The following is a 56,297-nucleotide window of genomic DNA, read 5'->3' as shown; positions in this document are numbered from 1 at the left end:
CGACATCGTGTGCGTCTCCTCCTCCTGCCCGGACGACATCGACGCGGCGAATGGCTGGGACCCCACCGACATCCACGTCCGCACATACTCAGCAACCGAACGATTCACCAGAGCAGTGGCCTATCGCATGACACCCGACGCCGACGTGCAGCTGACCCGCGAGACAGCCTTCCACCCGCGCTTTTCCGCGCTCACGCGGAATTACACCGAGTATCGTGGCTATTGGCTGCCGGCGCGCTTCAACAATGACGGGCCCATCGAGGAATACTGGGCAGCCAGAGAGAAATGCGTGGTGCTCGATCTCTCGCCCTTGCGCAAGTTCGAGGTGACGGGGCCCGATGCCGAGGCGCTGCTGCAATACTGTCTGACGCGCGACATCCGCAAGCTCTCGGTGGGCCAGGTCGTCTATTCCGCCATGTGCTACGAGAACGGCGGCATGATCGACGACGGCACGGTGTTCCGCCTTGGCCAGAATAATTTCCGGTGGATCGGCGGTGACGACTACTCCGGCATTTGGCTGCGCGAGCAGGCGGAGAAAATGGGTTACAAGGCCTGGGTGCGCTCATCGACCGACCAGCTGCACAACATCGCGGTGCAGGGCCCCAACAGCCGCGAGCTCCTGAAGGAGATCATCTGGACAGCGCCGTCCCAGCCGGCGATCGGCGAACTCGAATGGTTCCGCTTCGCCGTTGGGCGCATCGGGCATTTCGAGGGGGCGCCGGTCGTTGTCTCGCGCACCGGCTACACGGGGGAACTCGGCTACGAGATCTTCTGCCACCCCAAGGACGCGCTCAGCGTGTTCGATGCGGTGTGGGAAGCGGGCCAGAAGCATGGGCTCCGGCCGATGGGGCTCGAGGCGCTCGACATGGTACGGATCGAGGCCGGGCTGATCTTCGCCAATTACGAGTTCACCTCCGAGACCGACCCCTTCGAGGCCGGCATCGGCTTCGCCGTGCCGCTGAAATCCAAGGCCGACGATTTCATCGGCAAGCAGGCGCTGATCCAGCGCAAGGAGCACCCGCGCCGGAAGCTCGTGGGCCTCGAGATCGACTCGAATGAGTCGGTGGGCCACGGCGACTGCGTGCACATTGGCCGCGCCCAGATCGGTGTCGTCACCAGCGGCATGCGTTCGCCCATCCTCGGCAAGACGATCGCGCTCGCCAGGGTGGACGCGCTCGACGCGGAACTCGGAACCGAGGTGGAGATCGGCAAGCTCGACGGCCACCAGAAGCGGCTCCCCGCCCGCATCGTGAGGTTCGCGCATTACGATCCGGAGAAGACCAAGCCGCGGTCGTAGACGGCAGAGGGAAGGCGGGCCCTGCTCCGTCGCATGCCGCGCCGCTTCTCCCGCTCATGGTGAAATGAAGACTTCCCCTCTCCCGTGGCAAAGCCATGGGAGAGGGAGGGTCCCGAAGGGCGGGTGAGGGCCTGAGCCCCGCTCAGGCCACTTCCTTCACCGAGTCGCGGAGATAGGCCTCCATCGAGTCGTCGAGCGCGTCCTTCCACGGTGTGTGATGCTTGGGGCTCATGTTGCCGGTCATCAGCGAGCGGTAGGAGTTGTTGCGGAAGCCCATGATGTCTTCCATCTTGTGGTGCTCCCACTCCATGAAAGTCTTGTTCACGCCCTCGATGTCGAAGGAGGGATAATCCGTGGCGTCGATCAGCTCCTTGACGTAATCGCCCTGGAACCAGATCTGCTGCTCGGCATTCTCGAGCTTCTCCTCGCGCGCAAGCCATTTCTGCCAGTCCTTCCGCATCTCGTCCGCCGAGGGCAGCTTGATGCGGCCGAGGATGATGTCGCGCACGTACCACGCCTGGGCGTCGAACATGTTGAAGGTGTAGAACTGGTCCTGCATGCCGATGTAGAAGAACTTCGGATTGGCCTGCCACACGACACCCTTGTAGAGATTCTCCGGCCACAGGCGGTTCGCCGTCTTGAGGCGGAGTTCCTCCGGCAGGAAGGGGAAATAGTGCTGGTAGCCGGTGCAGAGGATGATGGCATCGACGTCCTTCGTGCTGCCGTCCTTGAAGTACGCCGTCTTGCCGACGACCTTCTGCAGCAGCGGACGCTCCTCGAAGTTCTCCGGCCACTTGAAGCCCATGGGCTTCGAGCGGTAGGTGGTGGTCACCGATTTGGCACCATACTTCCAGCACTGCGAACCGATGTCCTCCGCCGAATAGCTGCGGCCGACGATGAGGATGTCCTTGCCCTTGAATTCCAGCGCGTCGCGGAAGTCATGGGCGTGGAGCACGCGGCCATTGAAGCTGTCGAGGCCGGGGAAGAACGGCACGTGCGGCGTCGAGAAGTGGCCGTTGGCGCAGATCACGTAGTCGAATTCCTCCGTGTACATCCTGTCGTTCGGCCGGTCATGCGCAGTCACATGGAACTTGCCGGTGCCCTTGTCGTAATCGACCATGCGCACGGGGCTGTTGAAGCGGATCCAGTCGCGCACGCCTGCCTTCTTCACGCGCCCGACGATGTAGTCCCACAGCACCGCACGCGGCGGGTAGGATGCGATAGGCTTGCCGAAATGCTCCTCGAAGGTGTAGTCGGCGAATTCCAGGCATTCCTTCGGGCCGTTGGACCACAGATAGCGGTACATCGAGCAGTGCACGGGCTCGCCATATTCGTCGAGGCCGGTCCGCCAGGTGTATTTCCACAGGCCACCCCAGTCGTCCTGCTTCTCGAAGCAGACGATCTCGGGAATCTCCGCACCTTTCGCCTTTGCCGACTGAAAGGCACGGAGTGCGGCAAGACCAGACGGGCCAGCCCCGATTACGGCTACGCGTGTCATTCATCTCCTCCCGAATTGTTGTTCCCGCGGCGAAACCAATTGCAACCACATTAGGCGAATTCTATACCACTCTGTAAAGTGGCAATTGGAAGAAAACGATGCGGCAATTGCGCAATATCGCACTGCAGCAGGAATTCATCGGCTGGCAGTGCCGCATCCGGCAGATGTCGGTTCGCAACCACGAGGGGATGCCGATGCCGGCCATGCGGCCCCGCATCTCGAGCCGCAAGGGCGACGTGCTGAGCCCTGCCCTGACGGTGCTGCTCGTGCCGGAGGAGATGGGACCCTCGCTCGCGTTCCTCCGCTTCCAGGTTCAGAAGACGACAGAGCACAAGCAGGCGCGCAACGCCGTGGTGAGTTACTTCGCCGGCGAATTCTACCAGCTTCCGGAGCTGTTCCGGGACGAGATGACAGCCGTCTTCGCCCCGTCCTCTCCACTCGCAGCACAGATGGTGAAGCTCAAGGAAGTACTGATGGATTTCGAGCAGTACAGCCAGAGCTACCGCATGTTCGCCAAGGTAAGGCAGATCGGCGCCAAGGACGAGGCGCGCGACTTCAGCCTGTGGCATGCCCGCGCCTTCAATCCGAACATACCCAACGACTCGGTCGTGCTCGGCTTCAAGCCGGACTGGCGCAGCGCCATCGGAGCGGTCGTCTAGAGTCGGGAATTGGGAAGGGGCCCGGCGTCGTGAGCCGGGCCCCCCCTTGTTCTCAGAACTTGCGATAGGCCTTGTTGAGCTGCACCATCGGATGCTTGGGGCTCATCTGGAACTTGATGAGCAGTTCCCTCGCCATCATGTCGCGGTCCTGCTGGTTGTCCGGGAGCACGATCTTCTTCGGAATCCGCACCCAGCCGTTCACGTTGCGGTCGAAGATGGCGGGTTCGCCCTCCTCGTAGCCCATGTGCACGTCCTCGAGCCAGTTCAGGTCCTCCCAGCCCATGAACTCCATGTAGCCTTTCAGGAAAGGCGTGATGCGCGAGTAGTCGGGAATGAGGTTGACGTCGTAGCGATAACCAATGTGCTGGCCGATCTCCTTCTCCCGGCTGGAAGAGAGGCCCTTGGCATCCTTGATGAACTGGTTGACGTCCTTGATCTCGGAGCCCTTGTAGCTTGTGCCTGCCATGTCTCTCTCCGATCAGTATCTGTGATAATTGCCGCCGGCATCGGCCAGGGCCTCGTGGCCCACCACGTAGTTGGTGCCCGCGAGCGGCACCTTGCACATGGCGGAGGCCTCCATCGTCAGCGCCGCGAGGTCTTCGGGCTCCAGCGAATGGATGTTGGTCTTGCCGCAGGCGCGGGCAAGCAACTGCGCTTCCATGGTGAGCGTGTGAAGGAAGTTGTAGACACGCTCGGCCGCCTTGTCGGGGTCGAGGCGGCTGCGCAGGACCGGGTCCTGCGTGGCCACGCCCACCGGGCAGCGGCCCGTGTGGCAATGGTAGCAGTAACCGGCTTCCACACCGATCTCGTTCGGATAATCGGTGACGCCGTCGATGTGCTTGTTGCAGTTCAGCGCCATCATGACGGAGTGGCCGATGGCGATGGCGTCGGCGCCCAGCGCGAGCGCCTTCGCCACGTCGCCGCCGTTGCGGATGCCGCCGGCGTAGACGAGCGAGATCTGCCCTTTCTTGCCGAGCTCATCGATCGCACGCCTGGCCTCGCGGATGGCCGCGATGCCGGGAATGCCCGTGTCCTCGGTGGCGATGTGGGGTCCCGCTCCCGTGCCGCCTTCCATGGAGTCGATGTAGATCGAATCCGGATCGCACTTCACAGCCATGCGCACGTCGTCATAGACGCGGGCCGCGCCGAGTTTGAGCTGGATCGGGATCTCGTGGTTGGTGGCCTCGCGGATCTCCTGGATCTTGAGTGCCAGGTCGTCCGGCCCGAGCCAGTCCGGGTGCCGGGCGGGCGAACGCTGGTCGATGCCGGCCGGAAGCGAGCGCATCTCGGCCACCTGGTCCGTCACCTTCTGGCCCATGAGATGCCCGCCGAGGCCGACCTTGCAGCCCTGCCCGATGAAGAACTCGCAAGCATCCGCAAGCCGCAGATGGTGCGGGTTGAACCCGTAGCGGGACTGGATGCACTGGTAGAGCCAGCGCTCCGAATAGCGCCGTTCGTCGGGGATCATGCCGCCCTCGCCCGAACAGGTGGCGGAGCCCGCCATCGTTGCGCCGCGGGCGAGCGCGATCTTCGCCTCGTAGGACAGCGCGCCGAAGGACATGCCGGTCACGTAGATCGGGATGTCGAGCACGATCGGCCGCTTGGCGCGCGGTCCGATCACCGTCTTCGTCTCGCACTTCTCGCGATAACCTTCGATCACGAAGCGCGTGAGCGTTCCGGGCAGGAAGGTCAGGTCGTCCCAGTGGGGGATTTTCTTGAACAGCGAGAAACCGCGCATGCGGTATCTGCCGAGCTCCGACTTGATGTGGATGTCGTTGATCACGTCGGGCGTGAAGATCTTCGACGATCCGAGAATGTATTTCTTCGTTTCCGCCGGGGCGCGGCCGCCGAGCGCCGCCATGCCGGTGGCAGTGCGGGCAGCGGCGGACTTGCCGGCCGCGTTCTTGACATCCACCGAAGCCGAACGTCTCACGGCGATTGCCTTCTTCGCGGCCACGGCGCGGGTCTTCTTCTTCTTTGTCATTTCAGATCCTCATCACAGTACGAGCTTCTTTTCGCCCGGTTCGAGGTTGTCGTAGTTCCAGAGCTGCTTGCCGGCGACGATCTTCTTGATGTGGCCGATGCCCTGCTTCGGGTACATGTCGTACATCTTGAGCTTGCGGGTGAGCCACTGGCGGTCGAGATCGGTCATCTCGCCCGGCACCGCGTCGACGCCGAGAGAACGCGCCTCGCCGCCGAGATAGATGGTGCCGTCATACATCGAGTCCCCGAGGTTCTTCCCGGCGTCGCCGAGGATCACCATGCGGCCGCGCTGCATCATGAAGCCGGAGAACGAGCCCGTGTCACCGCCGATGATGATGTTGCCGCCTTTCTGGTCGATGCCGGTGCGGGCACCCACCGAACCCTTGCAGACGAGATCGCCGCCGCGGAGTGCGGCGCCGAACTGCGAGCCCGCGTTCTTCTCGATGACGATGGTGCCAGCGAGCATGTTCTCCCCGCAGGCCCAGCCGACGCGGCCCTTGATGCGGATGTTGGGCCCATCCGTCAGGCCGCAGGCGAAGTAGCCGCAGGAGCCTTCGATGTAGAGATTGAGACGGTTCAGGACGCCCACCGCGATCGAGTGCTTGGAGCCCGGATTCTTCAGCACGATGGTGCCGAAGCCGTGGCGGATCAGGTCGCGCAGTTGCGAATTGATCTGCCGCGTCTCCAGGTTCTCGCAGTCGATCTCGGCGCGCTTGTTGAAGTCGACGTCCGGCGCATCCGGATAGCCGTAGCCCACATTCTCTTCGCTGATGTCGAAGAAGCGCTGCTGCGTCCGGCCGACGAGGCCTTCCGTGTGCATGCCCATCTCATGGCTGAGATGCTCCTTCTTTGCCGTCGTCACGCCCGCCATACGCGAACCTCCTCATCGTAGGGATCCCAGGTGTCGATTTCATGATGCACGACCGAGCGGATCGCCACCTCTTCCGAGGCCAGCGCCACGAGGTCGTCGCTTTCGTAGAGGACCATCGGCTTCGCAGCCATCGTGTCCTTCGCCATGCCCAGCGCGTCCTTCGTCGACACCAGGTAGGTGAAGACGCCGTCGATGTCCTGGATCGACTGGCGCAGCGAGTCCTCGAGCGTCGCGCCATGTTCGAGATTGTAGGCGGTGTAGACCGCCAGCAGCTCCGAGTCGCAGTTCGACATGAAGCGATGCCCCTTCCGCTCGAACTCGCGGCGCATCATCCAGTAGTTGGTGATCTGTCCGTTGTGGACAACGGCGATGTCGTTGTACGGATAGGCCCAGTAGGGATGTGCCGAGCGGATGTCGACGTCCGATTCGGTGGCCATGCGCGTATGGCCGATGCCGTGGGTGCCCCGGAAGTTGCTCAGCGAATACTGGCTGGACACCCTTGCGGCGTCACCCAGATCCTTGATCAGCTCGAGAGCGTTGCCCATCGACAGGATCTCGGTTCCTTCCACGTCCTCGACGTAGTCGGCGAGCTTCTTCATGTCGCCGTCGAAGTGGATCCGGTAACGGTAGGCATATTCGGTCGCGTCGTCGCGGTCGATCACCTGGACGCCCAGGTTCGTGAGACGCTCTTCGACCTTGGCGCGGCGGCGCCGCACCTCGTCATGAATGTCGAAGCCCTTCGACATGTCTTCCTGTTCGGCCACCTTGAAGCGCATGACGTACTCGTTGCGTCCGGGCGTTCCGTAGATGGCATAGCCGGTCGAGTCCGGCCCACGGTGCTTCAGCGACTGCAGCATCGCGGTCATTTCCTGACCGATGTTGCCGGCGCCGTTGCGATGGATCAATCCTGCGATACCGCACATGGCTGTCGTTCGTCTCCTTATGGCAGGCAGTTCAGGTAGTTTTCGAGGTCCCACTCGGTGGAGGTGTGGAGGAAGCGCTCCCATTCGTCGCGCTTGTACTCGTCGTAGAGACGGTGCATCTCGCCCGGCATGGCGGAGCGGATCACCTCGTCGCCCTTCAGCGCCTCGAGCGCGTCGCCCAGAGTCATCGGCAGCTTCCTCACCTGTTTGCCGGCCTCCATGGCGGCGTAGATGTTGCGCTCCTCCGGCTGGCCGGGATCGATGTTGTTGCGGATTCCGTCGTCCGCCGCCTTCAGGATGGCGGCCGCCATGATGTAGGGATTCACCATGGAGTCGACGGCGCGGTATTCGAAACGGCCGGGCGCCGAGACGCGAAGGCCGGTCGTGCGGTTCTGGAAGCCCCAGTCGGCGAAGACCGGCGCCCAGAAGCCCGTGTCCCACAGGCGGCGGTAGGAGTTGACGGTCGAGCACCCGATCGCCGTGAGGGCGCTGAGATGCTTGACGATGCCGCCGATCGTGCAGAGTCCGATCTTGCCGGGCATGCGCGGGTCCTTGCCTTCCGGCATGAAGGTGTTGGTGCCGCCGCGGCGGTACATGTAGCTGTGCTCGAGGCCCGGCAGGTTCTTGGGGTCGTTGCCGAGCGCCTTGAACTCGTCGGCGCCGCCGGTCCACAGCGAGATGTTGTGGTGGCAGCCATTGGCCGAGACGCCCATGAACGGCTTGCACATGAAGCAGGCGATGATGTTGAACTCGCGGGCGACCTGCGCGCAGATCTGGCGGAAGGTCGTCAGCCGGTCTGCGGTGCGCAGCGCATCGTCGTAGTTGAAGTTCAGCTCGATCTGGCCCGGCGCATCCTCATGATCGCCCTGGATCATGTCGAGGCCCATCTTGCGGCCATACTCGATGACCTTCATGTAGACGGGGCGGAGGCTCTCGAACTGGTCGATGTGATAGCAGTAGGGACGCGAGAAGCCGCCGTTGGGATTGCCGTTCTCGTCCTTCTTCAGCCACATCATTTCCGGTTCGGTGCCGTGGCGCATGCGCATGCCATGGTCTTTCTCGAACTGGTCATGGATGCGGCGCAGGTTGCCGCGGCAATCGGCGGTGAGATAGGCGCCGGGGTCCTCGCGCTCCTCGCGGTTGCGGAACAGCGTGCAGAACATGCGGGCCACGCGCGTGTCCCACGGCAATTGCATGAAGGTTTCGGGCTCCGGCACGCCGACGAGTTCGGCTGCCTCGGGGCCATACCCCAGATACTCGCCGCGACGGTTCATGAACAGGTTGACGGTGGAGCCGTAGACGAGCTGAAACCCGCCGTTCGCGATGTTCTCCCAGTGGTCGGCTGGAATTCCCTTGCCCATGATGCGGCCGGTGACCGACACGAACTGGAGGTACAGGTACTGAATGCCGAGCGCGTCGATCTTCTTTCGAACTTGCTTGATCAAGTCATCGCGCCCGGGAGTCTTGATGAAATTCTCGTAGTCGGTCATCGACGTTTCCTCTCGCCTGGTTTGGGACTTCTCGCCCACTTCGGATCATTCAAACCAAAAACAGAAACGGCACGGATGATGATCATCAGCCGTGCCGTCGAACTCCGTTGGCGGAGCGCCCGTCGGGACGCCCTGCCCATGCAGCCTGTGACAGTTTCCTTTTGTCCCAGAATTCCAATTCACTTGCCTCCCGGTTGCCCGCCCGCCGTTTGCCGACCTTGACGCGAGCCTTCCATCGGGGCTTATTGATCCACAATCCGGGGCCGATTGCAAACCAAATATGTCCAATCCCAACCATTCCCCGCCAATTGGTATGAATACAACAGCGATGGGAGAGGCAAGTGCCTGAACTCACGAAGGAAATCGTTGAGCCCATATCCGCGCTCACCCGCACGACACGGGTCATCATGGGGCGCCTGGAGAAGGCCATCGAGAACGGGGTTTATGCCGATGGCGACCAGTTGCCTGCCGAACGCCAGCTCGCCATCACCTTTGGAACCGCCCGCTCGACCATTCGCAAGGTGCTCGACGAACTGGAGAAGAAGAACCTCGTCGTTCGGCGCGTCGGCAGCGGCACCTTCGTGAATTATGCCGGGCCCCGCCACCAGGGCCTCGAGGACATCGCCGATCTCGTCAGCCCGCTTCAGCTCATCGAGACCCGCTTCGCGGTGGAGCCCTACATGACCCGGCTCGCCAGCATCCACGCCACCAAGTCCGATCTCGACCGCATCGAGGATGTCCTCAGGCGCCTCGAGGGGCCGGGCATCGACCAGAACCTGTTCACCCAGCTCGATTCGGAGTTCCACCTCGAGCTTGCACGCTGCTCGCGCAATCCGCTGATCGTGCGCATTTACCAGGAAGTGAACATGGTTCGGCTGCATGCCCAGTGGGACCGGATGAAGAAGCTCATCCTGCTTCCGGAGAAGATCTCGAGCTACAACAGGCAGCACCGGGCCATCTTCGAGGCGCTGGAGCAGCGCGACCCGCAGGCGGCGGCCGAGCTCGTTTCCCGCCATCTCGAGCAGGCCCGACAGGATCTGATGGGCGCCGAGATCTGACCTTTCAGCCCTCGCGCTGCATGCGCTCGGCCTGCTGCAGGATCCAGCGCTTCACCGCGCCGGCGCTGCGGCCCTTGGCATGCCGGCTCTCGTGGAGATAATACGCCCACGGAGAGAGGGGCCGCACCTGTGCCGGCTCGATGAGCAGTTTGCGCTGGATGAAGGGTGCGGCCAGCGAGCGCGGCGCCACGGTGATGCCCGCACCCCGCGCGGCATATTCGAGCGCCATGTTCATCATGTTGACGGAAATGCGCATGTCATGTCCGGTGTCGCCCAGCCTGAGGGCTTCGGCCATGCACTGCCAGTATTCCTCCCGGCCCAGAACCTGGATCCAGACGGCGTTCGCAAGCGCCTGGGGGAGATTGTGCCGGGGATGACCCTTGAGGTAGCCCGGGGCGGCAACCAGCGTCAGCCTGTCTTCCCACAGCTGCGCAGCACCCGGCGGGGCCTCGCCGGCGCGCCAGTGAGAGATGGTGATGTCCGAGAGCCTCTCGCTCAGGTCCTCCCAGATCGTGCCGTGCACGGTGATGGTGATGTGGGGATGCTGCCGGGAGAATGCGGTGAGACAGTCGGCCAGCCATGACTGCGCCAGGCTCGCCGGGCAGGAGATGACCACCGCCTCGTTGAGCCGCGAGGTCATCACGGCCCGGGTGGCATTGTCGATCTGCTTCAGCGCCTGGCGGAGGGTGGGAAGGAAGGCCTCCCCCACTTCGGTGAGCCGCAGCCCGCGCGGCTCGCGCTGGAAGAGGTCCTGTCCGATCCATTGTTCCAGTGCCCGGATGTGCCCGCTGACCGCCGCCTGCGTGTAACCGAGTTCGCGCGCCGCCTCGGTGAAGCTCAGATGCCGCGCGGCACATTCGAAGGAGCGGATGAAGTTGAGCGGCGGGAGTGATTTCATGGGACGAGCCATAAGTTTTCCGGGGTGAGCCCCTCAAGAGAAACGATGCTGCCCCGGCGGCGACTTGACAAGAGCCTGCAATTCACGCGCCATAGCGATGGATGGAGGATACCATGATCAGGCTAAGCCAGCAGCACATCGACGCGTTCGACAGGGATGGCTTCGTCATCATCCACGACGTCCTGACGCCGCAACAGGTGGAGGCGGCGCGGGCACGCTTCGAGCCCATGTTCTCGGGCAAGTTCGAGACCGGCCTCTATCCCGACGAGTGGAACTGGCGCATGGGGCGTGACCGGGAGGACCTCACCCGGCAGATCTGCAATGGCTGGAAGTCCGACCGCACCATCGCCTCGATCGTGCTGGACCGCGACGTGGGCGAGGCCTGCGCCAGGCTCAGGCGCTGGCCGGGTGCGCGCATCGGCCAGGACAACGTGATCTGGAAGCCGCCGGGCACCAAGCCCCTCGGCTTCCACCAGGACGATTCCTACAACAAGTGGATCGTGCCTGGAGAGATGAACACCTGCTGGATCACCCTCGACGACACCAAGGCCTATCAGGGCACCATAGAATATGTGCGCGGTTCGCACCGCTGGCCGGTGGCCCCGCCGATCAGGCAGTTCCACGCGCCGGACGATCCGCTGGCGGATCTTTATCCGGCGGCCGAGGCGGCCGGCGTCAAGGACCCGGAGATCGTTCCGATCGAGATTCCGGCGGGAAGCTGCGTGATTCACCACGGCCAGACGTGGCACGGCTCGCGCGACAACCGGGGGACCAACCCGAGGCGCTCCGTGATCGCGCACTGCATCTCGTCCGCCGCCACCTTCCATCCGAGCCATATCAGCTACATCTATTCCCGCTACCGGAAGCGGAATTCGACCGAGATGGACGAGAGCTTCTTCCCGATCACCTGGCGGGAGGACGGCTACCGAACGCCCTGGCTCGACTCCTACCTCGCCGGATCGATATAAATTTTCCGGGGCCATTGACCTCAAGTTTTTTTGATGCACCCTGAAGGGCGGGCGGTAACAATCCGCCTGCCCGGCCTCCCTTTCGTGATGGAGCCGGACTTGCGCGAAGGGAGCGGAATTCATGCGGCAGCATGCTCAGGCGGTGGTGATCGGCGGCGGTCTGGTGGGGTGTTCGATCCTCTACCACCTGACCAAGATGGGCTGGACGGACGTGGTCCTGCTCGAGCGGGACGAGCTCACTTCGGGCTCGACATGGCACGCGGCGGCCAACATCCACGGCCTTCACGATTCCACCAACATCAGCCGCATCCAGCACTACACGATGAAGCTCTACAAGGAGCTCGAGAAGGAAACCGGCCAGGGCTGCGGCGTGTTCCAGCCCGGCAGCCTCTATCTGGCGCAGACCGAGGCGCGCGAGCATCAGCTCCGCATCCAGGCGGCGAAGGCGCGGCGCTACGGCATGAGCTTCCACGAGGTGACGCGCGCCGAAGCCGAGAAGCTCCATCCCCTCGCCAATTTCGAGGGCATCCGCTGCATCATGTACGAACCGGACGGCGGCAACGTCGACCCCTCGGGCGTGACCATGGCCTATGCGGCGGGCGCCCGGCAGCGTGGCGCCGAAATCCACCGGTTCACCCCCGTGACCGCCACCGAGCAGCGCCCCGACGGCACCTGGACCGTCCGGACCCCGAGCGGCGACATCCACGCCCAGTGGGTGGTGAACGCGGCTGGGCTCTGGGCGCGCGAAGTGGCGGCGATGGCAGGCCTCAAGCTGCCGCTGATCCCCACCGAGCACCAGTATTTCGTGACCGAGACCATTCCCGAGATCGCCGCCCTCGGGCGCCGGCTTCCTTCTCTCGCCGATCGCGACGGCGAATACTATCTCCGCCAGGAGGGCCAGGGCCTGCTGATCGGCGCCTACGAGAAGGACATGAAGTTCTGGGCGGAGGACGGAACTCCCCAGGACTTCGGTCACGAACTCTTCCCCGACGATCTCGAGCGCATCGAGGAGAACATGATGCGGGCCATCAACCGCGTGCCGGCGATCGGCACGGCGGGGGTGAAGCGCGTCATCAACGGCCCGATGATCTGGTCGCCAGACAGTGCCGCCCTCTTCGGCCCCGTTCCCGAGCTGAAGAACTACTTCTGCTGCTGCGGCATCATTCCGGGCTTTTCCCAGTCGGGCGGGCTCGGCAAGCTTTCGGCGGAGTGGATCGTCGAGGGCGAGCCCACGCTCGACCTCTTCGCCTGGGACCTCGCCCGCTTCGGCCTCTGGGCGAACAGTGCCGGCTTCATCAAGGGCCGCGTCAGGGACCAGTACTCGAACCGTTTCAAGATCCATTTCCCGAACGAGGAGCGCATGGCCGGCCGGCCCGTGCGCACCAGGCCGGCCTACGAGATGCAGAAGGGCATGGGGGCGCTGTTCGGCCTCAATTTCGGCTGGGAACATCCGCTGTGGTACGCGAAGGAGGGCGAGCCGAAGGAGGAGACCTACGGCTTCGTCAGGCAGAACTGGTGGAAGCCGGTCGGCCGCGAGGTGCGCATGCTGCGCGACACCGCGGGCATCATCGACATCTCGAACTTCGCCAAGTACGAGGTGAAGGGTCCGGGCGCCGAGGAGTGGCTGAACCGGCTGCTCGCCAACCGCATGCCCACCCAGACCGGCCGCTCATGCCTGACACCCCTCATCGGCAAGCGCGGCGGCATCGCCGGCGACTTCACCGTCACGCGACTCGGCGAAGAGGAGTTCCTGATCGTGGGCTCCGGCATGGCGGAGCGCTATCACATGCGCTTCTTCGACGCGGTTCCGCTCCCCGCCGGAACGGCCTTCCGCTCGCTCACGCAGACCATGTGCGGCTTCAACGTGGCGGGCCCGAAATCCCGCGAGCTGCTGCAGCGGCTCACCAACGCCGATCTCTCCGCCGCGTCCTTCCCCTTCATGCGCTCGCAGCGAATCACCGTCGCGGGCGTCGACGTCGTGGCGATCCGCGTTTCCTTCACCGGCGATCTCGGCTGGGAACTCCATTGCGACGAGAAGGACCAGGTGGCGCTCTACAGCGCACTTCTGAAGGCGGGCGAGGATTTCGCCGCCGGGCCCGTCGGCTCGCGCGCCCTGATGTCGCTGCGCATCGAGAAGGGTTACGGCAGCTGGGGCCGCGAGTATTCGCCGGAATACTGGCCGCAGGAGGTGGCGCTCGACCGGCTGATCAAGCTCGACAAGGGAGACTTCCTCAACCGCGATGCCTACCTGGAGATCGCCCAGAAGCCCGCGCGCGAAAAGCTGTCGATGTTCAGGATCGACGCGGTGGAGGCCGATGCCTCCGGCGGCGAGCCGATCTTCCTGCCAGACGGCACGCCGGTCGGCCAGGTGAGCTCGGGTGCCTACGGCTATTCCGTCGGCCACTCGCTGGCCCTCGGCTATGTGAGGGCGGATGTCGCCACCGGCGGCCAGAAGTTCACCATCGCCATCCTCGGCCGCCCGCACGAGGCGGAGCTGCTGGAGAAGCCCCTCTTCGATCCGGATGGCGTGCGGCTCCGCTCGTGAGGCGAGGCGGGAAACAGGGGTTCACCCGGCCGCGCGGGGCTGCACCGCAAGGGCCGGTTGATCCTTCCTGGGGCGCCAGCCCATCACCGCATAGACGCAGGGCACGACATAGAGCGTCAGCACCGTGCCGAGGCTCATGCCGCCGACGATCACCCAGCCGATCTGCTGCCGGCTCTCGGCCCCGGCACCGGTGGCGAGGGCAAGCGGGATGGCGCCGAGGATCATCGCGCCGGTGGTCATCAGGATGGGGCGGAGCCTGAGGCGCGCCGCCTCCAGAATGGCGCTGCGCCGTTCCTCGCCCTCCTGCTGCAGCTTGTTGGCGAAATCGACGATGAGGATGCCGTGCTTCGTGATGAGGCCGATCAGCGTCACCAGGCCGATCTGCGAATAGACGTTGAGCGTTCCCCCGGTGAGCCACAGTGCCGCGAGCGCGCCCGTCATCGACAGCGGCACGGAAACCATGATCATGACCGGGTCGCGGAAGCTCTCGAATTGCGCGGCGAGCACCAGGTAGATGAAGGCGAGCGCCATCAGGAACACCAGGGCCAGGTTCGAGCTCGCGTCGCGGAACTCGCGCGCCTGGCCGGTGAGATCCGTCACGGTGCCGGACGGCAGCACCTCCTCCGCGGCGCGGTTCACCGCCTGGATCGCCTCGCCCAGCGTGTAGCCCGGCGCCAGGTTCGCCTGGATGGTGATGGCGCGCAGCTGGTTGAAGCGGCGAAGGTCGCGCGGGGCCACCGTCATCCTGGCCTTCACGATGTTCGACAGCTGCACCATCTGGCCCTCCTTTCCGCGCACGAAGATGCGCGAGAGCGTTTCGGGCGAGGTGCGTTCCGCCGCCGGCAGCGCCACCGTCACGTCGTATTGCTCCGAGCCGATCTGGAAGGTCGAGACATTGCGCCCGCCGAGCAGCGTTTCGAGCGTGCGCCCGATCACCGAAACGTCGAGGCCGAGGTCGGCCACCCGGTTGCGGTCGATTTCGACCTCGACTTCCGGCTTGTTGAGCCGCATGTCGGTGTCGAGGTCGGCGAGCCCCGGATTGTCCTTCAGCCTTTCGACGAGCTGGTTGGCGAGCTCGTTGATTTCCTCGTAGGAGGCCGAGGACTGGATCACGAACTGGAACGGCTTGCCGAAGCCGCGCGTGCCGAGCGAACCCGGGTTGGAGGCGAAGGCCTGGACGCCCGCGATCTTGCGGAGCTTCGGAAGGAGCTGCTGCGTCACCTCCTGTTGCGAGACCTTGCGGTCCGCCCAGTCTTCGAGTCGGGCGAAGGAGAGGAACTGCGTGACGTCGAAGGCGCCGACGATCATGAGATAGGAGCGCAGTTCCGGCACCTGCGCGAGAAGCTCCTCGGCCTGCGAGGCATAGCGCTGCGTGTAGCCGAAGCTCGAGCCCTCCGGCGCATTGCCGTTGACGATGATCGTGCCGCGGTCCTCGGTGGGCGAGAGCTCGGACTTCATCTGCAGCAGAAGCCAGCCGCCCGCGGCGCCCACGCAGAGCGCCAGCAGCAGCACGAGGAAGCGCAGCCTCAGCGCCAGCGACAGGCTGGCCCGGTAGGCGCGCTCCAGCCCGTCGAGCGCCCCCTCGATGATGCGCGCGAAGATGTTGCGCCGTTCGGAATGCTTCAGCAGCTTCGAGCACATCATCGGCGTCAGCGTCAGCGCCACGAAGCCCGAGACGATCACCGCGCCCGCCAGCGTCACGGCGAATTCGAGGAACAGCCGGCCGGTGCGCCCCGGCGTGAAGGCGATCGGCGCATAGACGGCGGCGAGCGTCAGCGTCATCGCGACGACGGCGAAGCCGATCTCGCGTGCACCCCTGATCGCCGCCTCGAAGGGTTTCATGCCCTCCTCGATGTGGCGGTAGATGTTCTCCAGCACCACGATGGCGTCGTCCACCACGAGACCGATCGCCAGCACCATGGCGAGGAGCGTCAGCGTGTTCACCGTGAGGCCCGTCGCATACATGATGGCGAAGGTGGCGACGAGCGAGACGGGGATCGTCACGATGGGGATCAGCGCCGCGCGGAAGGAGTGCAGGAACAGGATGATGATCAGCAATACGAGGACGATGGCCTCGAGGATGGTCTTGAACACGTTCTCGATCGAGCGGTCGATGAACACCGTCGAATCGAAGCCGATCGAGATCGCGGTCCCTTCCGGCAGCTCGGCGTTGAGGCGCGGCAGCACCTCGTTCACCTGGCGCGCCACGTCGAGCGGATTGGCCACCGCGGTCTTGACGATGCCGATCGAGATCGCCGTGGTGCCGTTGTAGCGGCTCTCGCGGCGCACGTCGGCCGTGCCGAGCTCGACCTCCGCCACGTCCGAAAGCCGCACCTGCAGCCCGCCGCCTTCCTTCAGCACGATCGCGCCGAACTCCTCCGCCGTGCCGAGTGCCGTGCGCGAGAGAACCGTGAACTCGCGCTCGGTGCTCTCGATGCGGCCGGCCGGAATGTCGGCATTCTGGTTGCGGATGGCGTTCTCGACGTCCTGCACGGTGAGGCCCTGGCCGGCGAGGCGCGCGGTGTCGATCCACACCCGCATGGCATAGCGCCGCTCGCCGTTGACCGTCACGTCCGCCACGCCGTCGAGATTCTTGAAGCGGTTGACGACGAAGCGGTCGACGTAGTCCGTGAGCTCCGCCGCATCCATCGTCTGTGACTGGGTCACGAGATACATGATGGGCTGGGCATCCGCCTCGACCTTCGAGATGTTGGGCTCGGTGATCTCGTCCGGCAATTGCCGGCGCACGCGGCTCACCCGGTCGCGAACGTCGCTCGTGGCGGAATCGATGTTGACGGTCGATCGGAAGCGGATGGTGATGCGGCTCTGCTCGGCGCGCGAGGTCGATTCGATGGTGTCGATCCCCTCGATGCCGGCGAGCGAGCCTTCGAGCACCTGCGTCACCTGCGATTCCATGATCTCGGCTGAGGCGCCGGGATAGTTGGTCTGCACCGAGACCTGCGGCTCGTCGATGTTCGGGTACTCGCGGATCGTCAGGCGCGAGAAGGACATGAGCCCGGCCAGCACGAGGACGAGGCTCAGCACCGTCGCGAAGACCGGCCGTCTGATGCAGAGTTCGGTGAAGCCCATGACGGCTACTCGGCGGCCGCGGCGGCCGAGACGACCTCGACTTCAGCACCGTTGGAGAGCCGGGTATTGCCGGCCGTCACCACCACGTCCCCGGCTGCGATTCCCTCCACGACTTCGACCCTGCCTTCCACGCGCTTGCCGAGCCGGACGGAGATCTCCTTCGCCTTGCCCTCCGCGACGGTGTAGAGAACGGCCTTGCCGCCGCGCTGCACGATCGCCGATTCCGGCACCATCACGGCCTGGCGCTCGGGTCCCTTCACGCTGACGCGGACGAGGAGACCGGGCCTCAGCTTCATCGCCGCATTGTCGAGGTCGGCGCGAACCTGGAGTGCGCGCCCATTGACGTCGACGGCCGGGTTGAGGGCGGAGATCTCGGCGGTGAAGCGCGCGCCGGGCACCGCGTCCGCCACCACCTCCACCGTCCTCGCCTGCTGCAGGGCCTGCTGCTGCAGTTCGGGCACCGAGAAACTCACCTTCAGGCGATCGACCTTGTCGAGCTGCACGAGAGCCGTTCCCGCCGTCACATAGGCGCCTTCCGAGACGCTGCGAAAGCCGAGCGTGCCGGAAAACGGTGCCGCAATGGTGAGCTTGGCGAGCCGCACCTCCGCCGATTCGACCGCCGTGCGGGCAACGTCGCGGGCCGACAGGGCCTCCTCGTAGGCGCTTTCGGCCACGTTGCCGGATTTCCGGAGCTTCTGGTTGCGCGCGTAATTCGCTTCCGCCAGCTTCAGCCGGGCCCTCGCCTCCTCGAGGTCCGACCGGGCGAGATCGTCGTCGAACTGGAACAGCGGCGTTCCGGCCTCCACCCTGGACCCGTCCTCGAACAGGATCTTCGCCACCCGGCCGCTGGTCTCGGGTGCGATGGCGACGCTTTCTTGCGAGAGGAGCGTGCCGATCGCCGAGATGTCATCACTCAATCGTGATGGCTGGGCCCTCGCCGTTTCAACCGGCGAAGGCCCGCGATTGCCGCGCTCGGCCACCTGGCGTTGTGCCGGCGGGCCTGGGGTGATCGCCTCGCCCAGCCCGGTCAGTGCCGCGACGTCGATGCCGTAATGCCTGATGCCGAAGGCCGCTGCCGCCGCGATCGCCACGCTCGTCAGCAGGAATATCCATGTTCGCATGAATGCAGAAACCTCTTGCTGGCCGGAAGCTAGGACGAATTTCGCCCGCCTGCCATACGCTCCATTGCGCCTGGCAGATCGAAGACGGAGAATGCAGCGGAATTCCGTCCGTAGGCCACCGATGCCGCCTCTGGCCTCCGGCCGCCAGCCGCGATATGTGCAGCCTTCGCCAGCGTTTCAAGAAAGGATCAGCTCCATGAAAACCCGCGCCGCCGTCGCCTTCGAAGCCGCAAAGCCCCTCGAGATCGTCGAGGTCGATCTCGAAGGCCCGAAGCAGGGCGAGGTGCTGGTCGAGGTGAAGGCGACGGGGGTCTGCCACACCGACGAGTTCACGCTCTCGGGCGCTGACCCGGAAGGCCTCTTCCCGGCGATCCTCGGGCATGAGGGCGCAGGGATTGTCGTTGACGTGGGCCCCGGCGTCACCTCGGTGAAGAAGGGCGACCATGTGATTCCCCTCTACACGCCCGAATGCCGCGAGTGCCCCTCCTGCCTGTCCCGCAAGACCAACCTCTGCACGGCGATCCGCGCCACGCAGGGCCAGGGCGTCATGCCGGACGGCACCTCGCGTTTCTCCTTGAAGGGCCGGAAGATTCATCACTACATGGGCTGCTCCACCTTCTCGAACTACACGGTGCTGCCCGAAATCGCGGTGGCGAAGGTTGATGCCGCGGCCCCCTTCGACAAGATCTGCTATGTCGGCTGCGGCGTCACCACGGGCGTGGGCGCCGTCATCAACACGGCCAAGGTCGAGGTCGGGTCCACGGCCATCGTGTTCGGCCTGGGCGGCATCGGCCTCAACGTCATACAGGGGCTGAAGCTCGCAGGCGCCGACATGATCATCGGCGTCGATATCAACACGTCCAAGAAGGAATGGGGCGAGCGCTTCGGCATGACCCATTTCGTGAACCCCGGCGAGATCCAGGGCGATCTCGTTCCTCATCTCGTCAACATGACGAAGCGCGGGGCGGACCAGATCGGCGGCGCCGACTACACCTTCGACTGCACCGGCAACGTGAAGGTGATGCGCATGGCGCTCGAGGCCTGCCACCGCGGCTGGGGCCAGTCGATCATCATCGGTGTCGCGGGAGCGGGCCAGGAAATCTCGACGAGGCCCTTCCAGCTCGTCACCGGCCGCGTCTGGAAGGGCACGGCCTTCGGCGGCGCCAGGGGCCGCACCGACGTACCGAAGATCGTCGACTGGTACATGTCCGGCAAGATCGAGATCGACCCCATGATCACCCACACCATGCCGCTCGAGGACATCAACAAGGCCTTCGACCTGATGCATGAGGGCAAGTCGATCCGCAGCGTGATCCTGTTCTGATGACGCTCGAGACAAAGTCGCTGTGGAAGAGCCACGGCGGAAACCAGGGCGTCTACACGCACCTCTCGGAAGCCTGCGCCTGCCCCATGACCTTCGCCGTCTACGTGCCGCCGCACCGCGAGGGCGAGAAGCTGCCGGTTCTGTGGTATCTCTCAGGCCTCACCTGCACCCATGCCAATGTCATGGAGAAGGGAGAATACCGCGCGGCGGCCGCCGAACACGGCGTGATCGTCGTCTGCCCCGACACCAGCCCGCGGGGCGAGGGCGTGCCGGACGAGGCCGGCAACTGGCAGCTCGGATGCGGAGCGGGCTTCTACGTCGATGCGACGGAGAAGCCCTGGTCCGCGAACTACCGGATGTACTCCTACGTGACGTCGGAACTGCCGGGCGTCGTCGCCGCCCATTTCCCCATGGCGGACATGGAGCGCCAGTCGGTCTTTGGCCACTCCATGGGCGGCCACGGCGCCTTGGTCGCCGCGCTGCGAAATCCCCAGCACTACCGGAGCTGTTCCGCCTTCGCCCCCATCGTCCGCCCGGCAAAGGCGGAGTGGGCGCGCGGCGCCTTCACGGCCTATCTTGGCGCGAATGAAGCGTCCTGGACCGCGTGGGACGCGGTCGCCCTGATCGGGAACGGCGCGCGATTGCCTGAATTGCTGGTGGACCAGGGCAGCGCCGACACTTTCCTCGAGCAGGGGCTCCGGCCCTGGCTCCTCGAAGAAGCCTGCGCCGAAGCGGGCATTCCCCTCACGCTCCGCATGCAGGAGGGCTACGACCACTCCTACTTCTTCATCTCCACCTTCATGGCGGAGCACATCGCCTGGCACGCCGCCAGGTTGCGGCGCTGAACCCGGCAACCCGCAGAGCCTGAAAGGTTTTCTGCGCTAGGCGCGGTTCTGGCGATGAACTCGTTTGTAGGGGTAACTACTGAGGCGGTTTGACGCACCTGCCTGTGATCGACTGCAGTGTTCACGTCAGATTTGACGTAAGATAAAGTTTATCGGCTTCGTTGTGAATTTCACATTGTTTAGTAAGCTTTACGCAAGTTGCGCCCCCCAGCGCCCGGCTTGAACTCCGCTACCGATCCATTGGTCCAGAATTATGGATTCGTTGGTGCCAGACGGGCGATGTTCGATTTTGGCAATTTGAAACGCTTGGGTTGTGTATTACTTTTCTCCTCCTGAAACTTTTGCGGGTGGAACAACATGCGTCCTACTCTTTCGGATGTCGCCAAGCTGGCCAACGTGTCCGTGGCGACCGCCTCACGCGCCCTCAGCAACCCCGACATGGTGGCGGACAGCACCCGGCGGGCGGTGCGCGAAGCAGCGGCCTCCTGCGGCTACAAGGTCAACCTCGTGGCGCGTTCCCTCAGAATCCAGCGCACCAACACCCTCCTGGTTCTGGTGCCCTGCATCGACAATCCCTTCTATCCCGCCTTCCTGCGCAGCATCGAAGACACGGCGCTGGCGCTCGGTTACTCGATCATGGTGGGCTTCACCTCGAAGAGCGAGAAATACCGCGAGGCCTATGCCGACCTGCTGAGCAACGGGCGCGTCGATGGCGTGATCGTCATCGACGGCGGAACCGGTGTCGACCGTTTCACCGGCCCCCGGCCGGAACTCCCCGCGGTGCAGGTGCTGGATCTCGTCTATGGCGGCTCGGTTCCCGCCGTCCGGGTGGATGACGGGCTCATCGCCGAGACCGCCGTCCGCCATCTCGTCGGGCTCGGGCACCGGCGCATCGCCCATATCGCCGGCCCGGCGGAATCGCTTCCCGCCACCGCGCGTCGCCAGGGCTTCCTCGAGGCCATGGCCAGGCTCGGCCTTTCGGTCGATCCGGAGATGGTGCGGAACGGCCATAACCGCAGGGACGCCGCCGCCTCCGCCATGCGCGAACTGCTCGCTCTCCCCAATCCGCCGAGTGCCGTCTTCTGCGCCACGGATGCCATGGCCTCGGCGGCCATGGATGTCTGCCGCGACCGTGGGCTGCACGTCCCGGGGGACGTGTCATTCGTGGGCGCCGACGACACCTGGGACGGCCAGTTCGCCTATCCGGCCCTGACCACCGTGCACGTGCCGCGGGCGGAAATCGGCGCCCTGGCGGCGGAAAAGCTGATCGGCCTGGTGCGCGGCCAGTCCGGCGTGGTGCAGGACACCGTGCTCCCCGTCGAGCTCATGCAGCGCAGCAGCTGCGCGCCCCTGAAGCGCGCCGTCGCCGCCTGAACCCCGTCAGCCTTCGTAGTACTGCGCCACCAGCCGGTTGAGCAGGCGCACGCCCCAGCCCGCGCCCCAGCTCTGGTTGATTGCGCTGCGGGGCGTGTCCATGGCCGTGCCCGCCACGTCGAGATGTGCCCAGGGCACCGAGTTGACGAAGCGCTGCAGGAACTGCGCCGCGGTGATGGAGCCTGCGTGGCGCCCGCCCGTGTTCTTCACGTCGGCCACGTCGTGGTCGATGATCTTGTCGTATTCGGGGGCGAGCGGCAGGCGCCATACCTTCTCACCCGTCGCATAGCCCGCCTCCGCCAGGCGCTGGGCCAGCTCGTCGTTGTTGGAAAAGAGCCCCGCGTGCTCCTTTCCGAGCGCCACCAGGATCGCCCCGGTGAGCGTGGCGAGATCGATCATGAAGCGCGGCTTGAAGCGATCCTGCACATACCAGAGCACGTCCGCCAGCACGAGGCGGCCTTCCGCATCGGTGTTGAGCACGGCGATCGTCTGCCCCGACATGGAGGTGACGATGTCGCCCGGCCGCTGCGCCTTGCCGTCCGGCATGTTCTCGACCAGGCCGATGGCGCCGATGGCGTTGACCTTGGCCTTGCGCCGGGCGAGTGCCAGCATGAGGCCGGCGACGCAGGCCGCACCTCCCATGTCGCCCTTCATGTCCTCCATGCCCTGCGCGGGCTTGATCGAGATGCCGCCGGAGTCGAAGGTCACGCCCTTGCCGATGAAGGCCAGCGGCTGGTCTCCGGCCTTGCCCCCCCGCCACTCCATGACCACGATCCGCGCCTCGTGGCTCGAGCCCTGCGCCACGCCGAGCAGCGCATTCATCCCGAGCTTGCGCATCTGCGCCGGGGTCATGACCGACACCTTGAGACCATGCTTCGCAAGGGGTCGCATGCGCTCGGCGAAAGCCACGGGATGCAGCACGTTGGGAGGCTCGTTGACGAGATCGCGCGCCAGGTGGACGCCCTCCGCCACCGCCTCGAAGGCCTCGAAGCGCTGTCTTGCACCACGGAGGTCGGGGGTGAGCAGCACCACCTCCCTGAGCGGCCTGGTTTCCGGCTTTTTCGACTTGTAGCGGGTAAAGCTGTAAACGCGGAGTTGCACCCCCGATGCGATGAGCGAGGCGGCCTCCCTGGGGGCCAGCCCGGTCACGTCGACGTCGACGGCGATGCTTGCGGATTCCGTCTTGAGCGCCTGGATCACACCCGCCGTTGCACCGCCCAGCATCTCGAGGTCCAGCGGCCGGAGGCTTGCCGGGGCACCGATCCCGAACAGCACCACCCGGCCGAGACCGCCTCCCGGCGCCACGATGTCGAGTGTCGTGTCGCGCCGGCCGGTGAAGCCGGCAGCCGCCATGGCACGGCTGATCTGGCCCTGGCAGCGCTGGTCCGCCTTGGCCGCGAGACCGGTGAGGCCGCCGCTTTCGGGCACCAGCAGGATGAGCACGCCCGATTTCGGCAGGCTGGGGGAGGAAAAGCTGATCTTCATGAGAACCTTCGGGGAAGAATGGGGCCCCCTCTTAGCGGTTTTTCTCCGGCAGGGGAATCATTGCCGACGCAACGGCAGAATGAGAACGTTAACCATGCCGGAAACAGGCGCCCGGTACGACCCGTCCTCCTCCTGGTGTAAGGCCATGACAGGCCTTCCCGGGCGGGGTGAAAGCCGGTATGACTGCTGCAAACATCGGGTGTCGGGTTCGGGTGGGAAAACGCCGCATCAGCGTCTTGGGACTGGCCTTGCCGGGAGTGCATGTGTGCCTTCTGGCCATGATGGCGGCTGCCGGCCTCGGACTGCCGGTCACCGCCGCCGCCGCCCGCATGGCGGATGCGCCCGAATTCGTCGCCCCCGAGACCAAGCCCATCCCCAAGGGCACCCGCGTCGACGTGGTTGCCGACCGGTTGACCTATGACGGGAGGGCGGATGTGGCGACCGCCACCGGAACCGTCCAGCTCACCTATGGCCCCTATGTCCTGACTGCGACCAAGGTCGTCTACGACATGAAGAAGGGCGTCTTCACCGCCAACGGCTCGATCATGCTGCGCGAGCCCAACGGCAATGTGGTGGAGGCGGATTTCGCCGAGTTGAAGGAGAACTTCAGGGAAGGCTTCGCCCGCCATGTGCGCGCCCTTCTCACCAACGACGTGACGATCACCGCGCAATATGCCCGCCGCTTCGAGAACGGCATCGTCGTCTACGAGAAGGCCAGCTACACCGCCTGCGTCACGTGCGTCAGCGACGGTGGAACCCCCGCCTGGCAGATCGTGGCGCGCGAGGCCAAGCACGACCTCAACGAACGCACCATCTATTACCGGGATGCGAGGCTCGAACTGGGCGGCGTCCCCGTCTTCTGGACGCCCTATCTCGCCTATCCCGATCCGACGGTGAGGCGCCGCACGGGCTTCCTGCTGCCCTCCTTCCATGGCGGCTCCTACGGCCTCGGCGTGACCACCCCCTATTTCTGGGCGGTGGCCCCCAACATGGACATGACCTTCTCGCCCATGTGGACGACCGAGCAGGGCGTGCTGGCCGATGTTGAATGGCGCCACCGCCTCGCCGACGGCATGTACCGTCTGCGCGGCTTCGGCATCTATGAACTCGACCCGGACGACAGTGCGGCGGCAGACGGGCCCTGGCGCGGAGCGGTGAAGACCGACGGCGATTTCCGCATCAACCGCACCTGGAGCTGGGGCTGGGACGCCACGGTGACGAGCGACCGCTCGTTCCTTTCCGATTATGACCTGGACGACCGCAACATGGCGGCAAGCTCGGTCCATGCCACCGGGCTCGAGGACCGCAATTACACCAAGGCCCAGATCATCGGCTGGCGCACCCTCACCCGCGACGAGGACCAGGAAGAACTGCCGGTGGCCCTGCCCTTCATCACCGGCGACTATGTGCTCGACCAGCCGGTCTTCGGCGGCGAACTGGCCTTCCGGTTCAACGCCTATTCCCTCACCCGCGAGAAATCGGTGGATGATCCATGGCGGGGGCTGGAACTCGGCACCGAGCAGACCCACGCCATGGCCTATGCCGAGTGGAAGCGGCAGATGATCTCCGACAGCGGCCTTCTGGTGACGCCCTTCGCCCAGATCCGCTCGGACGCCTTCTTCTCCGAGAACGTTCCCGACAGCGAGGACCAGGACGACCCGGACATTTATCTGATGCCAACCGCCGGGTTCGACGTGCGCATGCCGATGATCGCCAGCCACGGCTCGATGCAGAGCGTGCTGACGCCGGTGTTCCAGATGTTCGCGGCACCCTCCGAGCAGCGCGACCGCGACAATGCCAACGAGGATGCGATCACCCTCAACTTCGACACTTCGAGCCTCTTCCTGAACGACCGCTTCTCGGGCTTCGACCGGCAGGAAGGCGGCGTTCGCGCCAATGCCGGCGTCAACTACACCTTGATGGGCGCCAATGGCGGCTTCCTGCGCGCCAGCTTCGGTGAGAGCTTCCACATCGCCGGCGAGAACAGCTTCGCCGCCGGGTCCGGCCTCGAGGGAACCTCATCCGATCTCGTCGGTGCCCTGGCGCTGCAGGTCAACGAGTACCTGACCCTGGGCTACCAGGCGCGGGTGGAGGAAGACCTTTCCCGCATCAACGTTCAGGAGGCAACACTCGGCCTCACTTTCGACCAGTTTTCCGGCTCTCTCAGCTATGCCGACGTCGCGGCCGCCGCCAATTACGGGCGCCCGGACGACGAGCGGCAGATCTGGGCGGACGGCACCTACCACATCGACGAGGTGTGGAGCGTTTTCGGTGGCGCCCGCTACGATTTGAAGGAAGAGAGATTCATGGACCAATCGGTCGGCGTGGCCTTCGAGTGCGATTGCATGAGGGCCGAGTTGAAGTATTCGATGTCGCGGGATGACGAGTTCGGCCCCGACGAAGAGGGCACCGAGCACCGCATCGACCTCGGCATCGAGCTGCGCACGATCGGCGGGCTGTCCGGAGGATTCAAGCTCTGATGTCCCCGTTTCGGATCATGATGGCGGCGGCCGTTGCCGTGCCGCTCGTCGCCGGTGTGGCCGGCACGTCCGCTCCCGCGAGGGCGGAAACCCAGGGCGTCGTCGCCGTCGCCAATGACCAGCCCATCACCGAGCGCGACATCACCCAGCGCATCACCCTTCTCAAGATCGTCGGCGATCTGCCGCCGGGGGGACTCACCCGCAAGCAGGCGCTGAAGCAGCTGATCGACGACCAGGTGAAGCTCCTGGAGGCAAGGCGCCTGATGATGGTGCCGAGCGATGCCGAGATCTCGGAACGGATCGACCGCGTCGCCAAGGGCATGAAATACACGCGCCAGCAATTGCTGAAGCTGCTGAAGGACCAGGGCATCAGCGAGGCGAGCCTGAGGAGCTATCTCACGGCCTCGACCGCCTTCAGCCGCCTCATCGCCGCCAAGTACCGCGAGGAGATCACGGTAAATCCCTCCGACGTCGACGCAAGGATGGCGAAGATCAAGTCCGACGTCGATACGCAGATGTCGAAGATCATGAACGATCCGCGCATGAAGCCGATCACCGTCTACTCGCTGATGGAGATCACGCTGCCGCTGGAGGGCGACGATCCCATGCTGCTGCAGTCCCGCGCCATCGAGGCCCAGCAGTTCCGCCAGAAGTTCAAGGGCTGCGGTTCGGCCAAGGCGGCGGCCGAGGGCATCTTCAACGTGAAGGTCGGCAAGAAGTTCGATGCCGACGCCGCCAAGCTGCCGAAGCAGATGAAGGAGGCGCTCGACAAGGCCGGGGAAGGTCGCGCCGTCGGCCCCATGCGCGGCAAGGCGGGCATACAGCTGGTGGCGCTCTGCGGCACCCGCCGGATCACGCCGCCCAAGCCGGATTTCAAGATGCCCACGCGCGAGCAGGTGGAGCGCCTCGTCATCAACGAGAAATACGACAAGCTCGAGGAGAATTACCTGAAGACGGCGCGCGAGAAGGTCTACGTCGAGTATCGCGACAGCGAATACGCCCAGCAGTGACGGCGGGATGACGGCGGCTCCCCTCCTCCTGACCTGCGGTGAACCGGCAGGCGTTGCCCCCGAAATTACCGCCGCCGCCTGGGAGGCACTCCGCGACGAGCCGTCCTCGGCCTTCCTCCTGCTGGGTGATGCGCAGTATTGGCGCTCCCGCAACCCCGCCCTCTCCGTGACGGAAGTATCGGACCCCCGGGAGGCAACGAGTGTCTTTCGATCGGCCCTTCCGGTGCTCCACCGCCCTTTCGCGGCGAAGCCCGCCCCCGGCAAGATCGATCCCGCCACCGCGCCCCAGGTGATCGCCGCCATCGACGAGGCAGTGGCCATGGCCTTTGCCGGCCGGATCGCGGGCATCATCACCAACCCGATCCAGAAGGAGGCGCTGTACGGCGCCGGATTCCGGCACCAGGGCCACACCGATTACCTCGCCCATCTTTCCGCGCGCCATGGCCGGCCCGTGCAGGAGGTGATGATGCTGGTGGCCGAAGGCCTGCGCGCCATCCCCGTCACCGTGCACATTCCGCTGAAGGACGTGCCGGGAGCCCTCACGCGGCAGGCGATCCTCGCCCAGGCGCGGGTGACGGCGAAGGACCTCCGGCGCTTCTTCGGAATCGAACGGCCGCGCCTCGCCTTCACCGGGCTCAACCCGCATGCCGGCGAGAACGGCACGATGGGACGCGAGGAAATCGACATCATCATCCCCGCCCTGCGCACCCTGAAGGAAGAAGGCCATGACGTCATCGGGCCGCTTCCCGCCGACACAGCCTTCCACCCCGAGGCGCGCGCCAGCTATGACGCCATCCTCTGCATGTATCACGACCAGGCGCTGATCCCGGTGAAGACGCTCGATTTCCATGGCGGCGTCAATGTGAGCCTGGGGCTGCCCTTCATCCGCACCTCGCCCGACCATGGCACGGCGCTCGCCATCGCCGGGCGCGGCATCGCCAACCCCAAGAGCCTCATCGCCGCGATCCGGCTCGCCGCCCGCATGGCGGAGAAGGCCCGGTGACCCCCGCGAGCGAGGACCCGCTGCCGCCGCTCAGGGAGGTGATCGCGCGCCACGGCCTCGCCGCGAGGAAGGCGCTCGGACAGAACTTCCTCTTCGACCTCAACCTCACCCGCCGCATCGCCCGCGCTGCGGGGCCGCTCGCCGGCATCACGGTCATCGAGGTGGGGCCGGGCCCGGGAGGGCTCACCCGCGCCCTGCTGCTGGAAGGCGCGGGGCGGGTGATCGCCATCGAGCGCGATTCCCGCGCCATCGCCGCCCTCGAGGAGGTCGCCGCCGCCTGGCCGGGCCGGCTGCAGATCATCGAGGGCGATGCGCTCGAGGCCGATTACCCGGCGCTTGCGGAGGGCCGCCCCTGCCGCATCGTCGCCAATCTCCCCTACAACATTGCAACACCCCTGCTCGTCGGCTGGCTGACGGAAGCGTCCTGGCCGCCCTGGTACGGCTCGCTGACACTGATGTTCCAGAAAGAGGTGGCGGAGCGCATCGTCGCCGCGCCCGGCTCGAAGGATTACGGGCGGCTGTCGGTATTGAGTCAATACAGGTGCGTGACGAGAAAGCTGTTCGACGTTAACCGCTCGGCCTTCACGCCGCCGCCGAAGGTCACCTCGAGCATCGTGCAACTGGTCCCGCGCGCTGTTCCCGCACCCGCCTGTGCTCTCGAAGCGCTGGAGCGTGTGACGGCGGCCGCATTCGGCCAGCGGCGAAAGATGCTTCGTGCCAGCCTGCGCAGCCTGTTTCCTGACCCTCAGACAGTTCTTGCCGAGATGGGTATCGAGTCGGAACTAAGAGCCGAGCAGTTGCCGGTCGAGGCCTTTGCACGCATCGCGGCGCGTCTCACAGCGCCTTCGTGAGTTCCCGCACGAACTGGGTGAGACCCACCTGGCGGCGGCGGCGCAACCGTTCCGCGGTGAGGATCGCGTCGATTTCGGCACTCGCGACGTTCACGTCATTGTTGACGATGACATAGTCGTATTCCGGCCAGTGGCTGATCTCGTCCGCCGCCTTGGCCATGCGCTTGGCCACCGTCGAGGAAGAATCCTGCGCCCGGCGGATCAGGCGTTCGCGCAGCTCCTCCGCCGTCGGCGGCAGGATGAAGATGCGGACGAGGTCTTCCTCCATGGCCTGGGCGAGCTGCTGCGTGCCTTGCCAGTCGATGTCGAAGAGCACGTCGCGCCCCGCCTGCAGCGCCTCGGTGACCGGCCGCTTCGGCGTGCCGTAGAAATTGCCGAAGACCTCGGCATATTCGAGAAGCTCGCCCCGGTCGCGGAGCCGGACGAACTCCTCCTGCGGGATGAAGTGGTAATCTTTGCCGTTGACCTCGCCCGGCCGTGGCGCCCGCGTCGTCACCGAGACAGACATGGTGATGTTGGGATCGCTCGCCAGCAGCCGCCGCGACAGCGTGGTCTTGCCCGCGCCCGAGGGCGAGGACATGACGAGCAGGAGGCCGCGGCGCTGGATGTCTGTCATGGTCCTGGTGGTCTTCATTCGATGTTCTGAACCTGCTCGCGCAGCTGGTCGATGACGGTCTTGAGGTCGAGGCCGATCGCGGTGAGCGAGCGGTCGGACGCCTTCGAGCACAGCGTGTTGGCCTCGCGGTTGAACTCCTGGGCGAGGAAGTCGAACTTGCGCCCGATCGCATCCTCGGAGGAGAGAAGTGCGCGGGCCGCCTCCACATGCGAGGAGAGCCGGTCGAGTTCCTCCTGGATGTCGGCGCGGGTTGCGGCGATCACCGCCTCCTGGTGCAGCCGGTCGGGATCGAGCGAAGCCCCTGTTTCGAGAAGCCGCGACACCTGTTCAGCGAGCCTCGCCCTTATCGCCTCGGGCGAGCGGGCGGGATTGACGCGCGCCGCCTCGGCGAGCTCGGCGATGCGCGCGACCTGGGCGGAGACCACCGCCTGAAGCCTGGCCCCTTCCTCGCGCCGGGCCACCGCGAGGGCCGCCAGCGCATCGCCGAAACTTCCGAGCATGGCGGCATTGCGCCGCTCCGCCTCGGCCTCATCCTCCGGGACCGGCACCACCTCGACCACGCCCCTGATCGAAAGCAGCGCCCCGGCGCTCAGCGGTTCGCCGCCGATTCTCTCGCGCAGCGCCTCGCCCGCGGCGACGAGCTGCTCCAGGACCTCCTCGTTGAGGCGCACCGTCTCGCGCGCCAGGGCGCCGCTGACGCTGAGCGACACCTGCAGATTGCCGCGCCGGAACGCCTGGGCGAGCGCTGCGCGAAGCGGCGTTTCCAGGGCCTCGAAGCCCTGCGGCAGCCTCAGCCGCACATCGAGCGCCTTGCCGTTGACGCTCTTGATCTCCCATTGCCAGTAAAGGCCCGCGCGCTCGCCCGAAGCGCGGGCAAATCCGGTCATGCTGGAAAGGGGCATCAGGCGCCTCGACGGGTGAATCAGGGCTCCCTTCTAGATCACTTCCGGCGCAGGGGAAACGGTTCAGCGCGGCGGCCGGAGGCGGGGGATGACGGCCTGTCTCCCCTCGACCGTCACGATGGTGCCGGGAGCTGGCCCGGCGGCGGGAGGTGCCGTTGGTTCAGGGCTTGCCGTTGCGGCGGCTGGAGCTTCGGGCACGGGCGTCGGAGTGGCCTCCGGGACAGCCGCGGCGAGCGGCGCATCGGCCGGGGCCTGCGGCGGCGCCTCGGTGGCGGTTGCGGGTGCGGGTGCGGGTGCGGGCTCTCCGGCGGTTCCTTCCGCCGCCTGTGCGGCATCCTCCGCGGCGGCGGCGGCGGCGGCATTGCCGGCGATCTGCCGCCACTTGCGAACGTTGCGGTTATGCTCCTCGAGCGTGGTTGCGAAGGCATGCCCGCCGGTGCCGTCCGCCACGAAATAGAGATAGTCCGTCGCCTGCGGGTCCAGCACCGCCTCGAGCGCCGCCCGGCCGGGATTGGCGATGGGCCCCGGCGGCAGCCCGTCGATGCGGTAGGTGTTGTAGGGCGTCTCCGTCTCGATGTCGGTGCGGGTCAGTCCACGCTCCAGCCGGCCCTTGCCGCCCGCGATGCCGTAGATGATCGTCGGGTCGGATTGGAGCCGCATGCCCCTCTCGAGCCTGTTGATGAACACCGAGGCGATGACCGGCCGCTCTTCCGCCACTGCCGTCTCCTTTTCGACGATCGAGGCAAGCGTCACCGCCTGCTCCTTGCTGGTGATCGTGGGGATGGGGACGCGCGTCGCCCACAGCTCCTCGAGGAGCTTTGCCTGGGCCGCCTGCATGTCCTCGACCAGTTTCCGGCGCGTCATGCCGCGCCGGAACACATAGGTGTCGGGCAGGATCGAGCCCTCGGGCGGCACGGCGGCGGGCGGACCTGCCAGCACCTCGTGCGCGTTGACGCGCGCCACCGCCATCTCGCTGGTGAAGCCTTCGGGGATCGAGATCTTGTAGGCGATGGACCTGCCGCTGGCGATGAGCGCCATCACCTCCTGCATCGAGGCGGATTTCGGGAAGGCGTATTCGCCCGCCTTGAGCCGCGTGCGCTGGCCGGTCGCATAGGCCATGGCGGCGAAGAGCCGGGCGTTCGAGATGATCCCGTTCTCCTCGAGCGCCGCGCCGATCGCCGGGGTGGAGAGCCCCTGCTCGACGATGAAGACCTTGTCCTCGGCAAGCGGGCCCGGAGCGGTGAACTGCGCCTGGGCGTAGAAGGCGGCGGCGGCGCCGGCGATGCCGAGGAGGAGCACGATAAGGAAGGTCCAGCGCAGCACCCGCGACACCGCCGAGGCGCGCTTCCTGGGAAGCCGCGGTTCCGGCACCTTCACGGATGGGCCAGGCCTCTCCAACTCGTCTCCCTGTGTGGTGTCAGGCCGCGTAGCGGCGCATGATCAGCGATGCGTTTGTGCCACCAAAACCAAAGGAATTCGACAGAACTGTGTTGATCTCCTTCTTCTTCGCGGCATGCGGCACGAGGTCGATCCGCGTCTCGACCGAAGGATTGTCGAGATTGATGGTCGGCGGCGCGACGTTGTCGCGGATCGCCAGGATGGAGAAGATGGCCTCGACCGCGCCCGCGGCACCCAGGAGGTGCCCGACCGAGGACTTGGTGGAGGACATGGTCAGCTCATGCGTGCGGTTGCCCATCAGCCGCTCGACGGCGCGCAGCTCGATCTCGTCGCCCAGGGGCGTCGAGGTGCCATGGGCGTTCACGTAGTCGATTTCATGGGCCTGGAGCCCAGCCCGCTTCAGGGCGGCACTCATGCAGCGGAAGGCGCCGTCGCCGTCGGAGGAGGGGGCCGTCACGTGATAGGCGTCGCCCGACATGCCGTAGCCCACGATCTCGGCATAGATCTTCGCGCCGCGCGCCCTGGCATGCTCGAGCTCTTCGAGGACCAGGATCCCCGCGCCCTCGCCCATGACGAAACCGTCGCGGTCCTTGTCATAGGGGCGCGAACCCTTTTCCGGCGCATCGTTGAACTTGGTGGCCAGCGCCTTGCAGGCGATGAAGCCCGCGATTCCGAGCCGGCACACCGCCGATTCCGCACCGCCCGCCACCATGACGTCGGCATCGTCGAGGGCGATGAGCCGCGCCGCGTCGCCGATCGCGTGCGAGCCCGTCGAACAGGCGGTGACCACCGCGTGATTCGGCCCCTTGAGCCCGAACTCGATCGACACGAGGCCCGAGGCGAGATTGATGAGGGAACCCGGGATGAAGAACGGGCTGATGCGGCGCGGGCCCTTCTCGTTCATCAGCATCGTGGTGTCGGCGATGTTGCTCAATCCCCCGATGCCGGAGCCGACGAGCACGCCGGCGCGGCACTTCTCCTCCTCGGTGGCGAGTTCGAGTCCGGAATCCTTCATCGCCTGCTTGGCGGCCGCCATCGCGTAGATGATGAAATCGTCGTAGCGGCGGATCTCCTTGGGATCCATCCACTGCTCGGGATTGAACGTGCCGCCCGAGCCGTCGCCGCGCTTCACCTCGCAGGCGATCTGGCAGGAGAGATCGGAGGCATCGAAGCGCGTGATCCGCCCCGCGCCCGACTCGCCGGCGAGCAGGCGGCTCCATGTATCCTCGACGCCCGAGGCGAGCGGAGACACCATCCCAAGTCCGGTGACGACGACGCGGCGCATGCTCATGCCCTTTCTACACGAAAACGCGGCGGCAGGTTCTTCCTCTCCCTGCCTCCGCGCGAAGTGTCTGATGGATCAGCCCCGGGGGCCGGCCCGCGCTGCTCAGGCAGCGCTCTTCTCGATGAACTTGACGGCATCGCCGACGGTCTGGATGGACTCGGCTGCGTCGTCCGGGATCTCGATGCCGAACTCTTCCTCGAAGGCCATGACCAGCTCGACCGTGTCGAGGCTGTCCGCGCCGAGGTCGTCGATGAAGCTCGCTTCCGCCTTGACCTTGTCGGCGTCGACGCCGAGATGCTCGACGACGATCTTCTTCACCCGCTCAGCCACATCACTCATTGTTGTATCGTCCTTGGTTGTTTTCAGAATTCATTCGGCAGGACAGCAGGAACCCCCTGCGGCCCCCCCAACACGCCGGAGGCTTCCCTAGCACAAATCCAAGGCGCGTCAAAAGGGGCATTGAAACGGCGCTTTCCGGCCAGGCTTGCGGCACGGCCGCGGCCTTGGCAAGTTGACCATATGGCAAAGATCGTTCTCAGTCTTTTCGCTTTCCTGGTCCTGGCAACCGCCGCATGGGCGGATGGCGAACTGGAGCGCCGCATCACCCCGCATGACCGCCAGCGTCTCGACGGTTTCGAAGCGACGCTGAAGGATGCCCTGGCCGAGGCGCGCGCTGGCGGCAGACCGGAAGACCTGGCCGTTCTCGATGCTGCGCTGGCGGGCAGCCCGCTTCCTCTCGCCAGCGGCTTCGATCCGGTGGGAAACTGGCGCTGCCGGACGCTGAAGCTGGGCGGCGGGCTGCCGCTCGTCGTCTACGGCTGGTTCAGGTGCCGCATCTCGGATGACGGTGCCGGGTGGCTGCTCGAAAAGCTCACGGGCTCGCAGCGCACCCGGGGCTCCTTCTTCACCCTGTCGGATACGCGGCTTGCCTATCTCGGTGCGGGCTACGTCGCGGGCGAGGCGCCCCGGCGCTACGGCGATGATACGCAGGAGAATCAGGTGGCGATCGCCGAGCGCCGCGCGGAGAACCGCATCATCCTCCTCTTCCCCGCCCCGCACTACGAATCGAAGCTCGACGTTCTGGTGCTCGAGCGCTGAGCGACGGGCCGGCTCAGATCATCGCCATGCCGCCGTTGACGTGCAGCGTCTGGCCGGTGACGTAGCCTGCCTCCTCCGAGGCGAGGTAGAGCACGGCGGCCGCCACGTCATCCGGCGTTCCGAGCTTGCCCGCCGGGACGCGCGCCAGGATCGTCTCCTTCTGCTTCTCGTTCAGCACCTCCGTCATCGGCGTGGCGATGAAGCCGGGAGCCACGGCATTGACCGTCACGTTGCGCGCCGCGAGCTCCTGCGCCAGCGACTTGGTGAGCCCGATGACGCCGGCCTTGGAGGCCACGTAATTGGCCTGGCCGGGATTGCCGGTGACGCCGACGACGGACGTGATGTTGACGATCCGCCCCCAGCGCTTCTTCATCATGCCGCGCATCGCCGCGCGCGCGAGCCGGAAGGAGGCGGTGAGGTTCACATCCAGCACCGCGTTCCAGTCCTCGTCCTTCATGCGCATGGAAAGCCCGTCGCGGGTGATGCCCGCATTGTTGACCAGAATGTCGAGCGAGCCCATGGCGGCTTCCGCCTCGGGCACCAGCCTCTCCACCGCCGCGGCGTCCGAGAGATTGCAGGCGAGAACATGCACGCGCCCGCCGCCGAGCTCCGCCTTGAGGTCTTCGAGAACGGCGGCGCGCGTGCCGGAAACCGCAACGGTGGCACCCGCCCTGTGCAGCGTCCTCGCGATGGCAGCGCCGATGCCGCCTGTGGCGCCGGTGACGAGTGCGGTCTTTCCGGTGAGATCGAACATGGTCGCTATCCCTTGAGCTGGGCCGCCGCGGCGGCGATGTCTTCGGCCGAATTGACGGCAAAGGCGGCGGCCTCCGGCGCGTTCTTCTTTGAAAGACCAGTCAGCACCTTGCCCGCCCCTATCTCGTAGAACCGGCTGACGCCGTGGCCCGCCATGTAGGCCATGCACTCGCGCCAGCGCACGGTGCCGGTGACCTGCCTGACGAGGCTTTCGCGGATCGCCGCCGGATCGCTCAGCGGCGCGGCACCGACATTGGCGACGACCGGCACCACCGGAGCCTTCATCTCGACCTTGGCAAGCGCCTCCGCCATGACGTCCGCGGCGGGCTGCATCAGCGCGCAGTGGAAGGGTGCCGAGACGGGCAGCATTACCGCGCGCTTCGCGCCCTTGGCCTTGGCGATCTCCGCACAGCGCTCGACAGCGGCCTTGCTGCCGGAGACGACCACCTGCCCGTCGCTGTTGTCGTTCGCCGCCTGGCACACCTCGCCCTGTGCCGCCTCGGCGGCGGCCTGGGCGGCCGTCGCGAAGTCGAGGCCGAGAAGGGCCGCCATGGCGCCGGTGCCGACGGGCGTTGCGCTCTGCATCGCAAGGCCGCGCGTCTTGAGGAGCCGCGCCGCATCGGCGAGCGTGAAGGTGCCCGCCGCCGCCAGCGCCGAATATTCGCCGAGCGAGTGGCCGGCGACGAAGCTTGCGGCACCCCCGACCGTGATCCCGTGCTCGGTCTCGAGCACGCGAATCACCGCCATGGAGACGGCCATCAGCGCGGGCTGGGCGTTTTCGGTGAGGGTGAGATCCGCCTCCGGTCCCTCCCACATGAGGACAGAGAGCCTCTGGCCCAACGCTTCGTCGACCTCCGCGAACACGGCGCGCGCCGCGGCGAAACTCTCGGCGAGGCTCTTGCCCATGCCCACGGCCTGGCTGCCCTGGCCCGGAAAGACGAAGGCCGTTTTCATTGCATTTCCCCGACTGATTCCCGTTGCGCGCACGAAACATGGGCCGATGCAGGAGTCAAGGTTGACCATGGCCTGCCCCTGGGCCTTACTCGCCGCCATGTACACCGCCGACGAGCTCGAAGCCGCAAGCCGCATCGTCTATGCCGCGATGCCGCCCACGCCCCAATATGCCTGGCCGCTCCTGAAGGAGGTGACGGGCTGCGAAGCCTGGGTGAAGCACGAGAACCACACGCCCACCGGGGCCTTCAAGGTGCGGGGCGGGCTCGTGCACATGAGGATGCGAAAGGACCGCGGCGAGGTGAACGGCGTCGTCACCGCAACGCGCGGCAACCACGGCCAGTCGATACCCTTTGCCGCGGCGCGCGTCGGGATTCGTGCCACCATCGTCTGCCCGCTCGGCAATTCGCCGGAGAAGAACGAGGCGATGCGCGCCTGGGGTGCCGAACTGATCGAGACGGGGCACGATTTCGACGCCGCGCGCGAGGCGGCGATGGAGATCGCGCGTGAGCGTGGCCTCGACTTCATCCCCTCCTTCGGCAAGGAGCTCGTCATGGGGGTGGCGACCTACGCCCATGAACTGTTCCGCGCGGCGGGCGAGCTCGACACCGTCTATGTGCCCGTCGGCATGGGCTCCGGCATCGTCGGCACCATCGCCGCGCGCGACCTGCTGGGGTTGAGGACGAAGGTGGTGGGCGTGGTGGCCGAAGGTGCGAATGCCGTGGCGCTCTCCTTCGCGGCGGGAAAGCCCGTCTCGACCAACGCAGCCACGACCTTCGCCGACGGAATGGCGGTGCGCGTGGTGAACCCGGAAGCCTTCGCGCTGATCAGGCAGGGCGCGGACCGCATCGTGACGGTCAGCGAGGATGAGATCGCCGAAGCCGTGCGGCTTTTTTTCCGCTGCTGCCACACCATAGCCGAAGGCGCAGGGGCCGCCCCGCTCGCCGCCCTCCTGCGGGAACGCGATCAGATGAAGGGCAAGCGCGTGGGCCTCGTCCTCTCCGGCGGCAACATCGACATGCCGAAATTCGCGCGCGCGCTGGAGGGGAAGACGCCGGAAGCCTGAGCTGCTCGCCTGCTGAGGTCACTGCCTAGAGGGAGACCGATAGCCCCCCGTCCACCGCCAGCACATGGCCGTTGACATAGGCAGCCGCGTCGGAGGCGAGGAAGACCGCGGCGCCGCCGAGTTCCTCGGGCTTTGCCCAGCGGCCTGCGGGCGTGCGCGACTCGACCCAGGCGGTGAAGGCCTTGTCCTCGAGAAGAGCGGTGTTGAGCTCGGTGGCGAAATAGCCGGGCGCCAGCGCGTTGACGGTGATGCCCTTGCGCCCGAGCTCCGCCGCCATGGAGCGCGTGAGCCCGTGCAGCCCCGCCTTCGCCGCCACGTAGGCGTGGATGGTGGGGCGCCCGAGGATCGCCGCGACCGAGCCCGTGTTGATGATTCGCCCGTATCCGCGCGGCAACATCAGCCGAACGGCATCGCGCGCCAGCCGGAAGCAGGAGGACAGGTTGACCGCGATGACCCGGTCGAAATCCTCATCCTCCCAGTCGGTGATCGGGCGGCGGTGCTGGATGCCGGCATTGTTGACGAGGATGTCGAGCCTGCCGTGGCGCGCCTCCACCTGCTCGAGCGCCTGGCGCGCCGCCTTGGCATCGGTGACGTCGAAGGCCATCGGCTCCGCCCCGATCCGTCCTGCGGCCTCGGCGAGTTCGGCCGGGTTGCGGGCATTGACGACGACTTGCGCCCCGCTTTCGGCCAGCGCCCTCGCCATGGCGAAGCCAAGCCCGCGGGAGGCACCGGTCACCAGCGCGACCCGCCCCTTCAGCGAAAACATGTCCAGCATCGAGTCCTCCTGTTCCCCATCACTTTGACTTAACGTCATGTTGCACCCACTGCCACCTTTGGTTAGTTAAATCATGGTTAACAGCCGGTGCGCGCAGATTCGGCCGTGCGCCGTTGGATTGAAAGATGACGGCAGAGATTTCCATGATCGAGCGGGTGGCACGGGCCCTCGCCATGTCCCTCGGCGAGGAGGATTGGCGCAACTGCGTCGAGGCCGCCCGCGCCGCCGTGGGGGCGCTTCGCGAACCGACCGTCGACATGCTCGAAGCCGCCCTGCCCGACATGCCGGACTGGGGCTACCTCCCTGATGACTGGCGCGCCATGATCGACCATGTGGCGGCGGAGCGGGTCTTCCCCGCCCCGGTCCGTTCCTGAGCGGCAGCTATTTCTTCAGACCGTTCACCGTCATCATCACGTCGATGAGGCGCGGGATGAAGCGTTCGCCATAGCCCATGTTGTCCGCCATCACGGTGATCTGGTGCGCCGTCTCGGCGAGGAAGGAGGCAACCGGCAGCTGCTCCGTCATGTTGGTGTAGTAGCGGAGGTCCTTCCTGGCGTTGCGGATGGCGAACTGCGCCGCACTGTCGTCGTCCGAGAGCGGCACGTTGATGAGCCGCCCGAACATCACCGAGGCGGCACCGCCGGCCATCACGATGTCGCGCAGCGCCTTCATGTCGACGCCCGCCTTGGCGGCCACCGTGATCGCCTCCGCCGCCACCGCCGCATGGCAGATCGACAGAAAATTGTTGATGAGCTTCAGCTGATGCGCCGAACCCACCGGCCCCGCATGGACGATGGTGTCGGCGAAGCATTCGAGCACCGGGCGGATCCTCGCCATCACCGCGTCAGGCCCGCCGGTCATCAGCCCGAGCTTTCCCGCCGCCGCCTCCTTCGGCGTGCGCGTCATCGGCGTGTCGACGAAATGCCCGCCCTTGGCCTCGACATCGGCGGCAATCCTCACCGTCGAGGCGGGCTCCGCCGTCGAGCAGTCGGCAATCACCAGGCCTTCGCGCACCGCGCCCATCAGGCCGTACTCGCCATAGACGATCTGTTCGATCTGCGGCGTGCCGGTGACGCAGAGGATGACAATGTCGGACTCCTTCGCCACGGCGAGCGGATTGTTCCGCTCATGCGCCCCCTTGGAGACGAGATCCTCCACCGGTGCGCGGTTCCGGTGCGCCATGACCGTGAGCTTGTAGCCCTTCTCCAGGATGTTCTTGCCGATGCCGTGGCCCATGAGGCCGACGCCGATGAGGCCGACATGCTTGATGCTCATTCCTGCCCTCCCGCTGATATGAATTGTCGAAGCCCATCCTGCTCCAGAATGTGGAGCCTGTCTTCGGTCTTCTTCACGAAGCCGAGCCGCGCGTAGAAGCGCTCTGCCCCGGTATTGGTCTCGTCCACCTCGAGCTTGATGAAGCGCGCGCCGCGCTTTGCGAAGCGCCGCGCCGAACAGCGCAGCAGGTCGAGGCCGACGTTCCGCCCGCGTGCCTCCGGCAGCACGAAGAGATCGACGACGTAGAGCCCGCGGGCACCCCGCCAGGTCGAGAAGGTCATGAGCCCGAGGCAGGCGCCGAGGAGCCGGCCTTCCTCCTCCGCGACCACGACGTCGATCAGGTCCTCGGCGTCGCGGAGCCCTTCACCGTCGAGCTTCGGCACGAAGTCCGTGCCGATGTGGACGGCAAGGCCATGCACCATCTTGGCCACCGCCACCGCCTCCTCGCGCCGCATCGGCCGCACCGAGAGGCTCACGCGAGCAGCCCTTCGAGCAGCGAGGCGAGGTTGCCGCCGAGATGTGGCGAGGGGTAGCCGCCCTCCTGCACGATCAGCATCGGCAGCGTCAGGGCCGCGATGTCGCGGCCGATCACGCCGAATTCGGGGGTCTGGATGGCGAAGCCCTTGAAGGGATCGTCCACCGCGATGTCGAGCCCCGCCGCCAGCACCAGGACGTCGGGCGCGAAATCGGCGATGCGCGAAAGCGCCGTGCCGAGCGCCTCCCGGTAGGGCTTGATCGTGGTGCCGCGCTCGAGCGGCAAGTTGAGGTTGAAGCCTTCCCCGTCTCCCCGCCCGCGCTCTTCCGGATAGCCCCAGAAGAAGGGATAGAAGCGCCTGGGATGGGCATGGATGGAAACGGTGAGCACGTCCGCCCGATCATAGAAGATCGCCTCCGTGCCGTTGCCGTGGTGGACGTCGATGTCGAGGATCGCGGCGCGCCTTCCGGCCTCGCGGAAGACCGCGGCGGCAACGGCGGCATTGTTGAAGTAGCAGAAGCCCGCCGCCATGTCGGCGGCCGCGTGATGGCCGGGCGGCCGGCACAGCGCGTAGACGGCGCGCTCCCCGCCGAGCACGAGCTTGGCGCCGTGCGCGGCGGTCGCGGCGCTGGCGCGCGCCGCTTCCCACGTCTTCGGCGTGACCGGGCAGGAGCCGTCGCCCAGGTGCCAGCCGCACTGGCCCACGACGCTGTCCGGATAGCTGGCGGGCGGCAGGCTGGCGCGGCCCAGCGCGAAGACGTTGGGCGAGGGCGTTTCCGCAGCGTCCGGTATGCGCCGCCAGCGCTCCCACAGGGTGGAGAGGAACTGGATGTAGCGGCGGTCATGCACCAGCGCCAGCGTGTCGCCGAAGATCTCCTTCGGTGCCACGACGGGACCCCCGATGCGGCGCACGCCTTCAAGCAGCATGTCGATCCGCTCGGGGATCTCGGGGATCGGCTGCGGCTTGCCCGACACGATGAATTCGCGCGGCGCATGGGAGCGTTGCATGTCGTCGAAGACGGTGATCACCGGTTTGCCGAGCCTCTCGAAGGGGTGTTAAGAGTTTGATCGACCGTCAATTCCAACGCAAGGCGCAATGCACATGTCCTCTGCCGCAGCTCTTCCCCAGCATATTCACTCGACAGGCGATCTCCCGAAAGTGGCCTGGGCGAAGGGCAGCTATGTCTATGATGTGGACGGCAAGCAGTACATCGACGGCTCGGGCGGGCCCGCCGTCTACTGCATCGGGCATTCGAACCCCGAGGTGAACGGCGCGATCAAGGAGCAGCTGGACCGCATCGCCCACGGCTACCGCTACAATTTCTCCTCCGACGCGCTGGAGGAGCTGACCGAGATCATCCGCCGCCGCTGCGGCGGAACCCTCAACAACATGGTCTATGTCACGGGCGGCTCCGAGGCCGTCGAATCCTGTCTCAAGCTGGCGCTGCAGTATCACGCGGCCAACGGCGAGATGAGCCGCCGGCGCTTCATCGCGCGCGAGCGCTCCTGGCACGGCAACACGCTGGGCGCACTCTCCGTCTCCGGCTTCCTCGAGAGGAAGCGCGCCTTCGAGGGCTCGCTGCTCGACGTCTCCAGGCTTTCGCCGGCCAATTCATACCGCCCGGTGGCGGGTGCGACGGCCAAGACGGTGGGCGAAGCCTGCGCCAAGGAACTCGAGGACGAGATCCTGCGGGTGGGCCCCGAGAAGATCTGCGCCTTCGTCTTCGAGCCGGTCGTGGGTGCTGCGGGCGGCTGCGTGCCGGCACCCGAGGGCTATGCGAAGCGCGTGCGCGACATCTGCGACAAATACGGCGTGCTGCTGATCTCCGACGAGGTGATGTGCGGCGCCGGCCGCACCGGCACCTGGCGCGCCCTCGAGCAGGACGGCGTCGAGCCCGACATCATGTCGGTGGCGAAGGGCCTGGCCGCCGGCTACCTGCCGCTCGGCGCCGCGATCTACACCGACCGGGTGGCGGACGTGATCCACGGAAAGCACGGGGCGCCCATGACCGGGCACACCTTCACCGGCCACACCGCCTGCTGTGCCGCGGGCGTCGCCGTGCAGAAGATCGTCGAGCGCGAGAGGCTCGTCGAGCGGGTTCATGCCATGGAAGGAAAGCTCCGCTCCATGCTCGTCGAGGCGACGAAGGGCATAGAGGCGGTGGGCGACATCCGCGGCCGCGGCTTCTTCCAGGCGATCGAGCTCGTGGCCGACCGCACGACGAAGAAGCCCTTCGGCGCCGAGCGCAAGCTGTTCATGAAGATCCGCCAGCGGGCGTTCGACAACGGCCTCATCTGCTATCCCGTGGGCGGCAACGTCGACGGCGTCAACGGCGACGTGGTGATCCTGGCGCCGCCCTACAACGTGACCGATGACGAGCTCGTCGAGATCGTCGACAAGACCGCTGCCTCGATCCGCCAGGTGCTGAAGGCCGAAGGGCTGGCGTGACGGCCGCCCCGGGCCGCCTATTGACTTTATTCCTACAGCGTGCTAGGCATTTCTTCCTTGAAGTGCCTGCTGCTGATTGACATCGTGAATCAACTTTCCTGCCTGAGGCGCGAGCCCCGGAGCAGCCCCGCCGCATCGACGATGGGGTAGCCCGCCGAGACCACCAGCGCGTTGATGCGGTTCAGGTCGCGGATGATGTCCACGTAGAGCGCGCTGCGGCGGAGAGCTGCGCCCTTGCCGCGCGAGCCGGTGCGGAAATGCTTGTCCAGCACCTCGTTCTGGAGTTCGCGGAAGGCATCCTTCTGGGAGATGAGGCGCTTCGCCCCCTCGACGTCGCCGGAGGAGAGAACCGCCGTTGCGAGCTTCAGATTGTCGTGGATGATGCGGCAGAGATTGTCGAGCGAGGCGATCTCGTCTTCCGTGAAGGAGATCGCTTCCCGCACCTTGGCCTCGACGCGCCCCGCCAGGTTGAGCTGCACGACGTCGCCTGCGTGCTCGAGATTGCTGACGTAGAGGGTGAGTTCCAGCGCCCGCCGGGACTCGGTTGGCGAAAGCTCGTCGGCGAGTTCCGCCAGATAGGCCTGGAGCTGCGCCTGGTAGACGTTGAGCCGCTCGTCCATCGGCTTCAGCTTCTTCAGCCCCTCGAGCGTGTCGGAGCGGAGCGAGTCGAGGGCGGTGTCGAACATGCGCTCGAGAAGCTCGGTCATGCGCACGGTTTCGAGCAGCACGTTGGCGAGCGCCACGGCGGGGGTGCGCACCGCCTTGGGATCGAGATAGCGCGGATGGGCGAGCCGGTCCTTGTCCTGCGCGTCCTCCGGCAGGAGATAGGCCATGAACCTCGCCACGAGGCCCGTGAAGGGCAGGAACACGAGCCCGACCAGGATGTTGAAGGCGGCGTGGAAGCCCACCGCCTTCTCGACAGGCCCCACCGGCAGCATCTCCACGTGCGGCGTGATCCATTCGACGAAGACCAGGCCCAGCAGGGCGAGGATGGCGCGGCAGAGGAGGTTGGCGAGTGGCAGGCGCCGCGCCGAGGGTGGCTCTGCCAGCGTCGCGGTGACGGCGGGAAGCCCGCCGCCGAAATTGATGCCGAGGATGAAGGCGAGCGCACCCCCGATCTCGAGGCTGCCGTTGGCGAGGAAGGTGGCGATGAGCAGGATCACCGCGAGCGAGGAGTGGAACAGCCAGGTGAGTGCCGCGCCGATGAGGAAGGCAAGGAAGGGTTCGCGGCCGACGGCGGCGAGCACGTCATGGAACAGCGTCGCCGTGCTCAGGGGAGCCGATGCTTCCTTGATGAGGGTGAGGGAGAGCAGCATCAGCCCGAGGCCGATCAGGATGCGCCCCAGATTGTGCGGGCGGAGCTCGGCCGACCAGGAATGGACGACATAGCCGGCGAACAGCAGGATCGGTGAGGCCCAGAGCGCGAAGCCCGAGCCCGAGGCGAAGATGGAGGAGACGATGGCCGAGCCGACGTCGGCGCCGAGCAGCACGGCGAGCCCCAGCGCCGTGCCGATCGCGCCCGAGGCGGCGAGACCCGCCACGATCAGCGTCATGGCGGTGCTGGAACCGAGGATCGCCGTGGCGACGCCGCCGCCCATGAAGGCGGAGAGGCGGTTTCCCACCCGGTGCTCGATGAAGTTCCGCAGCCGCTCGCCCCAGGCCCGCATCACGCCGGTGCGCACCATGCGCACGCCCCAGAGCAGGAGGGCGATCCCGCCCAGGAGGTTGACGATGACGGCGGTGCCCGGGTTCAACTAGGTTCTCATTGCGGCCAGGGAAGCGACCATGTCTTGACGTTGGTGAAGAATTTCATGGCTTCCATGACGCCTTCCTTAACGCCGTTGCCCGAATCCTTGATCCCGCCGAAGGGCGACATTTCGATACGGTAGCCCGGAACCTCCCAGATGTTGACCGTGCCGACGTTGAGTCCTTCGATGAATCGGGTGATCCGCGACAGATTGTTGGTGCAGACGCCGGAGGAGAGGCCGAAGGGCGTCGAATTGGAAATCCGGATCACCTCGTCGTCGTCATTGGGCACGCGGACGACGGGAACGACGGGGCCGAAGGTTTCCTCGAAGACGAGCTCCGAATGGTGCGGCACGAAATCGACCGTGATGGGCGGCAGCAGCGCGCCCTTGCGGCCGGGATCGTAGAGCACCTTGGCACCCTGCTCGGCGGCCTTGTAGACGCGGGCTTCGAACGTCCTCGCGGCCTCCTCGTGGACGACGGTTCCGAGATCGGTCGCGGGGTCCATCGGGTCGCCGAACCTGATGGCCTTGGCCTTCGCCAGCACCTTTTCCACGAAGCGGTCGGCGACGCGCTCCTGCACCAGGATGCGCTTCACCGCCGTGCAGCGCTGGCCGGAATTCCGCGTGGCGCCCGCCGCGGCGAGTTCCGCCGCCTTGTCGAGGTCGCTGTCGGAGAGATCGTCGAGGATGATCAGCGGGTCGTTGCCGCCGAGTTCGAGGGCGGCGCGCTTGTAGCCCGCCTTGCCGGCGATGATCTTGCCGACGCGCACGCCGCCGGTGAAGGTGATGACGTCGATCTCGGGGTTCGTCACCATTTCATCGCCGATGTCCTGCGGCCAGCCGGTGACCACCTGGAACATCTCGGGCGGAAGCCCCGCCTCGTAGAGGATGTCGGCAAGCGCGATGCAGGTGAGCGGCGTCAGCTCGGTGGGCTTGGCCACCACGCAATTGTTGGTGGCGATGGCCGGGGCCACCTTGTGCGACACCATGTTGAGCGGGTGGTTGAAGGGCGTGATGGCGGAGATGACGCCGACGGGCTCGCGCTTGGTGAAGATCTTGCGCGGCTTGCCCTGGGGGGTGAGGTCGCAGGAGAAGATCTGCCCGTCGTCCAGGATCGAGAGCTGGCCCGCCAGCGAATAGACGTCATAGGCGCGGCCCACCTCGTAGAGCGAGTCCTTCTTGGAAAGGCCGAGCTCCAGCGTGATGAGGTCCGAGAGCTGGTCCTTCCGTGCACGGATGAGCTCCGCCGTGCGGAAGAGGATCTGCTGGCGCTCGTAGCGGGTGAGCTTCGGCTTGTAGCTCCGCGCGATGGCGAAGGCCTGGGCGGCATGCTCGGCGCGGCCCGCCGGCACGGTGCCGATCACCTCGTTGGTGTAGGGGTAGTGCACCGGCACCACGCCATCCGCCTTCACCTTCCTGCCGCCGATGCGCATCGACTCCTCGATCAGCGGGCGGCCCGTGACAGCGACGTTCATTTCAGTTCTCCACGATATGGTTGCATCCGAGCGCGAAGGCATCGAAGTTGCGGAGCTTCGCGGGTGCGTTGACGAACTTGCGGTTGGCGATCACCGGAACCTCCTGCTCGGTGAGGCCGCCATGCGAGCGGAGCGGCTCGTCGAGCCCCGAGAGATCGTGCTTGTCGCGCGAGGTGCCGATGACCTTCGAGCGCCTCGGCCCGCCGGAGACGACCACGACGTCGCCCATCCTGTCCTCCGGCAGCTCGTAGCGCGCGCAGGCCTCGTTGCGGTCGAGCACGGCATCGATGCCGTCCTGCCTGGCGATCAGCGCCATCACCTCCTTCACGTCCGGCCCATAGGCATAGACCGTGGCGAAGCTGCCGAGCGCGCCGTGATGGACGACGTAAGGGTCCGTGATCGGCAGGATGACCTTCGTCTTGCCCTTGCCGAAGGCCTGGTCCAGCACGTCCTGAAGGTAGAGCACGTCCGGCTCGCCGTTGGAGAGGTGCTTGTCCTTCATGCCGTGGTCGGCGACGATGACGAGGATGGCGCCGGCCCGGTCGAGCTGGCCCAGATATTTGTCCATCATCGCGTAGAAGCGGTTGGCGCCCTCCGAGCCCGGCGCGTATTTATGCTGCACGTAGTCGGTGGTGGAGAGATACATGAGATCGGGCTTCATGCGCTCGAGCAGCTTGACGCCGGCGGCGAAGACGAATTCCGAAAGCTCCGCCGAATAGACGTCCGGCACGCCCATGCCGACCATGCCGCAGGCGTCGGCGATGCCGTTCTCCGCCATGCTCACCTTGTCCGCCTTCTCGGAGGAGAAGGCCACTGCCGTGCCGTCGAAGGCGAGGCCCTTGCCGAGAAGAAGGCGGAGCTTGTCCTTGGCCGTCACCATCGCGATCTTCGCGCCCTGCTTCTGGAACGCCTCGAAGATGGTGGGTGCGCGCAGCCACTTCGGATCGTTCATCATGGTTTCCTGGCCGGTGGCCGGGTCGATCAGGTAGTTGCCGCAGATGCCGTGGACGGCGGGAGGCCGCCCCGTGACGATCGAGAGATTGTTGGGGTTGGTGAAGCTCGGGATGACCGAGAGCCCGCGCCGGTTCTCGCCCTTCTCGATGATGCGCCGGAGATTCGGCATGAGGCCCTTCGCCATGGCGATTTCCATGTAGTCGGGCTCGCTGCCGTCGCAGCAGATGACGACGAGCGGGGCCGTGGGCCAATCGTAGCTGCGGCCATTGACGGTGACGGTTCTCATCGTCACGCCTCGAGCGGCGAGAGGTCGGTGACGTTCATCTCCGCCAGCACCTCGCGGATCGCGGCGAGAACGCCCGCCATCACCTTCTCGTCCACCTTGCCGATGGTGCCGATCCGGAAGCTCGGGCGCCTGGTGAGCTTGCCGGGATAGATGGCGAAGCCGCGCAGCCGGAGGTCCTCGTAGAAGCGTTCGAAATGGAAATGGGGATCGCGCGGCGTGAGGAAGGTCTGGATGATGGGGCCCGCCTCGTTGTCCGAAAGCAGCGTCGAGAAGCCCATCTCGCGCATGCCCTTGATGAGCACCTGGGCGTTGCGGGCATAGCGGCGGCCGCGCGCCGCGACGCCCCCTTCCTCGGCGTGCTCGCGCATCGCCTGGTGGAAGGCGACGAGCGCGTGGGTGGGCGGGGTGAAGCGGAACTGGCCATTGGCCTCGAGCCCCTTCCACTGCTCGAAGAGATCGAGCACCACGGAGTGGCTGTGCCCCTTCGAGGCCGCCAGCATGTCGTGCTTCACCAGCACGTAGGAGAAGCCGGGTACCCCCTCGATGCACTTGTTGGAGGAGGAGACCATCACGTCGATCCCGTCCTTCATGTCGAGTGGAAGTGCCCCGAAGGAGGACATGGCATCGACCATGCAGGTCTTCCCGCGCTGCTTCACCGCGCGGGCGATGTCCGCGATCGGGTTGACGATGCCGGACGTCGTCTCGCAATGGATGACCCAGACATGGCTGATCTCGGGGTCGGCCTCGATCGCCGCGATCACCTCGGCGACGGTTGGGGCGGCACTGTCGCCCTTGTCGATCTTGGCGTGCGGCCGGCCGATCTTGGCGAGGATCGCCGCGGCCCGGTCGCCATAGGCGCCGTTGGCGACGACCAGCGTCTTCCGGCCCGTGGCCGGGCAGAAGCTGCCGAGCGCCGCCTCGATGGCGAAGGTGCCGGAGCCCTGCATGATGACGCATTCATACGTTTCGTCGCAGCCGGCGAGATCGAGGAGCCCCTTGCGGATCTCGGCGACGACGCGGCGGAACTCGACATCGCGCGAGCCCCAGTCGGCCAGCATCGCGGCCTTGACCGAGCGCGAGGTGGTGAGCGGCCCGGGGGTGAGGAGATAGGGCATGTCCTCCTGGCCGGGAGGACCGTCGAAGCGGCGGGCGAGCTTGTCCATGGCGAAATCCTCGGAATGTTTCGGCGCCGAACATGTGCGCTTGACCATTATCAGTCAAATCGTATGTTCTTATGAACCCCATAAGTTGAGGTGATATGCGCCACGCCCAGCTCAAGGCCTTCCACGCCGTCGCCGTCCACGGTGGATTCTCCCGCGCGGCGGAGGCCTTGGGCCTCACCCAGCCCGCCGTGTCCGACCATGTGCGGAAGCTCGAGGAGGCTTACGGCGTGCAGCTCTTCACGCGCGCTGCCTCCGGCGTGTCCCTCACCGACATGGGGCGCAAGCTCTTCGCCATCGCCGAGCGGCAGTTCGAGGCGGAGGCGCAGGCGGCGGAACTCCTCTCGCGCGGGCGGACGCTGGAGGAGGGCCAGCTCACCATCGGGGCGGATGCCGCCGTGCACATCCTGCCCGAGCTCGCCCGCTTCCGGCTCCGGCACCCCAAGCTGAGCCTGAGGCTCGTCACCGGCAATTCCGCCCAGCTGCTGAGAAGGCTCGAGGACTTCTCGATCGACATCGCCGTGACGGCGGAACGCCCTCCCGAGCCCTCCTTCCTCGCCCGCAAGCTCAGGAGCGACCGGCTGGTGGCGGTGGTGCAGCGCTCCTCCAAGCTCGCGAGGCTGAGGGAGATCGGCTTCGGCGAGCTCGTCCGGCTGCCGCTGATCCTCCGGGAGGAGGGTTCGATGACGCGAAGGCTGCTCCTCGAGGAGGCCGCGCGCCGCGGCCTGGCGATTCCCGCCGCGATCGAGATCGAGAGCCGCGAGGCCGCGCGCGAGGCCGCCGCACATGGCCTCGGCCTCGCCATCATGTCCGAGGGCGAGCTCGTGCCCGACGGCAGGCTCGCCGTGCTCGCTGTCCCCGACTGGGGGACCGAGATGGAGGAGTGGATGATCTGCCTGAAATCGCGGAGCGCGCTGCACGTGATCCGCTCCTTCTTCACACCGGAGGCGGAGAAGGCTAAGGAGAAGCCATGAGCTTCAGGGCCGCCTGCATCCAGAACACCGCCACGACCGATATCGGCCACGACATCGGCGTTCTCGGCGCGATGATCCGCGAGGCCGCGGGCCGGGGCGCGGCCTTCGTGGCCACGCCCGAATATTGCGCCGGTCTCGACACGCGCGAGGGCAAGCTGTTCCCCGTGGCCTTCGAGGAGGCGGAACACCCGGTGCTGCCCGCCATGCAGGCGCTGGCCGATGAACTGAGGATCTGGCTGCTCCTGGGCTCGATCGGCGTCAAGGCGCCGGACGGGCGCATCTTCAACCGCAGCTTCATGCTCGACCCCGAGGGCCGGATCGCCGCGCGCTACGACAAGATCCACCTCTTCGACATCAATCTCGGCGAGGGCAGGGTCTATCAGGAATCCGCCACCATCGCCGCTGGCCACAAGGGCGTGGTGGCACCCTGTGCCGAAGGCATGATCGGGCTGTCGATCTGCTACGACATCCGCTTTCCCCAGCTTTACCGCTCCTATGCGCAGGCGGGAGCCCAGATGCTCGCCGCGCCCGCCGCCTTCACCAGGGTGACGGGCGAGGCGCACTGGCACGTGCTGCAGCGGGCGCGCGCCATCGAGAACGGCGCCTATGTGATCTCGCCCTGCCAGAGCGGCACGCTCTTGGGCGGTGCCGAGTGCTTCGGCCATTCGCTGATCGTCGACCCGTGGGGCCGCGTGCTCGCCGACGGCGGCGAGGAGCAGGGCATCATCACCGCCGAGATCGACCTCGAACTCGCGGCCGACACGCGCCGCCGCATTCCCTCGCTGAAGCACGACAGGCCCTTCGCCGTGCCCTGACCTCCTCCTTGCCTCGCCCATCCGGAAGCCTCATATTCGCTTGCACGGGGAAAGGGAGCACAGCGCATGTTCGGCTACGGTCTTCTGGGACTCATCGTCCTCATCGGCGGCTATCTCGTCTGGGCCTACAACGCGCTGGTCCGCAACAAGAACCTGGTTGAGGAGGGCTGGAGCGGCATCGACGTGCAGCTGCGCCGCCGCGCCGACCTCATCCCCAACCTGATCGAGACGGTGAAGGGCTATGCGAGCCACGAGGAGAAGCTGTTCCGCGACATCGCCGAGCTGAGGGCGAAGTCGATCGCGGGCGGCACGGTGGCCGAGCAGTCCGCCGTGGGGCAGGCGATGACCGCGGCACTCGGCCGCCTCTTCGCCATCGCCGAGGCCTATCCGGAGCTGAAGGCGGACGCCAATTTCCGCGACCTGCAGGACAAGCTCTCGCACATCGAGGACGAGATCCAGCTGTCGCGGCGCTACTACAACGGCTCGGTCAGGAACCTCAACACCATGATCGAGAGCTTTCCCACCAACGTGATCGCCAATCAGTTCAGCTTCCGGAAGGCGGAATTCTTCGAGATCGGCGACGCCGCGGCGCGCGAGGTGCCGAAGGTGGATTTCAAGACACGCTGATGCGCCTCCTCCTCGCCTTCACGCTGCTGCTGGCCCTCCTCCTGCCGGCACGCGCCGAGGAGCAGATCCAGAACTTCCTGAGCGACGTGACGGTCAATGCCGACGCCTCGCTCACCGTGCGCGAGACGATCACGGTGGTGGCGGAGGGAGACGAGATCAAGCGCGGCATCCTGCGCGACTTCCCCACCACCTACAGGGACCGCAACGGCCAGCGCGTGGTCGTGGGCTTCGAGGTGCTGGGCGTCAGGCGCGACGGGCGCGAGGAGCCCTATGCGCTGGAGGCGATCTCCAACGGCACGCGCATCCGCATCGGCGACAAGGACGTGTTCCTCCAGACGGGCGCCCACCGCTACGAGATCACCTACCGCACGACGCGGCAGATCGGCTTCTTCGCCGAGCATGACGAGCTCTACTGGAACGTCACCGGCAATGGCTGGAGCCTGCCCATGGCCGCGGCCCGCGTCGAGATCCGCCTGCCTGAGGGTGCGGTCATTTCGGGCCATGACGAATATACCGGCCCGCAGGGGAGCACGGCGAGCGATGCCCGGGTGCTGGAAGCGAACGGCAGCCGCTATGCGGCGGAGACCACGCGGCGGCTCGCGCCCTATGAGGGCTTCACGGTGGCGGTGGGCTGGCAGAAGGGCATCGTCGCGCCGCCGACAGAGGGCGAGAAATGGGCGTGGTGGCTCTCCGACAATGCCGGGCTCTTCGCGCTGGCGCTGGGGCTTTTCGTTTCGGGCGGTTATTTCCTCTATGCCTGGAACCGCGTCGGGCGGGATCCCGCCAAGGGCACCATCATTCCCCTCTTCGCGCCGCCCAAGGGACTGGGACCCGCCGGCGTTCGCTACGTCTGGCGCTACGGCGCGGACGACAAGGGCTTCGCCGCGGCACTCGTCGGGCTGGCGGTGAAGGGCCGGATCAGGATCAGCGACGAGGAGGACAGCTTCACCGTCACCAAGCTGGCGAAGCCGGAGAGGGCGCAGCCGCTCACCGCCTCGGAGGCCGCACTCCTCGGCGCGCTCCCCTCCGGCAACCTGCACCTGAAGCAGGCAAGCAACGCCACCGTCCGCTCGGCGCGCCAGGCGCTCGACCGGTCGCTCAAGGGCGAGCATGACGGCACCGTGTTCCTGCGCAATCTGCGCTGGTTCGCGGGCGGGCTCGCGATCTCCATTCTCTGCCTGATCGTGGCTGCCGTGCTGCTTCCGCCGGAGGATGGCCTCACGGGCCTCTTCGCGATGATCTGGACGACGATCTGGTGGGGGGCGATCCTCGGCGTGGGATGGGCCTCCTTCAAGGGCGTTGCCTCCGCACCCGGCATCTGGCGGAAGATCTCCTCGCTGTTCGGGCTCGTCTTCCTCATTCCCTTCGTGGGCGCCGGCCTCATGGCCCCTGCCCTCTTCCTCTCCGAGGGCGGCGGCTCTCCCGGCCTCTACATGCTGGTGGGAACGGCGGTGCTGCTGGGGCTGATCAACGTGGTCTTCTATCACCTGCTGCGCGCCCCGACCGAGACGGGCCGCCGCCTCCTCGACCAGATCGAGGGCTTCCGCCTCTATCTGGCGACCGCCGAGGAGGAACGCCTCAAGGTGCTGCATCCGCCGGAGAAGACGCCGGAGCTTTTCGAGCGCTACCTGCCCTATGCCCTGGCGCTCGACTGCGAGAACGAATGGAACGCCAAGTTCGCCGCCGTGCTCGCCGCCGCGGCGGCCGCGGGCGCCGCGGGGCCTGCCTGGTATTCCGGCCGCCGCTGGGACGCAGGGCGCAGCGGCCGCTTCACCGAAAGCCTCGGCCGCAGCCTCGCCGCGACGGTGGCGGCTTCCTCCGCCTCGCCCCCGGGGCGAAGTTCGGGGCTCGGCGGCGGCGGCTCCTCGGGCGGCGGCGGCGGCGGGGGCGGCGGCAGCGGCTGGTAGCCAAGAGCGGAGTGAGCTGTGATGGAACCGCGGCGGCTCCCGCTTCATGACGTCATTCCGGCGACGGCCGGACTCCGGCTCATGCGTCAAACAGTCAGTTGCCAAAAGCTGGACCCCGGCCTCTCGCCCCCGGTGACGGAAAGATGAAAAGCGAGGGTGAGCTCGCCTGACTTCGTTCCGGCTCTAGCCCTCCAGCGCCTCGCGCTTCATTTCGAGTTCGAGCCACTGTTCTTCCGCCTTCGCCAGTTCCTCGCGGGCGGAGGAAAGCCGTGCTGCAGCCGAATCGAAGCCCCTCGGATCGCGCGAGAAGAAGGAGGGATCGGCGAGCCGCGCCTCCAGCGTGCCGATCTCGTCCTCGAGCTTCTTCATGGCCGCGGGCAGGGTTTCGAGCGCATGCTTCTCCTTGAAGGTCAGCTTGCGCGGCGCGGCCGGGGCCTCCGGCTTGCGCGCGGGCGCTGAACTCCGGGGTACATCGGCCTTCACCTTCCGCGCCTGCACCCCCTGGCCGCGCTGCGCCAGCATGTCGGAATAGCCGCCGGCATATTCCGTCCACTTCCCATCGCCATCGGCCATCAGCACGGAGGTGGCGACACGGTCGAGGAAGTCGCGGTCATGGCTGACGAGCAGGATGGTGCCCTGGTAGTCGGCCAGCATCTCCTGCAGCATGTCCAGCGTCTCGAGATCGAGGTCGTTGGTGGGCTCGTCGAGGACAAGGAGGTTCGAGGGCCTGGCGAGTTCGCGCGCCAGGATGAGCCGCCCGCGCTCGCCGCCCGAGAGCACGCCGACCGGGGTGCGCGCCTTCTCCGGCGGGAACAGGAAGTCCTTCATGTAGCTGACCACGTGCTTCGTCTCGCCATTGACCGTGACCGAGGAGCCGCGCCCGTCGGTGATGACGTCGGCGAGCGTCGCTGCGGGATCGAGGCTCTGCCGGCTCTGGTCGAGCGTTACGGGCTGGAGATTGGTTCCGAGCCGAATCGTTCCGGCATCGGGCAAGATCTCGCCGGTGAGGAGCTTGACGAGCGTGGTCTTGCCCGCCCCGTTCGGACCCACGATCCCCAGCCTGTCGCCGCGCATGACGAGGAGATCGAGATTGGCGACGATGGGTCTCTGGCCGAAGCTCTTGGAGACCCCCTTCGCCTCCGCCACCAGCTTGCCCGAGAGATCGCCCGCCGAGGCCGCCATGCGCACGGCACCCTGCTGGCCCACATGGTCCTTCCGCTCCTTCCTCAGGCTGGCGAGAAGTTCGACGCGGCGCATGTTGCGCTTGCGCCGCGCCGTGACGCCGTAGCGCATCCAGTGCTCTTCCTGCTCGATGCGCTTGGCGAGGAGCTGCTGCTCGGCCTCCTCCTTCGCCAGCACCTCGTCGCGCCAGCTCTCGAAATCGGCGAAGCCGCGCTCGAGCCGCCGCGACATGCCGCGGTCGAGCCACACGGTGCGGTTCGAAAGCCGCTCGAGAAAGCGCCTGTCATGGCTGATCAGCACGAAGGCGGAGCGGAGCGAGGCGAGCTCGGCCTCGAGCCATTCGATGGCGGGAAGATCGAGGTGGTTGGTGGGCTCGTCGAGGAGCAGGATGTCGGGCGCCGGCGCGAGCGTGCGGGCGATCGCGGCGCGGCGGATCTCGCCGCCGGAGAGCCGTCTCGGATCCTCATCGCCCGAAAGGCCGAGCTCGCGCAGGAGATAGGCGCAGCGGTGCGGATCGTCCGCCGGCCCCAGCCCCGCCCCGACATAGTCGAGCACCGTGGCATGGGCCGAAAGATCCGGTTCCTGCGGCAGGTAGCGGATCGTCGTGCCCGGCTGCAGCCAGCGCTCGCCCGCGTCGGCCTCGATCATGCCCGCGGCGATCTTGAGGAGGGTGGACTTGCCCGAGCCGTTGCGGCCGACCAGCGCCACGCGCTCGCCCTCGGCCACCGCGAGCTCGGCGTTCTCGAGAATGGGCCTGCCGCCGAAGGTGAGGCCGATGCCGCGAAGGTGAAGGAGGATCCTGCTCATGCGAGAAGGGCTCCTACCTCAAAGGGGCTTGCTTCTCCAGTCCCCCAGATAGGCCGCGAGGCCGGGGATGTCCGCGGCGGCGAAGAGTTCCGCCGTGGGCCGGAGCGCCGCGACGCGGCCGTTCTCGAGATAGGCCGTGTGGCTCGCGGCATATTCGGCATCCTCCGGCTGGTGCGTGACCATGAGCACGGTGAGGCCCCTCGCCTGCTGCATGGCGCGGAGGAGATCGAGCATGTCGCGGCGCTGCGCGGGACCCAGCGCGGCGAAGGGCTCGTCCAGCAGCAGCACCGGCCTGTCGCGCACCAGCGCACGGGCCACGGCGACGCGCTGGCGCTCGCCGCCCGAGACCTCGCCCGGCTTGCGGTGGGCGAGCGCTGAAAGCCCGACCTCCGCCAGCGCCTGCTCGACGCGCTTCTCCTGCGCCCGATCGAGCCTCGCGCCGGGCGATATCCCGAGCGCCACGTTGGTGCGCAGGTCGAGATGCGCGAAGACGTTGTTGTCCTGGAAGATCATGCTGACGGGCCGCCTGTCCGGCGGCAGCTCAGTGACGTCCTCGCCCGCGATCAGCACCCGGCCGGAGAGCGGCTGCTCGAAACCGGCGATGAGATTGAGAAGTGTGGACTTGCCGCCGCCCGAGGGCCCTATCACCGCCGTGATGGAGGCCTTCGGGAAGCTGGCGTCGAACAGCATCTTCATCTCCTCGTAGCGGAAGGAGACCGCTTCGAGCCGGATCATCGCGCCGCCCCCCAGCGCTCGGCAAGCGAGGAGAAGACGAGCACGATAGCACTCAGCACCAATGCGGTGCCGATCGCCTCGTCGAAGCGGTAGCTTCCCATCTGGCGGTAGATCAAGGAGGGGAGCGTCATGAAGTCCTGCGTGCCGAAGAGCGAGATCGCCGTCAAGTCGCCGAGCGAAAGGATGAGCGCCAGGACGAGCGCAAGCCCGATCGCCCGCTTCATGGCGGGAAGCTCGACGAGGCGGAAGCGGTTCCAGCCCGCGATGCCGAGGCCGAGGCACAGCCTGTCATGGGATTCGGCGGAGCGGGAAAGTGCGGGGAGCAGCACCCTGGCGACGAAGGGCAGCGACATCATCGCATTCATGGCGATCACCAGGAAGGCCGAAAGGCCGGCGACGCCCGCATGGGCGATGAGCGTCACGAACCAGCCGGTGGCGAGGGCAGCAGGCGGCACGATCCACGAGGTGAGGACGGCAAGCGCGGTGATCCTGCGCCACGCCCCGCTCCTCACGGCGAGAACGGCCAGCGCCCAGACCAGCGCGAAGGCGAGGATCGCGCTCGCCGCGCCGAGGCCGAGGCTCGTCAACAGGGCGCGGAGCAGCACGGGGGATGGAGAGACGCGCATGACCCCCGCGCTCACCAGTGCCGCGAGCGGCGGCAGCAGCAGCAGGAGCGCGAGGAGGACGATGCCCGCATCGAGGAGGCGCGAGGGGCCCGAGCGCCCGTCATAGCGCCGGGGCGAGATGCGGAGCACCGGCCAGCCCTGCGCCAGCCCGCCCCATCGCTGGGCGAGCAGCGCCAGCCCGCCGCACAGCAGGAGCTGCACGAAGGCCAGCATGGAGGCGCGCTGCGGATCGAAATCGGCCCGGAGCGATTGGTAGATCGCCACCTCGAGCGTGGTGGCGCGAGGGCCGCCGCCGAGCGTCAGCACCACGGCGAAGCTGGCGGCGCAGAGCAGGAAGATGAGGAGCGCCACGCCGGGCACCCCGGCCCGGAGTGTGGGCCATTCGAGGCGCCGCCAGTAGTCCCGCGGACGGAAGCCCAGCTGCGCGCCGAGCTTCCAGCTCTCGGGCGGGATGCGCTCGAGGTCGGAGAGGAGGAGCCTGGCGGCGAGCGGCACGTTGAAGAACACGTGCGCGAGCAGGATGCCCTGGAGCCCGTAGATGTCGAAGAACCCGCCGAGCCAGCCTCTCGCCCCATAGACCTCGATGATGCCGATGATGACCACGATCGACGGCAGCGCCAGCGGCAGGTTGAGAAGCCTGAGGATGAGCCCGCGCCCGAAGAAGGAGGGCCTTCTCGCCAGCGCCCGCGCGAGCGGCAGCCCGAGCCCCACCGAGATGAGCGTCGAGAGCCCCGCCTGCAGCAGGGTGAAGCTCAGCACACGGATCACATAGGGGTCGAGCCCCTGGAGGCCCTGCGCGAGGCCCAGCCGCAGCACGGGCAGGAAGCCCGCCGCCAGCGCGAGGAGGAGGAAGGCGAGCGCCGCAAAGGCCGGCGCCCGCGATGGCCGGTAGCCTGTCACTTCGCCGTGGCGTTCAGCCACTCGTCGATCCAGGCGCGGCGGTTCTTCTCCACCTCCTCCGGCGTGAAGAGCAGCGTCTTCACCGGTTGCACCAGCTCGCCGAAGGCGGGCGGCAGCGACGCGGAGGTCTGGCCTGCGGGGAACATCCAGTTGCTGGTGGGGATCTGGTCCTGGAAGCCCGGGCCCATCATGAAGGCGAGGAACTTCTTCGCCAGCTCCTTCTCGGGGCTGTTCTCGATCAGCCCCGCGACCTCGACCTGCAGGTAATGGCCTTCCGTGAAGGAG

At 66.5% G+C, this 56,297-nt stretch carries 49 protein-coding genes (2 of these 49 running past the window's edge); 20 read left to right on the top strand and 29 right to left on the bottom strand.

Annotated features, from left to right (window positions below; all coding sequences use genetic code 11):
• Positions 1-1,297, top strand: partial view of a DUF1989 domain-containing protein gene (locus tag ACK4HL_RS04515; RefSeq protein ID WP_409756849.1) — the 3' portion only. Its footprint begins 1,064 nt before the window's first position; 1,297 of the gene's 2,361 nt are visible here — the last part of the coding sequence; its start codon lies off the left edge, out of view; its stop codon occupies positions 1,295-1,297.
• A 142-nt stretch (positions 1,298-1,439) separates the two neighbouring features.
• Here the strand turns inward: ACK4HL_RS04515 and ACK4HL_RS04510 are convergent, their stop codons facing one another.
• Positions 1,440-2,795, bottom strand: coding sequence for an NAD(P)-binding domain-containing protein (locus ACK4HL_RS04510; RefSeq protein WP_409756848.1), 1,356 nt, complete (start codon positions 2,793-2,795; stop codon positions 1,440-1,442).
• 98 nt (positions 2,796-2,893) lie between these two features.
• On the opposite strand from ACK4HL_RS04510, the gene ACK4HL_RS04505 reads away from it, so the two are divergent.
• A complete protein-coding gene (locus tag ACK4HL_RS04505) occupies positions 2,894-3,454 on the top strand; it encodes a hypothetical protein (protein ID WP_409756847.1) in 561 nt (186 codons plus the stop codon).
• A 52-nt stretch (positions 3,455-3,506) separates the two neighbouring features.
• Here the strand turns inward: ACK4HL_RS04505 and ACK4HL_RS04500 are convergent, their stop codons facing one another.
• The 5 genes from ACK4HL_RS04500 to ACK4HL_RS04480 form a co-directional block, all read right to left on the bottom strand.
• Positions 3,507-3,920, bottom strand: coding sequence for a hypothetical protein (locus tag ACK4HL_RS04500; RefSeq protein ID WP_409756846.1), 414 nt, complete (start codon positions 3,918-3,920; stop codon positions 3,507-3,509).
• Positions 3,921-3,932: 12 nt separating this feature from the next.
• The gene (locus tag ACK4HL_RS04495; protein ID WP_409756941.1) at positions 3,933-5,315 is read right to left on the bottom strand and encodes an FMN-binding glutamate synthase family protein; all 1,383 of its coding nucleotides are present in this window, start codon (positions 5,313-5,315) and stop codon (positions 3,933-3,935) included.
• A gap of 135 nt (positions 5,316-5,450) precedes the next feature.
• Positions 5,451-6,308 (bottom strand): GXGXG motif-containing protein, encoded by an 858-nt coding sequence (locus tag ACK4HL_RS04490; protein WP_409756845.1) that lies wholly within the window; start codon positions 6,306-6,308, stop codon positions 5,451-5,453.
• A complete protein-coding gene (locus ACK4HL_RS04485; protein ID WP_409756844.1) occupies positions 6,296-7,231 on the bottom strand; it encodes a glutamine amidotransferase in 936 nt (311 codons plus the stop codon). The genes ACK4HL_RS04490 and ACK4HL_RS04485 overlap by 13 nt, the downstream gene beginning before the upstream one ends.
• Before the next feature lie 17 nt (positions 7,232-7,248).
• Positions 7,249-8,721 (bottom strand): glutamine synthetase family protein, encoded by a 1,473-nt coding sequence (locus ACK4HL_RS04480; protein ID WP_409756843.1) that lies wholly within the window; start codon positions 8,719-8,721, stop codon positions 7,249-7,251.
• Between the two features lie 341 nt (positions 8,722-9,062).
• Here ACK4HL_RS04480 and ACK4HL_RS04475 point away from each other — a divergent pair, with 341 nt between their 5' ends.
• The gene (locus tag ACK4HL_RS04475) at positions 9,063-9,779 is read left to right on the top strand and encodes a FadR/GntR family transcriptional regulator (RefSeq protein WP_409756842.1); all 717 of its coding nucleotides are present in this window, start codon (positions 9,063-9,065) and stop codon (positions 9,777-9,779) included.
• A 4-nt stretch (positions 9,780-9,783) separates the two neighbouring features.
• Here ACK4HL_RS04475 and ACK4HL_RS04470 read toward each other — a convergent pair whose 3' ends face one another.
• On the bottom strand, positions 9,784-10,677 hold the full coding sequence (locus ACK4HL_RS04470) for a LysR substrate-binding domain-containing protein (protein WP_409756841.1): 894 nt from the start codon (positions 10,675-10,677) through the stop codon (positions 9,784-9,786).
• Between the two features lie 113 nt (positions 10,678-10,790).
• Here ACK4HL_RS04470 and ACK4HL_RS04465 point away from each other — a divergent pair, with 113 nt between their 5' ends.
• Positions 10,791-11,645 carry a phytanoyl-CoA dioxygenase family protein gene (locus tag ACK4HL_RS04465; RefSeq protein WP_409756840.1) on the top strand — a complete coding sequence of 285 codons (855 nt, stop codon included), beginning with the start codon at positions 10,791-10,793 and terminating at the stop codon, positions 11,643-11,645.
• A 121-nt stretch (positions 11,646-11,766) separates the two neighbouring features.
• The gene (locus ACK4HL_RS04460; RefSeq protein WP_409756839.1) at positions 11,767-14,190 is read left to right on the top strand and encodes an FAD-dependent oxidoreductase; all 2,424 of its coding nucleotides are present in this window, start codon (positions 11,767-11,769) and stop codon (positions 14,188-14,190) included.
• Between the two features lie 21 nt (positions 14,191-14,211).
• Here the strand turns inward: ACK4HL_RS04460 and ACK4HL_RS04455 are convergent, their stop codons facing one another.
• Complete coding sequence (locus ACK4HL_RS04455) at positions 14,212-17,280, bottom strand: efflux RND transporter permease subunit (protein WP_409756838.1); 3,069 nt, start codon at positions 17,278-17,280, stop codon at positions 14,212-14,214.
• A 5-nt stretch (positions 17,281-17,285) separates the two neighbouring features.
• Positions 17,286-18,401, bottom strand: a complete 1,116-nt coding sequence (locus tag ACK4HL_RS04450) for an efflux RND transporter periplasmic adaptor subunit (RefSeq protein WP_409756837.1) — start codon at positions 18,399-18,401, stop codon at positions 17,286-17,288.
• Positions 18,402-18,597: 196 nt separating this feature from the next.
• Between ACK4HL_RS04450 and ACK4HL_RS04445 the strand changes: the two genes are divergently transcribed.
• The 3 genes from ACK4HL_RS04445 to ACK4HL_RS04435 all read left to right on the top strand — a co-directional run bounded on the left by ACK4HL_RS04445 (position 18,598) and on the right by ACK4HL_RS04435 (position 21,944).
• The gene (locus ACK4HL_RS04445; protein WP_409756836.1) at positions 18,598-19,725 is read left to right on the top strand and encodes an S-(hydroxymethyl)glutathione dehydrogenase/class III alcohol dehydrogenase; all 1,128 of its coding nucleotides are present in this window, start codon (positions 18,598-18,600) and stop codon (positions 19,723-19,725) included.
• Positions 19,725-20,570, top strand: a complete 846-nt coding sequence (gene fghA / locus ACK4HL_RS04440; protein WP_409756835.1) for an S-formylglutathione hydrolase — start codon at positions 19,725-19,727, stop codon at positions 20,568-20,570. The genes ACK4HL_RS04445 and fghA overlap by 1 nt, the downstream gene beginning before the upstream one ends.
• Positions 20,571-20,927: 357 nt before the next feature.
• Positions 20,928-21,944 (top strand): LacI family DNA-binding transcriptional regulator, encoded by a 1,017-nt coding sequence (locus tag ACK4HL_RS04435; protein ID WP_409756834.1) that lies wholly within the window; start codon positions 20,928-20,930, stop codon positions 21,942-21,944.
• Between the two features lie 6 nt (positions 21,945-21,950).
• Here ACK4HL_RS04435 and ACK4HL_RS04430 read toward each other — a convergent pair whose 3' ends face one another.
• Entirely contained in the window at positions 21,951-23,429 is a 1,479-nt protein-coding gene (locus ACK4HL_RS04430) for a leucyl aminopeptidase (RefSeq protein ID WP_409756833.1), read from the bottom strand.
• A gap of 263 nt (positions 23,430-23,692) precedes the next feature.
• On the opposite strand from ACK4HL_RS04430, the gene ACK4HL_RS04425 reads away from it, so the two are divergent.
• Genes ACK4HL_RS04425 through rsmA form a run of 4 tightly spaced genes read left to right on the top strand, consistent with a single transcriptional unit; the run spans position 23,693 to position 28,773 of the window.
• The gene (locus ACK4HL_RS04425) at positions 23,693-25,909 is read left to right on the top strand and encodes an LPS-assembly protein LptD (protein WP_409756832.1); all 2,217 of its coding nucleotides are present in this window, start codon (positions 23,693-23,695) and stop codon (positions 25,907-25,909) included.
• On the top strand, positions 25,909-26,919 hold the full coding sequence (locus ACK4HL_RS04420) for a SurA N-terminal domain-containing protein (protein WP_409756831.1): 1,011 nt from the start codon (positions 25,909-25,911) through the stop codon (positions 26,917-26,919). The genes ACK4HL_RS04425 and ACK4HL_RS04420 overlap by 1 nt, the downstream gene beginning before the upstream one ends.
• A gap of 7 nt (positions 26,920-26,926) precedes the next feature.
• Positions 26,927-27,922 carry a 4-hydroxythreonine-4-phosphate dehydrogenase PdxA gene (gene pdxA, locus ACK4HL_RS04415; RefSeq protein WP_409756830.1) on the top strand — a complete coding sequence of 332 codons (996 nt, stop codon included), beginning with the start codon at positions 26,927-26,929 and terminating at the stop codon, positions 27,920-27,922.
• Entirely contained in the window at positions 27,919-28,773 is an 855-nt protein-coding gene (gene rsmA / locus ACK4HL_RS04410; RefSeq protein ID WP_409756829.1) for a 16S rRNA (adenine(1518)-N(6)/adenine(1519)-N(6))-dimethyltransferase RsmA, read from the top strand. Before pdxA ends, rsmA begins: the two co-directional genes overlap by 4 nt.
• Here rsmA and gmk read toward each other — a convergent pair.
• From gmk to ACK4HL_RS04385, 5 genes are all read right to left on the bottom strand, one after another.
• Positions 28,757-29,389 carry a guanylate kinase gene (gmk, locus tag ACK4HL_RS04405; RefSeq protein ID WP_409756828.1) on the bottom strand — a complete coding sequence of 211 codons (633 nt, stop codon included), beginning with the start codon at positions 29,387-29,389 and terminating at the stop codon, positions 28,757-28,759. The genes rsmA and gmk overlap by 17 nt on opposite strands.
• A 14-nt stretch (positions 29,390-29,403) precedes the next feature.
• Positions 29,404-30,276: a YicC/YloC family endoribonuclease gene (locus tag ACK4HL_RS04400; RefSeq protein WP_409756827.1), complete on the bottom strand. Its 873-nt coding sequence runs from the start codon at positions 30,274-30,276 to the stop codon at positions 29,404-29,406.
• A 78-nt stretch (positions 30,277-30,354) separates the two neighbouring features.
• On the bottom strand, positions 30,355-31,668 hold the full coding sequence (mltG, locus tag ACK4HL_RS04395) for an endolytic transglycosylase MltG (protein WP_409756826.1): 1,314 nt from the start codon (positions 31,666-31,668) through the stop codon (positions 30,355-30,357).
• Between the two features lie 40 nt (positions 31,669-31,708).
• Positions 31,709-32,974 carry a beta-ketoacyl-ACP synthase II gene (fabF, locus tag ACK4HL_RS04390; RefSeq protein ID WP_409756940.1) on the bottom strand — a complete coding sequence of 422 codons (1,266 nt, stop codon included), beginning with the start codon at positions 32,972-32,974 and terminating at the stop codon, positions 31,709-31,711.
• Between the two features lie 102 nt (positions 32,975-33,076).
• The gene (locus tag ACK4HL_RS04385; protein WP_111197536.1) at positions 33,077-33,313 is read right to left on the bottom strand and encodes an acyl carrier protein; all 237 of its coding nucleotides are present in this window, start codon (positions 33,311-33,313) and stop codon (positions 33,077-33,079) included.
• Positions 33,314-33,493: 180 nt separating this feature from the next.
• Here ACK4HL_RS04385 and ACK4HL_RS04380 point away from each other — a divergent pair, with 180 nt between their 5' ends.
• Positions 33,494-34,072, top strand: a complete 579-nt coding sequence (locus tag ACK4HL_RS04380) for a DUF4893 domain-containing protein (protein ID WP_409756825.1) — start codon at positions 33,494-33,496, stop codon at positions 34,070-34,072.
• A gap of 13 nt (positions 34,073-34,085) precedes the next feature.
• Here the strand turns inward: ACK4HL_RS04380 and fabG are convergent, their stop codons facing one another.
• A complete protein-coding gene (gene fabG, locus ACK4HL_RS04375; RefSeq protein ID WP_409756824.1) occupies positions 34,086-34,826 on the bottom strand; it encodes a 3-oxoacyl-[acyl-carrier-protein] reductase in 741 nt (246 codons plus the stop codon).
• A 5-nt stretch (positions 34,827-34,831) separates the two neighbouring features.
• Positions 34,832-35,779, bottom strand: a complete 948-nt coding sequence (fabD, locus tag ACK4HL_RS04370; RefSeq protein WP_409756823.1) for an ACP S-malonyltransferase — start codon at positions 35,777-35,779, stop codon at positions 34,832-34,834.
• A gap of 97 nt (positions 35,780-35,876) precedes the next feature.
• On the opposite strand from fabD, the gene ACK4HL_RS04365 reads away from it, so the two are divergent.
• Positions 35,877-36,842 (top strand): threonine dehydratase, encoded by a 966-nt coding sequence (locus tag ACK4HL_RS04365; protein ID WP_409756939.1) that lies wholly within the window; start codon positions 35,877-35,879, stop codon positions 36,840-36,842.
• Positions 36,843-36,867: 25 nt separating this feature from the next.
• Here the strand turns inward: ACK4HL_RS04365 and ACK4HL_RS04360 are convergent, their stop codons facing one another.
• Positions 36,868-37,617, bottom strand: a complete 750-nt coding sequence (locus ACK4HL_RS04360; RefSeq protein WP_409756822.1) for an SDR family oxidoreductase — start codon at positions 37,615-37,617, stop codon at positions 36,868-36,870.
• A gap of 125 nt (positions 37,618-37,742) precedes the next feature.
• On the opposite strand from ACK4HL_RS04360, the gene ACK4HL_RS04355 reads away from it, so the two are divergent.
• Positions 37,743-37,991, top strand: coding sequence for a hypothetical protein (locus ACK4HL_RS04355; RefSeq protein WP_409756821.1), 249 nt, complete (start codon positions 37,743-37,745; stop codon positions 37,989-37,991).
• Positions 37,992-37,998: 7 nt separating this feature from the next.
• On the opposite strand, the gene ACK4HL_RS04350 is transcribed toward ACK4HL_RS04355, so the two are convergent.
• The 3 genes from ACK4HL_RS04350 to ACK4HL_RS04340 are packed head-to-tail and all read right to left on the bottom strand — an operon-like array spanning position 37,999 to position 40,396.
• Positions 37,999-38,892, bottom strand: coding sequence for an NAD(P)-dependent oxidoreductase (locus ACK4HL_RS04350; RefSeq protein ID WP_409756820.1), 894 nt, complete (start codon positions 38,890-38,892; stop codon positions 37,999-38,001).
• A complete protein-coding gene (locus ACK4HL_RS04345) occupies positions 38,889-39,368 on the bottom strand; it encodes an N-acetyltransferase family protein (RefSeq protein ID WP_409756819.1) in 480 nt (159 codons plus the stop codon). The genes ACK4HL_RS04350 and ACK4HL_RS04345 overlap by 4 nt, the downstream gene beginning before the upstream one ends.
• On the bottom strand, positions 39,365-40,396 hold the full coding sequence (locus ACK4HL_RS04340; protein WP_409756818.1) for a histone deacetylase family protein: 1,032 nt from the start codon (positions 40,394-40,396) through the stop codon (positions 39,365-39,367). Before ACK4HL_RS04340 ends, ACK4HL_RS04345 begins: the two co-directional genes overlap by 4 nt.
• 73 nt (positions 40,397-40,469) lie before the next feature.
• On the opposite strand from ACK4HL_RS04340, the gene ACK4HL_RS04335 reads away from it, so the two are divergent.
• Positions 40,470-41,816, top strand: a complete 1,347-nt coding sequence (locus tag ACK4HL_RS04335; RefSeq protein ID WP_409756817.1) for an aspartate aminotransferase family protein — start codon at positions 40,470-40,472, stop codon at positions 41,814-41,816.
• Between the two features lie 89 nt (positions 41,817-41,905).
• On the opposite strand, the gene ACK4HL_RS04330 is transcribed toward ACK4HL_RS04335, so the two are convergent.
• From ACK4HL_RS04330 to ACK4HL_RS04315, 4 genes are read right to left on the bottom strand one after another with little or no spacing between them, the layout of a single operon-like run.
• Positions 41,906-43,570 carry a Na/Pi cotransporter family protein gene (locus ACK4HL_RS04330; RefSeq protein ID WP_409756816.1) on the bottom strand — a complete coding sequence of 555 codons (1,665 nt, stop codon included), beginning with the start codon at positions 43,568-43,570 and terminating at the stop codon, positions 41,906-41,908.
• Positions 43,571-43,578: 8 nt separating this feature from the next.
• A complete protein-coding gene (gene phnY, locus ACK4HL_RS04325; RefSeq protein WP_409756815.1) occupies positions 43,579-45,039 on the bottom strand; it encodes a phosphonoacetaldehyde dehydrogenase in 1,461 nt (486 codons plus the stop codon).
• A gap of 1 nt (position 45,040) precedes the next feature.
• Positions 45,041-46,279, bottom strand: a complete 1,239-nt coding sequence (phnA, locus tag ACK4HL_RS04320) for a phosphonoacetate hydrolase (protein ID WP_409756814.1) — start codon at positions 46,277-46,279, stop codon at positions 45,041-45,043.
• Between the two features lie 2 nt (positions 46,280-46,281).
• The gene (locus ACK4HL_RS04315; protein WP_409756813.1) at positions 46,282-47,442 is read right to left on the bottom strand and encodes a 2-aminoethylphosphonate--pyruvate transaminase; all 1,161 of its coding nucleotides are present in this window, start codon (positions 47,440-47,442) and stop codon (positions 46,282-46,284) included.
• Between the two features lie 95 nt (positions 47,443-47,537).
• Here ACK4HL_RS04315 and ACK4HL_RS04310 point away from each other — a divergent pair, with 95 nt between their 5' ends.
• From ACK4HL_RS04310 to ACK4HL_RS04295, 4 genes are all read left to right on the top strand, one after another.
• Positions 47,538-48,413 (top strand): LysR substrate-binding domain-containing protein, encoded by an 876-nt coding sequence (locus ACK4HL_RS04310; protein ID WP_409756812.1) that lies wholly within the window; start codon positions 47,538-47,540, stop codon positions 48,411-48,413.
• The gene (locus ACK4HL_RS04305; RefSeq protein WP_409756811.1) at positions 48,410-49,228 is read left to right on the top strand and encodes a carbon-nitrogen hydrolase family protein; all 819 of its coding nucleotides are present in this window, start codon (positions 48,410-48,412) and stop codon (positions 49,226-49,228) included. The genes ACK4HL_RS04310 and ACK4HL_RS04305 overlap by 4 nt, the downstream gene beginning before the upstream one ends.
• 66 nt (positions 49,229-49,294) lie before the next feature.
• Positions 49,295-49,855 carry a LemA family protein gene (locus ACK4HL_RS04300; protein ID WP_409756810.1) on the top strand — a complete coding sequence of 187 codons (561 nt, stop codon included), beginning with the start codon at positions 49,295-49,297 and terminating at the stop codon, positions 49,853-49,855.
• Positions 49,855-51,762, top strand: a complete 1,908-nt coding sequence (locus ACK4HL_RS04295) for a DUF2207 domain-containing protein (protein WP_409756809.1) — start codon at positions 49,855-49,857, stop codon at positions 51,760-51,762. Before ACK4HL_RS04300 ends, ACK4HL_RS04295 begins: the two co-directional genes overlap by 1 nt.
• Positions 51,763-51,945: 183 nt before the next feature.
• Here ACK4HL_RS04295 and ACK4HL_RS04290 read toward each other — a convergent pair whose 3' ends face one another.
• The 4 genes in view from ACK4HL_RS04290 to thiB are tightly spaced (at most 18 nt apart) and all read right to left on the bottom strand, a layout consistent with a single transcriptional unit that may run on beyond the window.
• Positions 51,946-53,751 (bottom strand): ABC-F family ATP-binding cassette domain-containing protein, encoded by a 1,806-nt coding sequence (locus ACK4HL_RS04290; RefSeq protein ID WP_409756808.1) that lies wholly within the window; start codon positions 53,749-53,751, stop codon positions 51,946-51,948.
• A gap of 18 nt (positions 53,752-53,769) precedes the next feature.
• Entirely contained in the window at positions 53,770-54,486 is a 717-nt protein-coding gene (gene thiQ, locus ACK4HL_RS04285) for a thiamine ABC transporter ATP-binding protein (RefSeq protein WP_409756807.1), read from the bottom strand.
• Positions 54,483-56,033 (bottom strand): ABC transporter permease subunit, encoded by a 1,551-nt coding sequence (locus tag ACK4HL_RS04280; protein ID WP_409756806.1) that lies wholly within the window; start codon positions 56,031-56,033, stop codon positions 54,483-54,485. The genes thiQ and ACK4HL_RS04280 overlap by 4 nt, the downstream gene beginning before the upstream one ends.
• Positions 56,009-56,297, bottom strand: the end of a protein-coding gene (gene thiB, locus ACK4HL_RS04275; RefSeq protein ID WP_409756805.1) for a thiamine ABC transporter substrate binding subunit. It continues 707 nt past the right edge of the window; 289 of the gene's 996 nt are visible here — the last part of the coding sequence; its start codon lies beyond the right edge, outside the window; it ends in the stop codon at positions 56,009-56,011. The genes ACK4HL_RS04280 and thiB overlap by 25 nt, the downstream gene beginning before the upstream one ends.

This window comes from Aestuariivirga sp. (assembly GCF_046294715.1).
In the GTDB taxonomy this organism is placed as follows: domain Bacteria; phylum Pseudomonadota; class Alphaproteobacteria; order Rhizobiales; family Aestuariivirgaceae; genus Aestuariivirga.
Note: the sequence above shows the minus strand (reverse complement) of the source record. Positions and strands in the feature narration are given on the sequence as shown.

Bases quoted from the DNA above. Each gene is read 5' to 3' on its own strand.
- ACK4HL_RS04510 (WP_409756848.1), bottom strand. From the start codon at position 2,795: ATGACACGCGTAGCCGTAATCGGGGCTGGCCCGTCTGGTCTTGCCGCA.
- ACK4HL_RS04505 (WP_409756847.1), top strand. From the start codon at position 2,894: ATGCGGCAATTGCGCAATATCGCACTGCAGCAGGAATTCATCGGCTGG.
- ACK4HL_RS04500 (WP_409756846.1), bottom strand. From the start codon at position 3,920: ATGGCAGGCACAAGCTACAAGGGCTCCGAGATCAAGGACGTCAACCAG.
- ACK4HL_RS04495 (WP_409756941.1), bottom strand. From the start codon at position 5,315: ATGGCGGCGCTCGGCGGCCGCGCCCCGGCGGAAACGAAGAAATACATT.
- ACK4HL_RS04490 (WP_409756845.1), bottom strand. From the start codon at position 6,308: ATGGCGGGCGTGACGACGGCAAAGAAGGAGCATCTCAGCCATGAGATG.
- ACK4HL_RS04485 (WP_409756844.1), bottom strand. From the start codon at position 7,231: ATGTGCGGTATCGCAGGATTGATCCATCGCAACGGCGCCGGCAACATC.
- ACK4HL_RS04480 (WP_409756843.1), bottom strand. From the start codon at position 8,721: ATGACCGACTACGAGAATTTCATCAAGACTCCCGGGCGCGATGACTTG.
- ACK4HL_RS04470 (WP_409756841.1), bottom strand. From the start codon at position 10,677: ATGAAATCACTCCCGCCGCTCAACTTCATCCGCTCCTTCGAATGTGCC.
- ACK4HL_RS04465 (WP_409756840.1), top strand. From the start codon at position 10,791: ATGATCAGGCTAAGCCAGCAGCACATCGACGCGTTCGACAGGGATGGC.
- ACK4HL_RS04460 (WP_409756839.1), top strand. From the start codon at position 11,767: ATGCGGCAGCATGCTCAGGCGGTGGTGATCGGCGGCGGTCTGGTGGGG.
- ACK4HL_RS04455 (WP_409756838.1), bottom strand. From the start codon at position 17,280: ATGGGCTTCACCGAACTCTGCATCAGACGGCCGGTCTTCGCGACGGTG.
- ACK4HL_RS04450 (WP_409756837.1), bottom strand. From the start codon at position 18,401: ATGCGAACATGGATATTCCTGCTGACGAGCGTGGCGATCGCGGCGGCA.
- ACK4HL_RS04445 (WP_409756836.1), top strand. From the start codon at position 18,598: ATGAAAACCCGCGCCGCCGTCGCCTTCGAAGCCGCAAAGCCCCTCGAG.
- fghA (WP_409756835.1), top strand. From the start codon at position 19,725: ATGACGCTCGAGACAAAGTCGCTGTGGAAGAGCCACGGCGGAAACCAG.
- ACK4HL_RS04435 (WP_409756834.1), top strand. From the start codon at position 20,928: ATGCGTCCTACTCTTTCGGATGTCGCCAAGCTGGCCAACGTGTCCGTG.
- ACK4HL_RS04430 (WP_409756833.1), bottom strand. From the start codon at position 23,429: ATGAAGATCAGCTTTTCCTCCCCCAGCCTGCCGAAATCGGGCGTGCTC.
- ACK4HL_RS04420 (WP_409756831.1), top strand. From the start codon at position 25,909: ATGTCCCCGTTTCGGATCATGATGGCGGCGGCCGTTGCCGTGCCGCTC.
- pdxA (WP_409756830.1), top strand. From the start codon at position 26,927: ATGACGGCGGCTCCCCTCCTCCTGACCTGCGGTGAACCGGCAGGCGTT.
- gmk (WP_409756828.1), bottom strand. From the start codon at position 29,389: ATGACAGACATCCAGCGCCGCGGCCTCCTGCTCGTCATGTCCTCGCCC.
- ACK4HL_RS04400 (WP_409756827.1), bottom strand. From the start codon at position 30,276: ATGACCGGATTTGCCCGCGCTTCGGGCGAGCGCGCGGGCCTTTACTGG.
- fabF (WP_409756940.1), bottom strand. From the start codon at position 32,974: ATGCGCCGCGTCGTCGTCACCGGACTTGGGATGGTGTCTCCGCTCGCC.
- ACK4HL_RS04385 (WP_111197536.1), bottom strand. From the start codon at position 33,313: ATGAGTGATGTGGCTGAGCGGGTGAAGAAGATCGTCGTCGAGCATCTC.
- ACK4HL_RS04380 (WP_409756825.1), top strand. From the start codon at position 33,494: ATGGCAAAGATCGTTCTCAGTCTTTTCGCTTTCCTGGTCCTGGCAACC.
- fabG (WP_409756824.1), bottom strand. From the start codon at position 34,826: ATGTTCGATCTCACCGGAAAGACCGCACTCGTCACCGGCGCCACAGGC.
- fabD (WP_409756823.1), bottom strand. From the start codon at position 35,779: ATGAAAACGGCCTTCGTCTTTCCGGGCCAGGGCAGCCAGGCCGTGGGC.
- ACK4HL_RS04365 (WP_409756939.1), top strand. From the start codon at position 35,877: ATGTACACCGCCGACGAGCTCGAAGCCGCAAGCCGCATCGTCTATGCC.
- ACK4HL_RS04360 (WP_409756822.1), bottom strand. From the start codon at position 37,617: ATGCTGGACATGTTTTCGCTGAAGGGGCGGGTCGCGCTGGTGACCGGT.
- ACK4HL_RS04355 (WP_409756821.1), top strand. From the start codon at position 37,743: ATGACGGCAGAGATTTCCATGATCGAGCGGGTGGCACGGGCCCTCGCC.
- ACK4HL_RS04350 (WP_409756820.1), bottom strand. From the start codon at position 38,892: ATGAGCATCAAGCATGTCGGCCTCATCGGCGTCGGCCTCATGGGCCAC.
- ACK4HL_RS04335 (WP_409756817.1), top strand. From the start codon at position 40,470: ATGTCCTCTGCCGCAGCTCTTCCCCAGCATATTCACTCGACAGGCGAT.
- phnY (WP_409756815.1), bottom strand. From the start codon at position 45,039: ATGAACGTCGCTGTCACGGGCCGCCCGCTGATCGAGGAGTCGATGCGC.
- phnA (WP_409756814.1), bottom strand. From the start codon at position 46,279: ATGAGAACCGTCACCGTCAATGGCCGCAGCTACGATTGGCCCACGGCC.
- ACK4HL_RS04315 (WP_409756813.1), bottom strand. From the start codon at position 47,442: ATGGACAAGCTCGCCCGCCGCTTCGACGGTCCTCCCGGCCAGGAGGAC.
- ACK4HL_RS04310 (WP_409756812.1), top strand. From the start codon at position 47,538: ATGCGCCACGCCCAGCTCAAGGCCTTCCACGCCGTCGCCGTCCACGGT.
- ACK4HL_RS04305 (WP_409756811.1), top strand. From the start codon at position 48,410: ATGAGCTTCAGGGCCGCCTGCATCCAGAACACCGCCACGACCGATATC.
- ACK4HL_RS04300 (WP_409756810.1), top strand. From the start codon at position 49,295: ATGTTCGGCTACGGTCTTCTGGGACTCATCGTCCTCATCGGCGGCTAT.
- ACK4HL_RS04295 (WP_409756809.1), top strand. From the start codon at position 49,855: ATGCGCCTCCTCCTCGCCTTCACGCTGCTGCTGGCCCTCCTCCTGCCG.
- ACK4HL_RS04290 (WP_409756808.1), bottom strand. From the start codon at position 53,751: ATGAGCAGGATCCTCCTTCACCTTCGCGGCATCGGCCTCACCTTCGGC.
- thiQ (WP_409756807.1), bottom strand. From the start codon at position 54,486: ATGATCCGGCTCGAAGCGGTCTCCTTCCGCTACGAGGAGATGAAGATG.